We start from the raw sequence: 55,345 nt of genomic DNA, 5'->3' as shown, positions 1-55,345 counted from the left end.
TATGTCGTTGCCGCGTTACGCCGATGGCAGCGACATCGGCTTGTCGCGCTCGACCTTTGTCGGCGCCAGTTGGAACCGTAACGTCAACAACCAGACCCAGGTGTTTGCCGATATCGAGCATCGCTTCAACGAGGACTGGAAGGTGAAAGCGGCGCTGGTGGCAATGGATGAACACAACGACGCAACCTACCAGGCGACATGGGACACCGTGCCTGTCGGCGGCGGCACTGTGCCCTACGTGGACTGGATCACCGATTTCAATACCAAGAGCCGCGGCGCCGATGTGTATGTAAACGGCAAGTTCGAGGGGCTGGGTTTGCAGCAGGAGATGGTGCTGGGGGCCAACTATTCCAAACTCACCACCAATGACCAGTGGGCACGCGCTTCAAATCCAGGTGCGGATATCTTCAACATCGACCACAACCGCCCGCAGCGCGACGCAGCGCAATTGTTCAGGGACGGCGCCGCCTCCAAGAGCTGGTATGACATCCGTCAGAAAGGCATCTATGGCACCTGGCGCGTAAAAATCCTGGACCCACTGACCCTGATTGTTGGTGCACGCACCAGTTGGTATGACTATGCCTATATTGGCCAGGGCGGGTTTGGCGGTGTGTATAACGCAGCCGAGAAAAGCACCACGCAAACCACTGGCAAGGTCACGCCGTATGCAGGCCTGGTCTACGCCCTGAACGAGCAGTGGTCGGCCTACGCCAGCTACGCTGACGCCTTTGAACCGCAAACCAACCTGACCACTTCCGGTTCGTTGCTCAAACCCATCGAAGGCAAAAACTACGAGCTGGGCATCAAGGGCGAGTTGGCCGAAGGTCGGCTCAACACCTCGTTTGCCATCTTCCGCTATGACCAGGAAAACCGTGGTGTCCAGGACCTGCAAGGGCCGATGAACTGCAATGGTTGGTACTGCTCGGTCGCCTCGGGCAAGGTCCGCAGCCAAGGCTTTGAAGCCACACTGGGCGGTGAAGTGCTGCCAGGCTTACAGCTGGCCTCCAGCTACACCTACAACACCACCAAATTCCTCAAGGATGACACCTACGAAGGCAAGATCTTCAGCACCTGGACCCCCAAGCACCTGCTCAAGGTCTGGGGTGATTACCAACTGCCGGGCGACTGGAACAAAGTCAGCGTTGGCGCCGGCGTGACCGCGCAAAGCAGCACCGAAGCCTACGACCGCACGTTCAGCGTGCCGGGCAATGCGCTGTGGGACTCGCGGGTGGCGTACAAGATCAACCAGGAATTCACCGTGGCGGCAAACCTGAACAATATGCTCGACAAGAAGTACTACATCCCGGCGTATAACGCGAACTGGGGCAGCAACTACTATGGCGATCCACGTAATGTGATGTTCACCATGACCTACACACCGCAGTTCTGAATTCATCCGCATAAAAATGCCCGGCCTTGGCGGAGCACTTTTTACGCGCGGTATTTCAGCCTGCATCGCCTTGAGTTACCTGAGCTGTGTTGCAGCTTCCTTTACGCAAAGGCGCACGGTATAGAGGGGCAGCAGGATTAAGTACGTTCGGGCGACAGAATGAAGCGTGAATCTCTTGATACTGCAGCCCCTTGTTATTCACCGCCGTGAGGGCGTCCTGCAAAGTGATAGTAATGTTCCTCAGGGTGAGTGAAGGTTTTTTCCGGTTGCGCACAGTCAGCACGTCGAAGTCCGAGTTGCTCACGGTATACCGAATGTTGTTGTAAGACTCTTCCTGATATTTGCCGAGCATATAATTTCGGACTTTTCCACCAGGACGGGTTTTCTCGTAAATTTCGACGGTTTCCCGGGCTACGGCGCCCAGGGTGGGGTCTTGCAGCGAATGACCATCCGGACCATAAAAAATAAGAGATGTCTTCCCCGGCACTTTTAAGTTCATACCCGGAAAGTAGGCGGCATGGGCGCTGATGATCAGCTTTCTGGAAGACTGCTGTGTGGGGCCCTGGAACAGGTAGAAATGCTCATCAAGAGGCATTGCCCCTTTTGGCGGCGGGTTTTCTGTGTGTTGCGGGGGATGCTGGAGGGGCATGGAAACCGTGACAGGAGAGGGGGGCGCGATTCTGGGCATAAGCGTTACCTGTTAGAAAACCGAGATCACGAACGGGCCTTTGCAGTGCTGAGCTCGGTAGGGTCAGTTTATTTATTGGTAGCTGATGGTGTTGGGTTCCAGCGCCGGACAAAAAAAATGCCCCGGAGATCGGGGCATTTTCGAGGCTATCGATGGGGCTTACAGCCCATCAAGCATTGCCTTATTGCGCACGGCACCTTTATCGGCGCTGGTGGCCAGCAGGGCATAAGCCTTCAAGGCGGTCGTCACTTTACGTGGACGCTTCTCAACCGGCTTCCAACCTTTCTTGTCCTGCTCGACCCGGCGTGCCGCCAGTTCTTCGTCGCTGATCAACAGGTTGATCGAGCGGTTCGGAATGTCGATCAGCACCTTGTCGCCATCCTGCACCAGGCCAATCGCGCCGCCCGCAGCAGCTTCCGGCGAAGCATGGCCGATGGACAGGCCCGAGGTGCCGCCGGAGAAGCGGCCGTCGGTCAGCAGGGCGCAGGCTTTGCCCAGGCCTTTGGACTTGAGGTACGACGTCGGATACAGCATCTCCTGCATACCCGGGCCGCCTTTCGGGCCTTCGTAGCGGATGATCACGATGTCGCCTTCTTTCACTTCGTCGGCGAGGATGCCGCGTACCGAGCTGTCCTGGCTTTCGTAGATCTTGGCGCGACCTTCGAAGACGTGGATGGATTCATCCACACCGGCGGTTTTGACCACGCAGCCGTCGAGGGCGATGTTGCCGTACAGCACGGCCAGGCCGCCTTCTTGCGAGTAGGCGTGCTCGACACTGCGGATGCAGCCGTTTTCACGGTCGTCGTCGAGGGTGTCCCAACGGGTCGACTGGCTGAACGCAGTCTGGGTCGGGATGCCCGCCGGGCCGGCCTTGAAGAAGGTGTGCACGGCTTCGTCGTCAGTCTGGGTGATGTCCCATTTGGCGATGCCTTCGGCCAGGGACTTGCTGTGCACCGTCGGCAGGTCGGTGTGCAGCAGGCCGCCACGGGCCAGGGAGCCCAGGATCGAGAAGATCCCGCCAGCGCGGTGCACGTCTTCCATGTGGTACTTCTGGATGTTCGGCGCGACTTTGCACAGTTGCGGCACGTGACGGGACAGACGGTCGATGTCGCGCAGGTCGAAGTCGATCTCGGCTTCCTGGGCGGCGGCCAGCAAGTGCAGGATGGTGTTGGTGGAACCGCCCATGGCGATGTCCAGGGTCATGGCGTTTTCGAACGCCTTGAAGTTGGCGATGTTGCGCGGCAGTACCGAGTCATCGTTCTCGGTGTAATAACGCTTGCACAGCTCGACGATAGTGCGGCCGGCCTGCAGGAACAGCTGCTCGCGGTCGCTGTGGGTCGCCAGTGTCGATCCGTTGCCCGGCAAGGCCAGGCCCAGGGCTTCCACCAGGCAGTTCATCGAGTTGGCGGTGAACATGCCGGAGCACGAGCCGCACGTCGGGCAAGCGCTGCGCTCGTATTCCGCGACCTTCTCGTCAGAAGCGCTGGAATCGGCGGCGATGACCATGGCGTCGACCAGGTCGAGGCCGTGGGAGGCGAGTTTGGTCTTGCCGGCTTCCATCGGGCCGCCGGAGACGAAGATCACCGGGATGTTCAGGCGCAAGGAGGCCATCAGCATGCCGGGGGTGATCTTGTCGCAGTTGGAGATGCAGACGATGGCGTCGGCGCAGTGGGCGTTGACCATGTATTCCACGGAGTCGGCGATGATCTCGCGGCTCGGCAGCGAATACAGCATGCCGTCATGGCCCATGGCGATGCCGTCGTCCACGGCGATGGTGTTGAATTCCTTGGCCACGCCGCCAGCGCGTTCGATCTCGCGGGCGACCAGTTGGCCCAGGTCCTTGAGGTGGACGTGGCCCGGTACGAACTGGGTGAACGAGTTGGCAATCGCGATGATCGGCTTCTTGAAGTCGTCATCTTTCATCCCCGTGGCACGCCACAGTGCGCGCGCGCCGGCCATGTTGCGGCCGTGGGTGGATGTTTTCGAGCGGTAATCTGGCATGGAGCACTCCGGGCGGCTAATCAGGTAACTACTAATCAGGTACTACTGGGGAGTGAGCTTCTGTTGACGTCTGGAACACCCGAAAAAATGGCACTGGTGTCCGGAAGTTGCCGCAAACGTGACGGGATCGCCGTGCGCCTTGGCCTTGAGCTCATAAACCCGCCGGGGGATGACTGGCGATGAATAGGGCCGATTCTACACCGCTGGCGGCTGGAGGGAACGGGGCAATATTCAGGGCCGAAGTCTTTGTTTAGACTAGCGGCCCTTTGCCCTCACCCCACTCCAAAGGAATTGGAATGCCCGGTATCCATCGTTTTCTTGGGTTCTACCTGCTGATCGGCCTGATCCAGGGAATCGTCTTCTATTTCTCCGACCAGCTCTATCGCTTGAGCGAGACGCTGTTTTTTGTCACCTACACCGTGGTGTTGGTGGGTGGCACCACCTTGCAGCTGTTGGGGGAAAAAGCCCGACAGTGGCGCTCCTTGTTGCCTACGCTGGCGTTCACCCTGTTGATGGGCGGCATGACGTTCTGGGTGTGCTATGGCCTGGACCATGTCGGCAATAACCGTTGGATGATCAACTCCTGGTTCATCAGCGTGGTGGTGTTGAGTTACGTCTGTGCGACGTTTCTGTTTGCCTGGCCCGCTGTAAAAGGGCAGCGCTGGCGCTATGAAGATCTGTTCCAACAAGCCTGGAACAGTGTGTTTATCGTGCTGTACGCCCTGATTCTGGTGGGTGTGTTCATGTTGCTGCTCAAGCTATGGGGCCGACTGTTCCTGATGCTGGGTATCGAGTTCTTCGAGCACCACTTCTGGAGCCAGTTATTCCTGTGTATCAGCCTGCCGCTGGTATTCGCCTTGGGCATGTACTTGGGCGGGCGCAGCGAGAAAATCATCGGCCAGATGCGCGGCATGCTGTTCAGCGCGTGTGGGTTGTTGTTGCCGTTGATCGCACTGATCAGTGTGCTGTTTACCCTGACCTTGCCGTTCACCGGTCTGGAGCGGATCTGGGCCACGGGCTATTCCACACCGATCTTGTTGGTGCTGGCCGGCGTGCAGCTGTTCTTGCTCAACGGCGTGTTCCAGGAGGGCGTCCAAGCCCGGCCGTATCCTAAGTGGCTGACGTACTTTATCGAGTTGAGCCTGCTATGCCTGCCGATCCTGTCCGCGTTGGCGTTTTACTCAAGTTGGCTGCGGGTCGAGCAGTACGCCCTGTCGCCGCAACGCTTCGTCGCCCTGGCGGCGGCGCTGCTGTGTGGCCTGTATGGCCTTGCGGCAGTATGGGCGGTGGCCTTGCGCTCGCCGGTCTGGCTGGGCAACTTGCGTATTACCAACCCGGCCCTGGCGTTGCTGTTCTGTGGGCTGGTGGTGTTGATCAACACGCCGATCCTCGATCCGGTGCGCCTGAGCGTCAACGATCAGGTCCGGCGTTTGCTTGACGGGCGCACCAAGGCTGAAGCGTTCGATGCGCACTACCTGCGGTTTGGCTTGGAGAAGGCGGGCGAGGAGGCGTATGCGAAGTTGCAGGTCGACCTGGATCAGGAGCGCATTCTGGACCCGGATTCGCGCCGCGCCTTGCGTGAACGAATGGACGACACGGCACTGAGTTTCACTGAGCGTTATGCCAAGGAACGGGCCGAGCGGCCCAAGCCCGAACTGGAATGGATCGGCCCGGCGCCCAAAGGCAGCGAACAGTTTGCCGAACTCAGCCTGGACACCGATGCGCCTTGCGCGCCTGGTTGTGTGCTGTGGGCGGTCGATCTCGACAGGGATGGCCAGCCTGAAGTGCTGGCGATACCCCGCACAAGCTATCGTCATGACTTCAAGCCGCCGCGTATTTTCGTACTGGACGAGCAGGGCGAATGGGACGACCGCGGCCCGCTGCTGTGGACGCAACTGCCGGACGGTTACGTCGACACTGAAACGCTGATCCACGACATCCGCGAAGGCAAGGTTTCCTTGGTCAAGCCGCGCTATCTGCAATTGCAGTCCAGCGACATGTTGCTCACTCCGGTGATTCGGCAGCCTTAAGCGCGCCCGGTTCGACGGTTGGTCACCCACCCCCACAGGCTGAGGACAATGAAGCTGAGGGCGATGGTCAACAGCAGGTGATCGCCCGTCTGGGCCAGCGCCGCGCTGCTCACGGCGGCGGTGAGGAACATGATGCTGTTGCCCGCCGACGCCGCTGTGCCCGCGCGACTGGAGAACAGCAGCATCGCCGCAGAAATGGCGGCGGGGCGGACCAGGGTGACGGCCAGGGCGCTGATCAGCATCGGGATCAACAGGCTCAGTGTGTTGATGGCCCGGTAGCTGACGATCAGAGTCAGCAGCACACCCGCAACGAGCAGCAGTCCGAGGCCGATGTTGATTTGTCGAGACAGCGAAATGCGTTTCTGCAAAAACGATGCGGCAACGCCGCCCAGCAGATACGCCACGCCGTACACCATCAGCACCAGCGCGTAGTGGTATTCGGAGAGTTTCAGCGCATCCATGAAAATCAGCGGCGTCACGCTGATCAGCGCGAAATAACAGGCGAATACCAGTGCGGCTATCCACCAATACCGCAGGAAATCGCGGTTGCGGGCCACGGCTTTCAGCGTGTTGATGATCGATACGGACGCGTGATGCGGGCTGGCAGACTTGGACGGCAGGACGCAGAGCGCGTGAATCAACATGCCCAACGCCATCAGGGCAAAGCCATAGAAGCTGCCCTGCCAGTCGAAGGTGGTTTGCAGCCAGGAGCCGATCAGCGGCGACAGTGCAACGAATGAGCCGCTCAAGGTCATGTAATAGAGGCGTATGCGGGCACGGTCCTGCTCGTCGAACAGATCTTCCACCAGCGCGTGGCCTAATACGAAGAACCCGCAACCCATGGCCTGCACGCCGCGAAACAGCAGGAAGCTCAGGTAATCCGGGGCCAGTGCGCAACCTATTGCACCGAGGATCGACAAGGTGATGCAGCCGAGCAGGACTTCCTTGCGCCCCCATTTATCCGACAGCGGACCCGCGACCAGTTGGGAGATCGAAAACACCAGGGTGAACAGGCTGATGGACAGTGCGATGTCTGCGCTAGGCGTGTCGAACCTTGTCGCCAGGGCTGGGAAAGAGGGCAGCAGGATATTGATCGGGAAGAAGCTGATCAGGGAGATGCAGGTGATCAGGATAAAGCGGGAGAGGGTGGTTCCAGACATTGTTGTTGTTTTCCGGAGTAAAACCAGAAACCGATACTAGTCTGCGAAAAGTGGAATTCAATCAAAACGACTGTGGGAGGCTTCCTGGTTTAACGTGGCTTGCAGCTGTAAGAAATAGGCTCCGGTCTAAATGTGGGAGGGGGCTTGCCCCCGATAGCAGAGTGTCAGGCAATAGATTTGCTGACTGATCCACCGCTATCGGGGGCTTGCCCCCTCCCACATTTTTATCTGTGCTTGGCTTTAGCTGTTTGGCAACAACCGGCACGTGATGCTCTTGATATAGCGCGTCTCGACAATCGCCGGGTGCACCGGATGATCCGGACCCTGGCCGCCGCGTTCGAGCATCTGGATATTGCGATCCAGGTGACGGGCGCTGGTCAGCAGGATGTTTTGCAGGTCGTCTTCCGGCAGGTGCATGGAGCACGACGCGCTGACCAGGATGCCGTCCTTGCTGAGCAGGCGCATGGCTTGCTCGTTGAGGCGGCGGTAGGCGCCTTCGCCGTTTTTCATGTCTTTTTTGCGTTTGATGAAGGCCGGTGGGTCGGCGACGATTACGTCGAAGCGCTCTTCACTGGCTTTCAGTTCTTTCAACGCTTCAAACACGTCGCCTTCGATGCAGGTCATTTTCTCGGCAACGCCGTTCAGCGCAGCGTTGCGCTCCACGCCGTCGAGAGCGAATGCGGAGGCATCGACGCAGAACACTTCACTCGCGCCGAAGGCCGCGGCTTGCACGCCCCAGCCGCCGATGTAGCTGTACAGGTCGAGTACGCGTTTGCCTTTGGCATACGGTGCCAGGCGCGCGCGGTTCATGCGGTGGTCGTAGAACCAGCCGGTTTTCTGGCCCTGGATCACCGGGGCTTCGAATTTCACGCCGTTCTCTTCCAGCGCGACCCACTCCGGCACCAGGCCGAATACGGTTTCGACGTAGCGGTTGAGGCCTTCGGCGTCGCGTGCGGCGGAGTCGTTCTTGAACAGGATGCCGCTCGGCTTGAGCACTTGGGTCAGTGCAGCGATCACGTCTTCCTTGTGGGCTTCCATGGTCGCCGAGGCGATCTGTACCACCAGGATGTCGCCGAAACGATCGACCACCAGGCCCGGCAGCAGGTCGGAATCGCCGTAGACCAGGCGGTAGAAGGGCTTGTCGAACAGGCGATCACGCAGGGACAGGGCAACGTTGATGCGGTGCACCAGCAGCGACTTGTCCAGCGGCAACTTGATGTCGCGCGACAGCAGGCGGGCGCAGATCAGGTTGTTCGGGCTCATGGCCACGATGCCCAGGGTCTTGCCGCCGGCCGCTTCCAGGATTGCCTGGTCGCCTGCCTGGAAGCCGTGAAGAGGTGTGGCAGCCACATCGATTTCGTTGCTGTAGACCCACAGGTGGCCGTTGCGCAAACGACGATCGGCGTTGGCTTTGAGACGCAGGCTTGGCAGGGACATGACGTCGCTCCGGAAAAAAGAGCGGGAGTATACCTCTTGCGCACCGGTTCATGTGGGAGCTGGCTTGCCTGCGATGCAGGCGGCGCGGTGTATCTGACGTACGGCGCTGATGCTGTCGGGGGGCAAACCCCTCCCACATTTGGTCGGGTTTCAGTTTGGGTTGTGGGTGTCGGCCATGTCTGCTTAGGGGGTAGAATCCTCGCCTAGCCCAGAGTGTGTACTTATGTCCCAAGAGCTTTCAGCCGAACAGATCCAACAGGCCCTGCAGGGCATCAGCGTGCCGCCTCAGCCGCAAATCATGGTGGATTTGCAGATGGAGCAGTACATGCCCGACCCGGATCTGGAAGTGATCGCGCGGTTGATCTCCCAGGATCCCGGCTTGTCCGGCGCGTTGCTCAAGATCGTCAACTCGTCGTATTACGGGCTGAGCAACAAGATCGCCTCGATCCAGCGTGCGGTGAACCTGCTGGGTAGCCGTTCGATCATCAACCTGATCAATGCCTTGTCGATCAAGGGCGAGATGAGCGACGACACCATCGTCACCCTAAACCGCTTCTGGGACACCGCCCAGGATGTGGCCATGACCTGCCTTACGCTGGCCAAGCGCACGGGCTCCCAGGCAGTGGACGAGGCCTACGCCCTGGGGTTGTTCCACGATTGTGGTGTGCCGTTGATGCTCAAGCGTTTCCCCGACTACATGGCGGTGCTGGAAGAGGCTTACGCCAATGCCGGCCCGGACTGCCGCGTGGTCGACACTGAAAACAATGCCTTCAACACCAACCACGCCGTGGTCGGTTACTACACGGCCAAGTCCTGGCGCCTGCCGGAGCATGTGACCGACGCCATCGCCAACCACCACAACGCCCTGGCGGTTTTCAGCGACGAGTCCTCGCGCAATCCCCAGCTGAAAAACCTGTTGGCGATCCTGAAGATGGCCGAGCACATCTGCTCGTCCTATCGAGTGTTGGGCAACCAGGCGGTCGATCACGAGTGGGAAACCGTCGGCCCTCTCGTGCTGGACTACGTGGGCCTGTCGGATTACGACTTTGAGAGCATGAAGTTGTCGATCCGCGAACTGGGCGCACACTGACCCTTCCTTCAAGAGGTACGCATGCCCGAGTTACCCGAAGTCGAAACCACCCGCCGCGGGATTGCGCCGCACCTGGAAGGCCAGCGCGTCAGCCGCGTCGTCGTACGTGAGCGGCGCCTGCGCTGGCCGATCCCGGAAGATCTGGATGTGCGCCTGTCCGGGCAGCGCATCGTACTGGTGGAGCGGCGTGCCAAGTACCTGTTGATCAATGCCGAGGTGGGCACTTTGATCAGTCACTTGGGCATGTCGGGCAATTTGCGCCTGGTGGAAGTCGGTATGCCGGCAGCCAAGCATGAGCATGTGGATATCGAGCTGGAGTCGGGCATGGCCCTGCGTTACACCGACCCACGGCGCTTTGGCGCGATGCTCTGGAGCCAGGATCCGCACAACCATGAGCTGTTGATCCGCCTGGGGCCGGAGCCGTTGACCGACCTGTTTGATGGCGAGCGCCTGTTCCAGCTGTCCCGCAAGCGGTCGATGGCGATCAAGCCGTTCATCATGGACAACGCGGTCGTGGTGGGCGTGGGCAATATCTACGCGACAGAAGCGCTGTTTGCCGCGGGGATTGATCCGCGTCGTGAGGCGGGGGGGATTTCGCGGGCGCGATATTTGAAGCTGGCGATTGAGATCAAGCGCGTGCTGGCGGCCGCCATCGAACGGGGCGGGACCACGTTGCGCGACTTTATCGGTGGCGACGGGCAGCCGGGGTATTTCCAGCAGGAGTTGTTCGTCTACGGCCGGGGTGGCGAGGCGTGCAAAGTATGCGGGACTGAGCTGCGCAATGTGGTGCTGGGGCAGCGGGCGAGTGTGTTTTGCCCCAAGTGTCAGAGCTAATGGATGTGTGAAGGCTGATATAGCCATCGGGGGCAAGCCCCCGATGAGACCTTAACAGGCATTAAAGATCTTCAGGCCTTACCGGTAATCTTCCGGTACTTCTCCATCAATTGCTCTTCCGTCTCCGGACGCGCCTCATCCAGCGGAATGCAATCCACCGGGCACACCTGCTGGCACTGGGGCTCGTCATAGTGGCCGACGCACTGGGTACACAGGTTCGGGTCGATTACGTAGATCTCCTCACCTTGGGAAATCGCAGCGTTCGGGCACTCGGGTTCGCAGACGTCGCAATTGATGCAATCGTCGGTGATGATCAGGGACATGGAAACTCCTGCCAGGGCGCTCGGCCAAGGCATCTGAAAACTAATGCGCGCAATTGTGCCGCATTGGCGCCTGCAGTGCGAGCAGGCGCCGATAGAGTGGTCTTACTTCTTGAAGCGCAGGGTCAGCGCGTCGGCCACGGCTGGATGCACGAACTTGGTGATATCTCCGCCCAAAGCGGCGATTTCACGAACCAACGTCGAGGAAATGAACGAATAACGTTCCGACGGCGTGAGAAACAGGCTCTCAACGTCCGGCGCCAATTGACGGTTCATGTTGGCCAGTTGGAATTCGTATTCGAAGTCCGATACCGCACGCAGGCCGCGCAGGAACACATTGGCGTTCTGCTCTTTGGCGAAGTGCGCCAGCAGCGTCGAAAAACCTACCACTTCTACGTTAGGCAGGTGCCTGGTGACCTCACGCGCCAGCTCCACGCGCTGTTCCAGGGGAAACAGCGGGTTTTTCTTGGGGCTGGCCGCGACCGCGATGATCACATGGTCGAACAAGCGAGAGGCGCGTTCGACCAGATCGCCATGGCCTTTGGTAATCGGGTCGAAGGTTCCTGGGTACAACACTCGGTTCATCGCGTCGTCCTGGCGGAGTCCGTTGGGGAACCGGATGGTATCGCAGCCATCCCGGTCGGCCAAGTCGACTTATGTAGATACATGCCGCTGATCGAGCGTTTTTTCATGCTGTTTTCAGACGTTCGGCCAATGCACTGGCCAGTTGCGCGGTCAATCCGTACACCGACAATTGGGGATTGGCCCCAATACTGGTGGGGAATAACGAGCCATCGTGGATCGACAGATTGCGCAATTGGTGATGGCGACCCAGGCTGTCGGCCACAGCGTTCTTCGGGTCTTCCCCCATGGCGCAACCGCCCATTACATGGGCGCTGCCCAGGGTTGTGCGATGCAGTTCCAGGTTCAAACCGTCAATCAGGTCACGGGCTTGGGTCAAGGTATTCACGTAGCGTGCATCGTGATGCAGCGGCTTGACCGACTTGGCGCCCGCTGCGAATTGAATCTCGGCCATGCTGTGAAAGGCGCGGCGCAGGCCGTCCCAGGCGTAGGGCGAAACCTGATAGTCGAGGACGGGGGTGCCGTCACCGCGCAGATCTACCGTGCCGCCGGGGCTGTCGGGATGAAATCCGTCGCGCAAGAGGGCGAGCATCGCGTGAGTATTGGGTAATTGGCTCATGTCCAGCGCGTTCCCAGTGCCGTAACCGCCAAACAGGGTGCTGGCCAATCCAGGGTGTAAGGGCGGCGCTTCCAGCTTGTAGGACATTTTGCCGGTGGTGCCGTCCTGCCATTGGAAGTGGTCGGAATAGATTGATTGCGGCGCGCCATAGAACGGGTTGATCACCTCGTCGAACAGCCCGGCGGAGAAATTCACCAGATGCAGGAACGTGCGCTTGCCCAGGCGCGAGTGAGGGTCGGGTGCATCCGAGCGCATCAGCAGTGCCGGGCTGTTGATGCCGCCGCCCGATAGCACGTAATGCCTGGCCTTGACCGTGATCCTGCGGCCGGTCGGCGATACGCAGCGCTCATCCATGGCCACGCATTCCAGGCTGCTGATGGTATCGCCGCTGTAGTTGAGGCGTTCGGCACGGGCCAGGTAAAGCAACTCGCCACCTTTCTCCAGGGTGGACGGTATGGTGGTCACCAGCATTGATTGCTTGGCATTGACCGGGCAACCCATGCCGCAATAGCCCAGGTTGAAACAGCCGCGCACATTGCGCGGGATCACATGCCAGCTATAACCGAGCTTTTCACAGCCTTTGCGGATTACGTCGTTGTTGGCGTTTGGCGGGATAGCCCAAGGCGCGATGCCCAAGCGCTGTTCCATTTTCTCGAACCATGGCGCCATCTCGGCGCTGCTGTGGCCCTTGACCGCGTATTCGCTGGCCCAGTGGGCGAGGGTGGCGTCCGGGGTGCGAAAGCTCGATGTCCAGTTGATCAACGTGGTGCCGCCGACTGCCCGCCCCTGCAGGATGGTGATCGCGCCGTCCTTGCTCATGCGGCCGATGCCTTCCTGGTACAGGCTGGCGTAGGCCTCGTCCTCCAGCAGCTTGAAATCGCTGCTGGTCTTGAGCGGGCCTTCCTCGATCAGCAGCACCTTGTAGCCGGCTGCGCTGAGGATCTCTGCCGTGGTGCCACCCCCGGCGCCGCTGCCGATGATGGCGACGTCGGCTTCCAGCGTCAGGTCATTGTCGAGGGCGGCGCCGTTGTGGGTTTTCCAGCCACGGGCCAGGCCTTCGCGGAACAGATCGGGTACGGGCATCAGGGTCGTCTCTTGTTTTTATTGTGGAGGGATGCAGATCAGATCTTCGGCGGGCCGGGATAGCCGCAATGGGCCCAGGACGCCGGCTGGAAGTACCAGGCCATGATCACCAGCTTGAGCAGCGAACCCTGGCCCATGCGCAGCAGGTTCAGGTAACTGTTTTCCCAGCGGTGCAGGAAGTTGCGGATCTGCTCTGCGCTGGCGTTCTCCCAACTGCCCCAGATACCGGTCAACGGCCCACGGGTAATGCCCATGCCCAATACGTCGAACAGCTGTTGGGTGAGCTTGAACATCTCCGGCGACAGATGCTGCAGGCTGAAGTCGAGCTTTTTCAGGGTGTCTTCGACGCCGCTGGCGACTTCCTGGGCGCTGGCTACACCCTCCAGCAAGACCGGAATGACCGCGCGCAGAAACGGCAGATCACTGCTGCGCAACAGGGCAAAGCCGCTGGCCGGTGTGCTGCTGGAGCAGCCGCTGAGGCTGGCGCCAAGCCCGGCGGTGGCCAGGAAGGCGCTGGCGCACAGGCCGATTTTCAACACGCCGCGCCGCGACAGTGCGGGTGAATCAGTCAGGCTAGGGTTCATTGTTATTGTTATCCCGTAGGTGGCGGTATCAGCGAACGAACAACTTCTGGATCAACTTCTGGATGGCTTTGCCGTAAGGCGGGTAGATCAACTTGGCAGCGTTCAGGCGCTGTTTCACCAGCACCCCCTTGGCTTTGCTGAAGGTCAGGAACCCCTCATGGCCGTGGTAATGGCCCATGCCCGACGGGCCGATGCCGCCAAACGGCATGTCATCCTGGGCTACGTGCAACAGGGTGTCGTTCAGGCACACGCCGCCGGAATGGGTCTCGTGCAGCACGCGGTTCTGTTCGCCCTTGTTGTAGCCGAAGTAATACAGGGCGAGTGGGCGAGGGCGTTGGTTGATGTAGGCAAACGCTTGGTCGATACCGCGATAGGGCACGATCGGCAGCACGGGGCCGAAGATCTCGTCCTGCATCACGGTCATGTCATCGCTGACATTCAGCAGCAGGCTGTGGGCCATGCGGCGCGCCTGGCCTTGCTCATACAACGGAACCAGCGTGGCGCCTTTGTCGGTGGCGTCCTTGATGTAGGCATTGAGCCGGGCCAATTGCCGCTCGTTGATGATGGCGGTGTAGTCCGGGTTGTCGGTCAGGGTCGGATAAAACCCGCGAACGGCTTTGCTGTAAGCCTCGACGAAACCTTCGACGCGGTCTTCCGGCACCAGCACGTAATCCGGCGCGACGCAGGTTTGCCCGGCATTCAAGGCTTTGCCGAAAGCGATGCGTTCGGCGGCGTCCTTGAGCGGCACATCGGCGGAAACGATGGCGGGCGACTTGCCGCCCAGCTCCAGGGTGACCGGCGTAAGGTGTTCCGCCGCCGCGCGCATCACGTGTTTGCCAATGCTGGTGGCGCCGGTGAACAGCAGGTGGTCGAAGCGCAGCTTGGAAAACGCCATGCCCACGTCGGCTTCACCCAGCACCACGCACACCAGGTCCTCGGGGAAGATCTTCGCCAGCAGGGTTTTGAGTAGCGCGCCAGTGGCGGGAGTGGACTCGCTGAGCTTGAGCATCACCCGATTGCCCGCCGCCAACGCGCCCACCAACGGCCCGATGGCTAGGTACAGCGGGTAGTTCCACGGCACGATCACGCCGACCACGCCCAGCGGCTGGTAAATGACCTTGGCTGACGCCGGTTGAAAGGCAATGCCTACAGCACGGCGCGAAGGTTTCATCCAGCCCTTGAGGTGTTTGCTGGCGTAGTGAATGCCATGCAGGCTGGGCATCAATTCGGCGAACAGGGTTTCGTCGGCGCTGCGGTGGCTGAAATCCTGGCAGATCGCGTTGATCAGCGTCTGGCGCTCGTCGCTGAGCAGGTCGCGCAGGGCCTTGAGCCATTGCTGGCGTTGCGCGGCTGGCGGCATGGGGTTGGCGGCGTAGGCGCGGCGTTGAGTGTCGAACAGGTTCTGGAGTTGATCCAGCACCTGGGAGTCCTGCAGGTAGGCAACGTTGGCAGACATGGCGCAGCACCGATTGTTATTGGTCTGCCTGGATTTTTAGAGTCATTGCTCTAAATTGTCAAATAACATTGCGGCAACATGCAGATTTATCCTGGCAAGGATAGGTCGTAAGATGCCCCATCACGTGTATAGAAGCTGATTCCCCCTATGGCCCCACGAGTAAAGACCAGCGAGCGCATTGTGCAAACCAGCCTGGAGCTTTTTAACCAGCAGGGCGAGCGCAGTATCAGCACCAACCATATCGCCGCCCATATGGAAATTTCGCCGGGGAACCTGTACTACCACTTCCCCAACAAGCAGGCGATCATCGCCGTGCTGTTTCGTGAATACGAAGCGCTGGTCGACAGCTTTCTGCGCCCACCACAGGGGCGCGCCGCGACGGTCCAGGATAAGCGTTTCTACCTGCAGGCCTTGCTGGCCGGGATGTGGCGCTATCGCTTCCTGCATCGCGACCTTGAGCATCTGCTGGAGAGCGACCCTGAACTGGCCACCGGTTATCGGCGTTTTTCCCAGCGTTGCCTGGTCCAAGGCAATGCGATCTACCAGGGGTTTGTCGACGCGGGCATCCTCAATATGGACCCTGTTCAAACCGAAGCCCTGACCCTCAATGCCTGGATCATCCTCACGTCCTGGGTGCGGTTCTTATGCACCACCAATGAAAACTCCGCCCAATTGAGCGCCGAAGCGATCAAGCGTGGGGTGTATCAGGTGCTGGTGCTGGAGGCGGGGTTTGTCACGCCCCAGGCGAAAGAGGCGGTGGATGCGCTGTTCAAAGAGTTTTACGTGCCGTTGAACCAGGCACTGGAAGAAGTGAAGTAGACCTTTCCCACATGCATTCGTAGGAGTTCGTCATGCCGCTTGCCCAACTGATCAGTCCCCAGCAATTGGCCGAGCGCCAGAAGGCCGGCGGGGTGGTGATCCTGGATTGCCGTTTTGCCTTGGAAGACCCGGACTACGGGCGTTGCAGCTATGCCGAAGGGCATATCGAAGGCGCGCAATACGCCGACCTGGAGCGACACCTCAGTGGCCCGGTGACCAAGGGCGTCACTGGACGTCACCCATTGCCGGCGGCGGACACCTTGGTTCAGCAATTGCGGGCCTGGGGCATCAGCGCAGATACCAATATTGTGCTGTATGACGACGGCCCCGGCGCCTATGCCGCCCGCGCCTGGTGGCTGTTGGCCTGGTTGGGCAAGCGCGATGGCGTGTTTATCCTGGATGGCGGCCTCAAGGCCTGGCACTCCGCCGGTTTCCCGCTGAGCCTGGACGCGCCGCTGGTTGAGCCCGGGACGTTCGCCGGTACGCCGGACAACCGCCTGCTGGTGGACGCCGAACACCTGCAAAAACGCTTGGCCCAGTCGGGTCTGACCCTGATCGACGCCCGCGCTCAAGCACGTTTTCGCGGCGAAGTGGAGCCGATCGACCCGATCGCCGGGCACATCCCTGGCGCGCAATGTGCGGCCTTCAACGAAAACCTGGGCGCCGATGGCCGCTTCCTTCCGGCTGAACAGCTCAAGCAGCGCTTCGCCGCCCAACTGCAAGGCCGCTCGCCGGATGAGCTGGTGGCGTATTGCGGTTCCGGCGTGACGGCGTGCCACAACCTGTTCGCCCTGAGCCTGGCGGGTTATCCGTTGGGCAAGCTGTATGCGGGGTCGTGGAGTGAGTGGATTACTGATCCGGCGCGGGCGATAGCTACGGGCGACTGAGTTCCCTGCCGTGTAAGCCACCTCCCACATGTGCCCTAAGCCATTGTGGGATGCGGCGCTCCAGGTAGTAGCTGGGGCGTTTCAGTGAGCCATCGACGAAGCCCACGTGCCCACCTTTGGCCGTCAGCTCAAACTCGGTGCACGCCGACAGCTCGCTGGCCTCGGGCAAGCTGTGGGCGAAGACGAACGGGTCGTCGGCGGCATGGATAATCAGGGTCGGTGTGCGAATGTCGCCCAGGTAATATCGACTCGATGCCTTTCGGTAATAATCCTCTGCACTGAGAAAACCATGCAACGGCGCGGTTACCCGGCCATCGAAGTCCCAGAACGTACGCATCTTCTCCAGGGATCCGAGTGCTTCAAGGGTTTTTAGCCCATCCTCTCGACCATCCTGCAAAAACTGACGCTGCTTGACGCGGATATACGCCAACATCTCGCGCATGAAGTGCTTCTGATACACCCGCGAAAACCCCAGCCCGATGCGGTCTGCGCACTGGTCCAGGCGAAACGGCACCGACACCGCCGCCGCGCCTTGCAGCCCCGACGCTTCGCCGGTTTCACCCAGGTGCTTGAGCAATACATTGCCGCCAAGGGAATAACCCACGGCATACAACGGCGCCAATGGCCGCTTGGCGCGCAAGTGCGCAATTGTTGCGGCCAGGTCTTCGCTGGCGCCCGAGTGATAGCTGCGGGCCAACAGATTTGGTTCCCCTGAGCAGCCTCGCCAGTTCAGCGCCACACTGGCCCAGCCTTGTGCGGCGAGGACTTTTTGCAGTCCGGCCACGTAAGGCGAGTTGGATGAACCGGTCAGCCCGTGCAGCACCAGCACCAAGGGGGCTTGCGCGTCATGGGGCCCATGCCAGTCGAGGTCGAGAAAATCGCCGTCTTCCAGCCACAGGCGTTCGCGTTGGCGCTCGATATGGGTAGTGGCACGCCACAACGGCCCCCACAGTGTTTGCAGGTGGGGGTTGCCGAGGCCGAAGGCGGGGGTGAATCTTTCAGAAGAAGGGGTCATGCAGATCTCTGTGGCATGGGGTGAGCGGGCCCACCACAGAAGCCCGCACTGAGACTACTCGGCGTGTTCTACCACCCGGTGCCACAAAGCGTAATACACCCGCCCGGATTTCTGCTCCCGGTGCAGACGCCACGCGCCCGGTAAACCCAGGGTGGACGGCGCGGTCTCGCTTTCAGTGTAGATCCACGCATCCGGCGCCAGCCATTGGCGTTCTTCCAGCAGTGCGCACACGGTGGGCAGCAGGTTCTGGTTGAACGGCGGGTCGAGGAACACAACGTCGTACTCGCTCGCCGCCTGGGTTTCCAGGTAGCGCAGAGCGTCGGCCGTTTGTACCTGGCCATTGGTGCAACGCAGCGTGCCCAGGTGTTCCTTGAGGCTGGAGACCGCGACATTGCTGGCATCCAGCGCCTGTGCCTGGGATGCGCCACGGGACAACGCTTCCAGGAACAGTGCGCCACTACCGGCGAACGGGTCCAGCACCTTGGCGCCCGCGATGTACGGCGCGAGCCAGTTGAACAGGGTTTCACGCACGCGATCCGGCGTTGGGCGCAGGCCCACGACATCGGGGAAGCTCAGCTTGCGGCTGCCCCATTCACCGCCAATGATGCGCAGTTGGCCCACACCGTTGTGTACGTTGTGGACAGGTTTTTTCGGGCGAGATGAACTGGCCATTAATGCTCCGGAACCCCGAGCGGCTGCTCGGCGGGTTTATCAGTGGGGGGCGGTAGTGGCTTTTGCGCAATCGTCGGGCCGGCGGTCACGATGACCATCTTGTCGGCGCTCAAGTGTTTATTCATTGCAGCCTTGACCTGCTCTACGGTCAGGGCCTGGGATTGTTTCATGAAATCTTCCAGATAGCTCAGCGGCAGGTTGTAGAAACCCATGGCGCCCAGCTGGCCGACGATATCGGCGTTGCTCGCGGTAGACAGCGGGAAGCTGCCGGCCAGCTCGCGCTTGGCGTCATCCAGCTCTTTTTGCGTCGGGCCGGTCTTGAGGTAATCGGCGACTACGTCTTCAACCAGGCGCAGGGTGCCGCCACTCATTTCGGCGCGGGTCTGCAGGTTGATCATGAACGGACCGCGTACCTGCATCGGCGAGAAACCGGAGTAGACACCGTAGGTCAGGCCACGCTTTTCACGGACTTCGCTCATCAAGCGGGTACCGAAGCCGCCGCCGCCTAGGATCTGGTTACCCAGGGACAAGGCCGCGTAGTCCGGGTCGGCGCGGTCGATACCGAGTTGGGCGAACAGCAAGTGGGTCTGCTTGGACGGAAACTCGATACGGCTCAGGCCGGCCTTGGGTTCGGTCGGCTGGGCAATCTTCGCCAGGGCCGGGCCTTTAGGCAGCGATGCGGACACTTTCGCCGTCATGGCTTCGGCTTCGGCGCGCGTCAGGTCACCGACCACTGCAATCACCGCATTACCGGCGGCGTAAGCCTTGGCATGGAACGCCTGCAACTGCGCCAGGGTGATTTTCGGCACGCTTTCTGGTGTGCCTTCGCTTGGGTGTGCGTAAGGATGATCGCCGTACAAGCGCTTGAACAGCTCCAGGCTCGCCAGTTTGCCGGGGTTCTGCTTCTGGTATTCGAAGCCGGCGAGGATCTGATTCTTGATGCGGGCCAGGGAGTCGGCCGGGAAGGTCGGTTTGCCGATCACTTCGTCAAACAGCGCCAGAGCGGCGTCGCGTTTATCGCTGGCGCTCAAGCTACGCAGGGACACCAGCGCCATGTCGCGGTAGGCGCCGTTGCCGAAGTCGGCACCCAGGCCTTCAAAACCACTGGCGATCTGGCTGACATCCTTGCCAGGAATACCTTCGTTGAGCATGGCGTTGGTCATCAGCGCCAGGCCCTGCACATCGCCGTCCTGGCTGCTGCCGGCGGCGAACAGGATGCGCAGGTCGAACATCGGCAGCTCATGGGCTTCAACAAACAGCACCTTGGCGCCTTCGGCGGTGGTCCAGGTTTGCACGTCGAGCTTGCGGTTGGTCGGCGCCTTGCCGTCCAGTTCTGCCAGGGATTGCAGCGTGTTGGCCGATTGAGCTTTTTCCAGCGCGGGGCTGGCTACCGATTCACTCGGGCGCAGGAAATACACGGCGCTTGCCGCGATCAGGGTGACGGCGATCAGGCCGGGCAGGATCAGGCTTTTGCGATCACTCATGAGCAGTCTCCTCAGGCAGAACATGGGCGACGCTCAGACGTTCGCGGGTGAAATAGGTGCGCGCGGCCTTTTGGATGTCTTCCGGGGTCACGCTTTGCAGGTCGGCGAGTTCGCTGTCCATGAGTTTCCAGGACAGGCCAACGGTCTCCAGGGAGCCCATGGCCGTGGCCTGGCTGGTGATGGAGTCACGCTGGTAGACGAGGCCGGCGATGACCTGGGCGCGGATACGTTCCAGCTCTTCGGCGGTGGGCGGCTTGGCCTTCAACTCGTCCAGCAACCGCCACAGGCCGGCTTCGGCTTGGGCAATGGTCTTTTTCTTCTGCTGGTTCGGTGTGGCCGACAGCATGAACAGCGTATCGCCACGGGTGTAGGCGTCGTAGTTGGTGGAGGCGGCCGACACCAGCTCTTCACCGCGTTCCAACTGCTCCGAGATGCGTGCGCTGTAGCCGCCATCCAACAGGGCCGAGATCAGGCGCAGGGCTTGTACCGAACGTTTGTCTTCGGCAGTCGCCAGGCCCGGCACGTTGAATCCGAGCATCACACTCGGCAATTGGGTCTGCACGTGCATCGTCAGCAGGCGTTCGCCGGGTTCGGCCAGCTCCATCGGGATCTTGGCGGGCGGTACGTCGCGCTTGGGGATCGGGCCAAAGTAGCGCTGGGCCAGGGTTTTCACCTCGTCCGGGGTCACGTCGCCGACGACCACCAGGGTGGCGTTGTTCGGCACGTACCAGGACTGGTACCAGTGGCGCAGTTCCTCGACCTTCATGCGGTCCAGGTCGGCCATCCAGCCGATGGTCGGCGTGTGGTAGCCGCTGGCCGGGAAAGCCATGGCCTTGAAGCGCTCGAAGGCCTTGGACATCGGGTTGTCGTCGGTGCGCAGGCGGCGCTCTTCTTTGATGACCTCGATTTCGCGGCTGAACTCGTCGGCCGGCAGGCGCAGGCTGGCCATGCGATCAGCTTCGAGTTCGAAGGCCACGCCCAGGCGGTCGCGTGCCAGGACTTGGTAGTACGCGGTGTAGTCATCGCTGGTGAACGCGTTTTCTTCGGCGCCCAGGTCGCGCAGGATCAGCGAGGCTTCGCCGGGGCCGACTTTGGCGCTGCCCTTGAACATCATGTGTTCCAAGGCGTGGGACAAACCGGTCTGGCCCGGGGTTTCGTAGCTCGAACCCACCTTGTACCAAACCTGGGAAACCACCACCGGGGCGCGATGATCTTCGCGCACGACGACCTTGAGGCCGTTGTCCAGGGTGAATTCGTGGGTGGGTTGTGGGTCGGCAGCCAAAGCTGAAAGAGGCAGACAAACTGTGCTGAACAGCAGGCCTGCGGCGCGGCGGGCTAGAGCATTCATTCGTTTTTAAACCTGTTGGGCTGCCCGCTTGGTCTTAGCGTCGGCGGGCGAGGAGGTGCTAGGATACTGGTCGAATATACGGACGGCCACTGCGGCAGTCTTGTTGAGGCCCTATTTTGGCCTTACAAAATGTTGCGCATGAACGAGCTGGCTAAAAAACAGTCTGTTACGCATCGAATTTTATTTACCGGCGCGCCCCTCTGGCGCGTCGCTACCTTGAGATAGCCGTCTCCATGTTTGGTTCCAACGACGACAAGAAGACCCCAGCTGCGGCTGGCGAGAAGAAAGGCCTGTTCGGATGGCTGCGCAAAAAGCCGCAGGAAACCGCTGTTGAACAGCCACAGGTTCAAGCTGAGCCGATCCCCGACCCTATAGTAGAAGCCGAACCGGTTGCCGAAGCGCCGGCGCCGGTGGTGTTGCCGATGGCTGAGCCGGTGTTGCAGCCGGTGGTTGAGGCTGAGCCGGAACCTGAGCCCGAGCACAAGCCATGGCCTGAGTTGCCGGTGGCCGAAGAACCCGTGGCGTTGGTCGAAGACGTCCAGGCTGAACACCTGGCCCCGCCGATTCCTGCGGTGGTTGAGCCGGTTGAGGTAGTGGTCCAGGCGCCGCCCGTTGTCGAAGTCCCTGCGCCTGTTGCTGTTGTGGTCGCTGCGCCCGTCCAGGTTGTCGAGGCTATCGAGGTTGTCGAGCCAGAACCGCTCGCTCCCTCTGCAGAAACCACCAAGACCGGCTTCTTTGCCCGCCTCAAGCAAGGTCTGAGCAAGACCAGCGCCAGCATCGGCGAAGGCATGGCCAGCCTGTTCCTGGGCAAGAAGGTCATTGATGACGAACTGCTGGAAGACATCGAACCCCGCCTGCTGACCGCCGACGTGGGCGTCGAAGCCACCGCCGTGATTATCCAGAGTCTGACCCAGAAGGTCGCGCGCAAGCAGCTGACCGACGCCGACGCACTCTACAAATCCTTGCAGGCCGAACTGGCCGCGATGCTCAAGCCCGTGGAAGCCCCGCTGGTGATCACCCCGAACAAGCCGTTCGTGATCCTGGTGGTGGGCGTCAATGGCGCCGGCAAGACCACTACCATCGGCAAGCTGGCCAAGAAGCTGCAACTGGAAGGCAAGAAAGTCATGCTCGCCGCCGGTGACACCTTCCGCGCCGCCGCCGTTGAGCAATTGCAGGTCTGGGGCGAGCGCAACAAGATCCCGGTGATCGCCCAGCACACCGGGGCCGACTCCGCTTCGGTGATCTTCGACGCCGTGCAAGCCGCCAAGGCCCGTAACATTGATGTGCTGATCGCTGATACCGCCGGTCGCCTGCACACCAAAGACAACTTGATGGAAGAGCTGAAGAAAGTGCGCCGCGTGATCGGCAAGCTTGATGCCGACGCGCCCCACGAAGTGCTGCTGGTGCTGGACGCCGGTACCGGCCAGAACGCCATCAGCCAGGCCAAGCAATTCAACCAGACGGTGCAACTGACCGGCCTGGCATTGACTAAGCTCGACGGCACAGCCAAAGGTGGCGTGATCTTCGCCCTGGCCAAACAGTTCGGGTTGCCGATTCGTTATATCGGCGTCGGTGAAGGCATCGATGACCTGCGCACCTTTGAAGCCGAACCCTTTGTAGAGGCACTGTTTGCCGAGCGGGAGCGTTCATGATTCGATTCGAACAGGTCGGTAAACGCTATGCCAACGGGCATGTGGGCTTGCATGAGCTGAGCTTTCGAGTGCGGCGCGGCGAGTTCTTGTTTGTAACCGGGCATTCTGGCGCCGGTAAAAGTACTTTGTTGCGCCTGCTGCTGGCCATGGAGCGCCCGACCACCGGCAAGTTGCTGCTGGCCGGCCAGGACCTGGCCACCATCAGCAATGCGCAGATTCCGTACCTGCGCCGGCAGATCGGCGTGGTGTTCCAGAACCACCAGTTGCTGTTCGATCGCACGGTATTCAACAACATTGCCCTGCCATTGCAGATTCTCGGGCTGTCCAAGGCCGAGATCGTCAAGCGCGTGGACTCGGCCCTGGAGCGCGTGGCGCTGTCGGACAAGACCGACCTCTACCCTGGCGACCTCTCCACCGGCCAGCAACAGCGCGTCGGCATTGCCCGCGCCATCGTCCATCGCCCGGCCTTGCTGCTGGCGGACGAACCTACCGGTAACCTCGATCCGCGTCTGGCGGCCGAGATCATGGGGGTGTTCGAGGACATCAACCGCCTGGGCACCAGCGTATTGATCGCCAGCCACGACCTGGCGCTGATCGCCCGCATGCGCCACCGCATGCTGACCCTGCAACGCGGTCGTCTGATCGGTGATGGGGAGGCCGGCGTATGAGTGCCACCCGCAGCCCCAAGGTTTCCGAGCGCGTGGCGCCGAAACCGGCCGACCCGCAACCGAAAAAGAAAAAACACGACGATGACGACGGTCCGGACTTCAGCACGCTGCTGCGCGCCTGGATCGAAAGCCATCGTGCCAGCCTGCTGGACAGCCTGCGTCGCCTGGGCAAGCAGCCGATCGGCAGCTTTTTCACCTGTCTGGTAATGGCTGTGGCCTTGAGCCTGCCGATGGGTTTGTCCCTGCTGCTTAATAATGTCGAGCGTCTGGGCGGTTCCTGGCAGCGTGCGGCGCAGATTTCGCTGTACCTGAACCTGGATGCCAGCACCCAGCAAGGCGAAGCGCTGCGTGACGACATCAAGAACATCCCAGGCGTGGCGGATGCCGAGTACGTCAGTCGCGACCAGGCGCTTGAGGAGTTCCAGCAACAGTCCGGCCTGGGTGAGGCGCTCAAGGAGCTGCCGCAGAACCCGCTGCCAGGCGTGGTGCTGGTGACGCCGAACGAAGTGGACAAGACCGCCCTGGAAGCCCTGCGTCAAAAACTCGCAGAGATGCCCAAGGTGCAACAGGCGCAACTTGATCTAGTCTGGGTTGAACGCCTGGCCGCCATCCTCAAGCTGGGCGACCGTTTTGTGTTCGGCCTGACGGTGCTGTTGGTGTCTGCATTACTTTTGGTGATAGGCAATACCATTCGTCTTCATATTGAAAACCGTCGCACCGAGATAGAAGTGATTAAACTGGTCGGCGGCACGGACAGCTATGTGCGTCGGCCTTTTCTGTACATGGGTGCGCTTTATGGCCTGGGTGCGGGGATTTTGTCCTGGGGCGTGTTGGCATTTGGCCTGGACTGGCTGAACGACGCGGTAATCGGGCTTGCCGGGTTGTACGGCAGCGATTTTGCCCTGGCCGGCGTGCCGGTAGCCGATGGTCTGAGCCTCTTGCTTGGCGCGGTCTTGTTGGGTTATATCGGTGCGTGGATTGCGGTCGCACGGCATTTACGTGAGCTGGCACCGAAGTAGTTAATGTCAGATTAATGTGGTTTCGTTTGTATTGACCGTATCAGTGGTTTAGGGAACTTGTCCTACGGTTCCCGGTCAATTTTCGCAGTGCTGAACTGCACGAGTTATGTAAGTCGGAGGTTTCGTATGACCACTTCTTTGCAACCTGCTTATGCCTTGGTCCCGGGTGCGAACCTGGAAGCCTATGTGCATACGGTCAACAGCATTCCATTGCTGACACCCGAGCAGGAGCGTGAACTGGCCGAGAGTCTCTATTATGAGCAGGATTTGGGGGCGGCTCGGCAGATGGTGCTCGCCCACCTGCGTTTTGTCGTACATATCGCCCGTAGCTATAGCGGCTACGGCCTGGCCCAGGCTGACCTGATCCAGGAAGGCAACGTCGGCCTGATGAAGGCGGTCAAGCGCTTCAACCCGGAAATGGGTGTGCGCCTGGTGTCGTTCGCGGTTCACTGGATCAAGGCGGAAATCCACGAGTTCATCCTGCGCAACTGGCGCATCGTGAAAGTCGCGACCACCAAGGCCCAGCGCAAACTGTTCTTCAACCTGCGCAGCCAGAAGAAACGCCTGGCGTGGCTGAACAACGAGGAAGTCCACCGCGTGGCCGAAAGTCTCGGCGTGGAGCCCCGTGAAGTGCGCGAGATGGAAAGTCGCCTGACCGGCCATGACATGGCCTTCGACCCGGCCGCTGAAGCGGACGACGACAGCGCCTTCCAATCGCCGGCCAACTACCTGGAAGACCACCGGTACGACCCGGCGCGTCAACTGGAGGACGCCGATTGGAGCGACAACTCCAACCACAACCTGCACGAAGCGCTGGAAGTGTTGGACGACCGCAGCCGTGACATCCTCTACCAGCGCTGGCTGGCGGAAGAAAAAGCCACGCTGCATGACCTGGCGCAAAAGTACAACGTGTCGGCCGAGCGGATTCGTCAGCTTGAGAAAAGCGCGATGAACAAGCTGAAGTTGTCGATCGCCGCCTAAAGGGTAACGCGGTCAAAATGTGGGAGGGGGCTTGCCCCCGATTGCAGTGGGTCAGCTACAGATAAGCTGACTGATCCACCGCTATCGGGGGCAAGCCCCCTCCCACATTTGTTTCTGTGTTGGGTCAGTCAGACCAGGGCGCTTTGCGGGAGTTGTTCAGCTCAAGCAGGTAGCCATCGCCACCGAGTTGACTCATCTGCTGCCGAATCCAAGCCGCCCGCCGCGCCACATACGCGGTCGGATGGCTGGCACTCCACACTCGTGGGTTTGGCAGCACAGCCGCGAGGTAACTGGCCTGCTGCCGTGAAAGCCCCTTGCCACTCACACCAAAGTGATGCCGCGCCGCCGCTTGCGCGCCGAACACCCCTTCATCCCATTCCACGCTGTTGAGGTACACCTCAAGGATTCGCTCCTTGGGCCACAGCACCTCGATCAACCCGGTAAACCAGGCTTCCAGCCCTTTGCGCAAATAACTGCGGCCAGCCCACAGGAACAGATTTTTCGACACCTGCTGGCTCAACGTACTGGCCCCGCGAATCGAGCCGCCGCGCTCGTTGTGCAGGATCGCCGCCTGGATCGCGCCGAAATCAAAGCCCCAATGCTGCGGGAAGCGCTGGTCTTCACCGGCCATCACCGCCACTTTGAGCTCATCGGATATCTCGTCCCACGGCACCCAGGTGCGCTGCAGGTCAATGGGTTCGCCGTCGAACCAGGATTCGACCTTGCGCTCCACCATCAGCGCAGTGAACGGCGGCGGGACGACACGAAACAGCAGCACCAGCAAGACACTGCCGATGGCAAACCATTTCACGACGTTGAGAAAGCGTTTGAAGAGGAGACGCAGCATAGAGATGGCTTGGCCGAACCCGTTGAGCGGGCCATTATACAGACCCTGCCCGATGAGTCTGACTGGAGTTCCCCATGCTGCGAAGCTTTCTGATGCTGGCCGCGTTTTTCGGCTTCACCGGTGTCGCCCTCGGCGCCTTTGCCGCACATGGCCTGAAAAACCGTCTGAGCGCCGAATACCTGGCGATCTTCCATACCGGCGTGACCTACCAACTGGTGCACACCCTCGCACTGTTTGGCGTGGCATTGCTGGCGGCCCATCTTCCCGGCCGCCTGGTGACGTGGGCCGGTATCTCGTTTGTCATCGGTATCCTGCTGTTCTCCGGCAGCCTGTATGTGTTGACTACCACGGGCATCAGCAAGCTCGGCATCATCACGCCGTTCGGTGGCCTGGCATTCCTGCTCGGCTGGTTCTTCCTCGGCCTGTTTGCCTGGCGCTTGCAGGTCGTCTGACCAAGGGACTTGGGCCAGCAACACCAATCAAGCTAGAATGCTGGCCCCTAAAAACGATGGCGGCCCGTGGCATGCGCATTCAGTTGAACGGCGAATCCTTTGAACTGCCCGACGGCGCAACCGTTGCGGCCCTGCTGACCCGCCTGGAACTGACCGGGCGTCGTGTTGCAGTGGAGCTCAACCTGGATATCGTCCCGCGTAGCCAGCATGAAGGCACCGCGCTCAGCGACGGTGACCAGGTCGAAGTGGTCCACGCCATCGGCGGCGGCTAGTCGCCTGCCCGAATTCTGCAGAACCTCACCCCATTACGAGGATTTCCCATGAGCATCGTTCGTAGCGACAAGCCTTTCGTTCTGGCCGGTCGTACCTACCAGTCCCGCCTGCTGGTCGGCACCGGCAAGTACCGCGACATGGAAGAAACCCGCCTGGCCATCGAAGCCTCGGGTGCCGAGATCGTGACCTTCGCTGTGCGCCGCACCAACCTCGGCCAGATCGAGGGCGAGCCGAACCTGCTCGAAGTGCTGTCGCCGGATCGCTACACCTTCTTGCCGAACACCGCCGGTTGCTATGACGCCATCGAAGCCGTGCGCACCTGCCGCTTGGCCCGTGAGCTGCTCGACGGCCACAACCTGGTGAAGCTGGAAGTACTGGCCGACCAGAAAACCTTGTTCCCCAACGTGATCGAAACCCTCAAGGCCGCTGAAACGCTGGTCAAGGAAGGCTTCGACGTGATGGTCTACACCAGTGATGACCCGATCATCGCCCGTCAATTGGCGGAAATCGGCTGCATCGCAGTGATGCCGCTGGCCGGTCTGATCGGCTCCGGCCTGGGTATCTGCAATCCGTACAACCTGCAGATCATCCTTGAAGAAGCCAAGATCCCGGTGCTGGTGGATGCCGGCGTAGGCACCGCCTCCGACGCGACCATCGCCATGGAGCTGGGCTGCGACGCGGTGCTGATGAACTCGGCCATCGCCCACGCCCAGCAACCGATCATGATGGCCGAAGCCATGCAACACGCCATCGTCGCAGGCCGCCTGGCCTACCTCGCCGGGCGCATGCCGAAAAAACTCTACGCCAGCGCCTCTTCGCCGCTGGATGGTCTGATCAAGTAAGAGCCATTGATGACTGAATCAAACGAAACGCCGAACACCGTGGAAGCCGCAGGCGACGAGTCCAAGCACCGCCGCATCAAGAGTTTTGTGATGCGCGCCGGTCGCATGACCGAAGGCCAGCAAAAGGGCCTGGAGCAAGGCACGCCGCTGTTCGTATTGCCCCTGGCCGATGCGCCGGTGGACTACGACCAAGTGTTCGGCCGCTCGGCCCCGCGTTCCCTGGAGATCGGTTTCGGCATGGGCCATTCCCTGCTGGAAATGGCCGCCGCTGCGCCGGACCAGGACTTCATCGGCGTGGAAGTGCACCGCCCAGGTGTCGGCGCACTGCTTAACGGCGTGCTGACCCAAGGCCTTACCAACCTGCGCGTCTACGACTGCGACGCGATTGAAGTGCTCAACCGCTGCATTGCCGACAACAGCCTCGACCGCCTGATGCTGTTCTTTCCGGACCCATGGCACAAATCCCGTCACCACAAGCGCCGCATCGTCCAGGCGTCCTTTGCGGAACTGGTGCGCAGCAAGCTTAAAGTTGGCGGCATCCTGCACATGGCCACCGACTGGGAGCCCTATGCCGAATACATGCTGGAAGTGATGGACGTTGCCCCTGGCTACCGCAACCTGGCGCAAGACGGCAAATGCGTGCCACGCCCGGCTGAGCGGCCGATCACCAAGTTCGAACGTCGCGGTGAGCGGTTGGGGCATGGGGTTTGGGATTTGAAGTTCGAGAAGCTGGCCTGACCCGCTTTCGAATTGAAATGCAGTAAAAAATGTGGGAGGGGGATTGCCCCCTCCCACATTTGTATTTGTGTTGGGTTTGAGGTCAGCGGCGGTCTGCGACTACCCCAATCAACACCAGCACCACCACCAGCACCGGCGCCAGGCTGTAGTTATTGAACTGGCTCAACCCCCGCACAATCCACGGTGTGGCATAGATCAACGCCGCACCGCTGCCGATCATGCACACCAGTGCCATCAGCGGTACGCGCAAGGCGCCGGCGATGCTGCCCAGGCGTGCTTCGACCCAGCCCTTGATGTCGGCGCCGAACAGCACCAGCAAACAGCCCACAAGGGCCAGGGAGATTTCCGACAGGTTGCTGCGGCTCCAGCGGGATACGGTGGCGAGCAGGTCGAGTACCAAATCCATGTGACTTCCTTAGAGCGTCAGCTCAAAAACTTCTGCAACAGGTCATTGAGAAAGAGTTGCCCACGGTCGGTGGCCGCCAGGCGTGACGGTTCGACCTGCATTAAGCCACTTTGTTCTGCCTCGCGACGTGCCTCGTCGAGGCTTGCCAGGTCGAGGCCGGTGCGCTCGGCGTAGAGCTTGGCGTCGACGCCTTCGGTGAGGCGCAAGGCATTCATCAGGAATTCGAAGGGTAGCTCGTCGTTGGTCAGTTCCTTCGCGCCGGCCTGGAAGCTTTTGGCCGGGTTGAGGTAGTCCTTTGGCGCACGGGTTTTCCAGGTGCGCACAATGCGCCCGTCCGGGTGGCTGAGCTTGCCGTGGGCGCCGGCGCCGATGCCGATAAAGTCGCCGAAGCTCCAGTAATTCAGGTTATGTCGCGCCGGTCGGCCCGGTTGGGCATAGGCCGATACTTCATATTGGGCGTAACCGTGTTCGGCCAGCAGCGCCTGGCCAGCTTCCTGGATGTCCCACAGGGTGTCGTCTTCCGGCAGCGCTGGCGGCTGGTTCCAGAACACGGTGTTGGGTTCCAGGGTCAGCTGGTACCAGGACAAATGTGTGGGCTTGAGCGCGATGGCCTGGCGCAGGTCGTCGAGGGCGTCGTCCAGGGACTGATCGGGCAGGCCGTGCATCAAGTCCAGGTTGAAGTTATCGAACCCGGCCTGGCGGGCCATACCGGCGGCGCGTACAGCTTCATCGCCATTGTGGATGCGGCCCAGGGCCTGGAGTTTTTCCTGCTGGAAGCTCTGGATGCCGATGGACAGGCGGTTGATCCCCAGCTTGCGGTACGCCACGAACTTCTCTTGTTCGAACGTGCCGGGGTTGGCTTCCAGGGTTATCTCGATATCGCCGGCAAACGCAATGCGCGCTTCTACGCCTTTGAGCAGACGGCCCAGTGCTGCGGCGCTGAACAGGCTGGGCGTGCCGCCACCAAAGAAAATCGAGCTCAATTCCCGGCCATATACGGCGTGCAGGTCCTGGTCCAGGTCGGCCAGCAACGCGTCCACATACTCTTCTTCCGGCAGCACTTTGCTTGCGGTGTGGGAGTTGAAGTCGCAATACGGGCATTTGCGCACGCACCACGGGATGTGGATATACAGCGCCAGGGGCGGCAGCACAGGCAGGGCCGCCCGGGGTGTTTGCGCGCCGCCGTGGATCAGCGGCAGCGCCGGGGTGTCGTGGGTCATTTCAGGCTCAGGCGTTGGCGCAGCAAATCCATTGCGCGGGCGCGGTGGCTGATCTGGTTCTTGTCGGTCGGGCTCAGTTCGGCGCTGGAGACGTTGCGCTCCGGCACCCAGAACAGCGGGTCATAGCCAAAGCCATGCTCACCGCTGGCCGCATGCAGGATGCGTCCGTGCCACAGGCCTTCGCACAGGATTGGCAACGGGTCGTCCGCGTGGCGTACCAGGGCCAGCACGCAGACGAACTGCGCACCGCGCATCGCGTCCGGCACGTCCATGAGGGCGTCCAGCAGCTTGGCATTGTTGGCCGCGTCACCTTTGCCATCGGCGTAGCGCGCCGAATAAATGCCGGGTGCGCCGCCGAGGAAATCCACCGCCAGCCCCGAGTCATCCGCCAACGCCGGCAGGCCGGAAATACGTGCGGCATTCCGCGCTTTGAGGATGGCATTCTCGACGAACGACAAGCCGGTCTCTTCCGGCTCGACCTGGCTGAACTCGCCAATCGAGCGCAGTTGCACCGACTCGCCGAGCATGGCCTGGAGTTCTTTGAGTTTGCCGGCGTTATGGCTGGCCAGTACCAGTTGAGTAAGGTTCATCATTGCGCCGGAAACAGTTCCTGGTTGAACTGGAAGCTATGGGCTTTGCCGCCAGTTTCAACGTTGATGGTAAAGGTCTTGTATTCACGCTGGGTCACGGAGTAGGGCGCGAGGTAGCTGATCCCGCCTTTTTCTTCGATTTGCTTGAACGTCAGCATCTCGCTCTTGCCGCCCAGGTCCTTGATGGTACCGGTCACTTGGGCCGCGACTGGGGCCACGCCCTTGATCACGGTCACATTGATCAAACCCTTCTCCTTGCTGCGCACCACGCCGGCTTTTTGGGCGGTTTCGGGTGGCAGGAAGCTTGAGGTGAAGGTGTTGTAGTGCACGGTGATATCACCGAAGTCTTTCTTGCGATTAGCGTCGATAGTGTCCGCAGCCATGGCATTGGCGCCCAGGCATGCGGTCAGTAGAAAAATAGCCAAGCGACTCATAAACGTCCCTCTCGAAAATGCTTAGACGGCAATTTTGTGGTCGGTCAGACCAGGGCTGCTGACCCGGTAGATACCGATTTCGCCCAACAGATTGGGCCATAGTTTACTCGCCCAGCCGTGGCGGTGCTGTTGATCGACGGCAAGGCGGTTGATCACCTTGGCTTCACGCTCGCCACACAGCGCTTCGAAGTCTTCGAAGGTGCAGAAGTGGATGTTCGGCGTGTTGTACCAGGTGTACGGCAGGAAATCCGACACCGGCATGCGACCCTTGGTCGCCAGGTACCAGCGGCAGCGCCAGTGGCCGAAGTTGGGGAAGGTGATGATGCACTGGCGACCCACGCGCAGCATTTCGTCGAGGATGCGGTCCGGGTAGTGCACTGCTTGCAGGGCCTGGGTCATCACCACGATGTCGAAACTGTTGCTGGCAAAGTTGCCCAGGCCCTTGTCCAGGTCCTGCTCGATCACGTTGATGCCCTTGGCCACGCATTGGGCGATGTTGTCTGGGTCGTTTTCCAAGCCGTAGCCGGTGACTTGCTTGTTATCGCGCAGCCAGCTCAGCAGTTCGCCATCGCCGCAGCCCAGGTCGAGCACGCGGCTGCCTGCGGGGATCCAGTCTTGGATGATGTCCAGGTCGGCTCTCATGGCGTTCTCACCTCAAAGCGTAAGCAATTCATATAAGCGGAATGCGGTTCATGTAGTTGCTAAAAGCCTGCAAATAACGCGGGATCGGGATCAGGAAGGCGTCGTGGCCTTGCGGAGCATCGATCTCCAGGTAGCAGACGTCTTTGCGTGCGGCCATCAGCGCGTCCACCAGCTCACGGGAGCGCGCCGGCGAGAAGCGCCAGTCGGTGGTGAACGACATCACGCAGAACTTGGCCGTAGCGCCTTCGAAGGTTTTCGCCAGGTCGTCATCAAAGTTGGCGGCTGGGTCGAAGTAGTCCAAAGCCTTGGTCATCAGCAGGTAGGTGTTGGCGTCGAAACGCCCGGAGAACTCCTCGCCCTGATAACGCAGGTAGCTTTCCACCTGGAATTCGACGCTGTGGAAGTCGTAGTTGAGCTTCTCGCTTTTGAGACCACGGCCGAATTTCTCGCCCATGGAGTCGTCGGACAGGTAGGTGATATGCCCGACCATCCGCGCCAGCATCAGGCCGCGCTTGGGAATCACACCGGCTTCCTGGAACGAACCGCCGTGGAACTCGGGGTCGGTGAGGATTGCCTGGCGCGCCACTTCGTTGAAGGCGATGTTCTGTGCCGACAACTTGGGGGCCGAGGCGATAGCCAGGCAATGGCGCACGCGGTCTGGGTAAGTGATGGTCCATTGCAGCGCCTGCATACCGCCCAGGCTGCCACCGATCACGGCGGCCCATTGGCTGATGCCCAGCAGGTCGGCGAGACGCGCCTGGCTGTGCACCCAGTCTTCCACGGTGAGCACCGGGAAGTCGGCGCCGAACGGCTTGCCGGTTTCCGGGTTGAGGCTGCTGGGGCCGGTGGAGCCGTTGCAGCCGCCGAGGTTGTTCAGGCTGACCACAAAGAACTTGTTGGTGTCGATGGGCTTGCCGGGACCGATGCAACTGTCCCACCAGCCGGGCTTGCGCTCGTCGGCACTGTGGAAACCCGCAGCATGGTGATGGCCGGACAAGGCGTGGCAGATCAGCACAGCGTTGCTCGCCGTGGCGTTCAGTTGGCCATAGGTTTCGTAGATCAGGTCGTAGGCGGGTAGCGAACGGCCGCAGGCCAAGGCCAGGGGTTCGCTGAAGTGCGCCACTTGGGGCACGACCAGTCCAACAGAATCGGGGGGGAAGGCAGCTGGCATCGACCCTGCTCTCGTTTAAATGAGGCGTAAGTCTAAAGACCGCTGCACCCAGCGGCAAGCAAAGGCCTGCGCGGTGCGAAATGAGGGAGGGAGCAAGTCCCTCCCACCTTTGTTCACATCAGATCAGCAAGCGAAGAATCTCTGGCATCCCGGTCATGGCCGCCAGGTTGTTGATCACTAGCATGTCCAGCAGCTTGAGCACCATGAACGCGAGGATCGGCGAGATATCCAGGCCGCCCAGGTTCGGCAGCAGACGGCGGAACGGCGCCAGGGCCGGCTCGCAGATCTGGTTGACCAGCTCGGCGCCAGGGTTGTGGCTGCCCGGGGCGACCCAGGACAGGATCACGCTGATGATCATGGCGAAGAAGAAAATCTTCAGGAACAGCGCGGTCACGCCGATGATTGCCCAGATCAGCAACTGTACGAAATTGCCGGTGGTGCCGTAGGTCAGCAGCAGGGTCAGCGCCATCAAGGCCAACTGCACCAGGATCGCCAGCACCAGCGAGGACATGTCCAGGCCGAACAGGCTCGGGATCACTCGGCGCAGCGGCTTGAGCAACGGCTGGGTGGCCTTGACGATGAACTGGCAGAGCGGGTTGTAGAAGTTGGCGCGTACCAGTTGCAGCACGAAACGCAACAGCACGATCAGCAGGTAAAGGCTGCCGAGGGTTTGCAGCACGTAGACGGCTGCGGTGTTCAAACCAATCATGTTGGCTCCTTAGTTGCCCAGTTGTTCGGCCATTTCGGCCGATCGGTGCGCAGCGGCACCCAGTGCTTTTTCCACCAGGGCTTCAAAGCCCCCGGCCTGGAACGATTCAATGGCGGCCTGCGTGGTGCCGCCTGGGGAGGTCACGCGGCGGCGCAGTTCGGCGGCATCCACATCGCTGGAGACAGCCATCTTCGCGGCGCCCAAGGCGGTTTGCTCGGACAGTTGCTCAGCGACTTCCCTTGGCAGGCCCAGTTTCACGCCAGCCGCGGTCATGGCTTCGATCAGCAGGAAGAAGTACGCCGGGCCGCTGCCGGAGACAGCGGTGACCGCGTCCAGTTGTTGTTCCTGTTCCAGCCACAGGGCAATGCCCACGGCTGACAGCAGCTCCTGGGCCTGGTCACGTTGCTCGGCACTGACCTCGGCAGTGGCGTACAAACCGCTCACGCCTTGGCGCAGCAGGGCCGGAGTGTTGGGCATACAGCGCACGATAGGCTGGGCACCGAGCCAGTTGTTCATGCTGGCGCAGGTAATGCCGGCGGCGATGGACACCACCAACTGATGCGGTTTCAGGTTCGGGCGCAGGCTTTCGCATACGGCCTTCATGGCCTGTGGCTTGACCGCCAGCACGATCACGTCGACGCCCTGTATGGCTTCGGCGTTGTCGGCGAAGGTGTCGATACCGTGCTCGGCGCTGACGCGCGCACGGGTGTCTTCGCCCGGATCGCTTGCGCGGATCTGCGCGGCGTCCAGGCCCTTGGCCCGCAGGCCACCGATCAGGCTGGCCGCCATGTTGCCGGCGCCGATAAAGGCAATACGCGTGTTGCTCATGACAGGTCCTTATTCAGAGGGAGGTCAGCCATTTCACGGCTGGCCGTAATCACGGGCACCAAACAGTGCGGTACCGATCCGCACCCAGGTGGCGCCTTGGGCGATGGCCGACTCAAGGTCATGGCTCATGCCCATGGAAAGAGTGTCCAGCGGCAGGTTCAAACTGGCTTGCAGGTCGCGAACGGTGGCGAATGCTGCATCTTGCTCGGCGCGATCTTCGGTCGGCTCGGGGATTGCCATCAGGCCGCGCAGCGTCAGGCGCGGCAGGGCGCTGATCGCATTGACCAGGGCCGGCAGGTCGGCGGGCGTACAGCCGGACTTGCTGGCTTCGCCACTGACATTGACCTGGATGCAGATATTCAGCGGTGGCAGGTCGGCCGGGCGTTGTTCGGACAGGCGTTGTGCAATTTTGAGGCGGTCCACGGAATGCACCCAAGCGAAGTTCTCGGCGATAGCGCGCGTCTTGTTCGATTGAATGGGGCCGATGAAGTGCCAACTCAAGGGCAGGTCGGTTAATTCGGCCTGTTTGCCCAGGGCTTCCTGCAGGTAGTTCTCGCCAAAGTCGCACATACCGGCGGCGTAGGCTTCACGCACGGCTTGGGCGGGTTTGGTCTTGCTCACGGCCAGCAGGTGGATGCTGCTTGCGTCACGTTGCACGGCGTCGGCTGCGGCGCGGATGCGCTGGCTAACCTGGCCGATGTTGTCTGCTATCGTCGACATTCAAGATGCGCCCGTGGATATGGAGTCCGCGGCATTCTACTGGAAATGGAAAGCCCTATGGATATCACAGAATTACTGGTGGCTGGCGTGCGCCGTGGCGCCTGCGACCTGCACCTGTCGGCTGGGCTGGCGCCCATGTTGCGAATCGATGGCGAGATCTGGCCGATGGATTGCCCGGTGCTTTCAGCTGTGCAAGTGGCGGATTTATTGAGCCCTTTGCTCAACCAATACCAACAAAAGGATTTCGAAACATCTCTTGAAACGGATTTTGCCTTCGAGCTGCCAGGCGTGGCGCGGTTCCGGGCGAATGTGTTCCAGCAGGATCGCGGCATGGGCGCGGTGTTTCGCACCATCCCGGCCGACGTCCAGAGCCTGGAAAGCCTGGGCCTGGGGGAAGTGTTCCAGCGGATCGCCCAATTGCCCCGTGGTCTTGTGCTGGTCACCGGGCCTACGGGCTCCGGCAAGTCCACCACTCTGGCCGCCATGATCGACTATCTCAACCAACACCGGCGCCAGCACATCCTCACGCTGGAAGACCCCATCGAATTTATCCACAGGCCGAAAACCGCGCTGATCAATCAGCGCCAGGTGCACCGTGACACCCACAGTTTTTCGGCGGCCCTGCGTTCGGCGCTGCGTGAAGACCCCGATGTGATTCTGGTGGGCGAATTGCGTGACCTGGAAACCATCCGCCTGGCGCTGACGGCGGCTGAGACCGGGCATCTGGTGTTTGGCACCCTGCACACCACCTCGGCGGCAAAGACCGTGGACAGGCTGGTGGACGTGTTCCCGGCCGGCGAAAAAGCCATGGTCCGCTCGATGCTGTCCGAGTCGTTGCAGGCGGTGGTATCCCAGGTACTGGTGAAAAAGCATGGCGGCGGGCGCGTGGCGGCCCATGAAATCATGCTGGGCACGCCGGCCATTCGTAACTTGATTCGTGAGGACAAGGTGGCGCAGATGGTCTCGGCGATTCAGACCGGTGGGGCGTTGGGGATGAAAACGCTGGATATGAGCTTGAAGGCGTTGGTCAGCGAAGGGCTGGTCAGCCGAGAGGATGCGCGGGAGAAGGCGAGGGTGCCTGGGGATATATAAGATCGGGAGACATAAGAAGATCCAAATGTGGGAAGGGGCTTGCCCCCTCCCACATTGATTACTGCATTTCAGCTGAAGGTCAGCGCTGGACGACCCGCAGGTTGTTGTTCTGCTCTTTAGGCAGCACCCGCTTGGCAATCACGTAGTTCTTGTCCCAGAACGGCTTTTTCAGCGTGTCGATGCTCACCGACTTGCCACGGCGCGGTGCGTGGATAAAACGGTCGTTGCCCAGGTAGATGGCAACGTGGTTCACCTGGCGGCTCTTCAGTTTGAAGAACAGCAGGTCACCCGGTTTCAGGTCCTTGCGATCAACCTTCTGCCCGTGGCCGGCGGCCATGGCGTTGGAAGTGCGCGGCAGATCCACGGCGGCGACGTCGTTGAATGCATATTTCACCAGGCCGCTGCAGTCGAACCCTTTACTTGGGCTGCTGCCGCCCCAACGATAAGGTGTACCGAGCACGTTGACGGCACGGCTGAGGACGTTGCTGCTTTGCTTGGTGTTGACTGCCACCAGGCCTGGAACTGCTTTACCGTGGGCCTTGCTCAGTTGAGTCGGGCGGCTGACGGTCGGCTTTGCCGATTTGGCAGTGCTTGGCGTGCTGTGGACTTTAGGGGTGAAACCGTTGACGTTTGGAAGTCGTTGCTCACGATTGGTGGCGTGGGCGGCCAATGGCACTAATAGGCAAATGGTTAGCCATGTCTTTAAAAATGGTCGCATCAGGCGTGGCTCTTATGGGTTTGCGCGCAACTTTATAACAGCTTTTTGTGTCGATCTCAGGCCGTTTGTCGACTGAACCTTGACGTCAAAATCAGGAAATACGCGACGAATTGCCGCAATTGTCCTACACAAGTCAGGTGGCATAAGGCTTTCAGGGGTGGGACGATACCATTTGCCGTACGTCGGGCGCCCGTAAAAAAGTCACAAAGAAAATGAAAAAATTTATCTATCGAAGCAAAAGAGGTACGCCATGAACACCTATCAACAGGTTGGGCCGCGACAAGACACCCACAGCAAAGTGATCGGTTACCTGCTGTGGATTTTCGGGTTTACCGGCGCGCACCGCTTCTATTACGGTAAACCGGTAACCGGCACGATCTGGTTTCTTACCCTGGGTTTGCTGGGTATCGGCTGGCTGATCGACCTGTTCCTGATCCCTGCGATGGACCGTGAAGCCGACCTGCGTTTTACCGCCGGCCCCATCGAATACAACGTGGCCTGGATTCTGTTGACGTTTCTTGGCGTGTTTGGCGTGCACCGCATGTACCAGGGCAAATGGATCACGGGGCTGATCTACCTGCTGACGGGGGGCTTGTTCCTGGTGGGCGTGCTGTATGACTTCTGGACGTTGAATACCCAGGTTTCGATTCGCAATGCCGAGCGCAACGGCGGCCGCTGAATCTTTAGAGGCCTGCGCAGAACCCAGTGTGGGAGCGGGCTTGCCCGCGAATGCTGAATGTCAGTCGACATCTACATGACTGATACACCGCATTCGCGAGCGAGCCCCACCTTTTTTAGGCCTGGTAGCTGATTCGCCCATCCACCAAGGTATAACGCACCGTCGCCGGCAGGCTATGCCCGATGAACGGGCAGTTCTCACCCTTGGACAGCCAGTGTTCCCCGGCAATCGTGGAGCTGGCCGGGTCAAACAGCACCAGGTCCGCCGCCGCGCCCACCACCAACTTACCCGCCGGCAGGCGCAACGCCTCAGCCGGGCCGGCGCTCAGGCGTGCCAGCAGTGTCGGCAAATCCAGCAAGCCGTCTTCCACCAACGTCATCGCCAGCGGCAGCAACAGCTCAACGCTGCTGATACCCGGCTCGGTCGCACCAAACGGCGCCAGCTTGGCATCACGCTCGTGGGGCTGGTGGTGGCTGGAAATCGCCGAGACCACACCGGACTTCACCGCCGCGCGCAAACCCTCGCGATCGGCCAGGGTGCGCAGCGGCGGTTGCACGTGGTACAGGCTGGAGAAATCGATCAGTGCCTCATCCGTCAGGATCAGCTGATACAACGCCACATCCGCTGTCACCGGCAACCCACGGGCCTGCGCCTGGGCGATCAGGGCGACACCGCGTGCGGTGGTCAACTGGCTGAAATGCGCACGCACACCACTTTGCTCCACCAGCAGCAGGTCACGGGCCAGGGCCACGGTCTCGGCGGTTTCCGGGATGCCCGGCAGGCCGAGGAAACTGGCGACGGCGCCTTCATGGGCCAGGCCACCTTCGGCCAGGTCGCGGTCCTGGGAGTGGAAGATCACCGTCAGGTCGAAGGTGGCGGCGTATTCCAGGGCGCGGCACAGGGTGCGGGTGCTGCGGAAACTCTCCAGGCCGTTGCCGAAGGCTACACACCCGGCGTCGCGCAGGGCGATCAGTTCGGCGAGTTGTTCGCCGTCCAGGCCTTTGCTCAGGGCGCCGATGGGGAACACTTTGCAATTGCCGGCTTCACGGGCGCGGTCGAGGATCAGCTCGGTCACGGCCGAGGTGTCCAGAACGGGCTTGGTGTGCGGCGGGCAGCACAGGCTGGTCACGCCACCGGCCGCAGCGGCACGGGTTTCGCTGGCGATGCTGCCTTTACGGCTGTAGCCCGGCTCGCGCAGGGCGACGTTCAGGTCCACCAGCCCGGGCGCGGCCACCAGGCCTTTGGCGTCGATCGTCTCGCTGGGGCTGAAACCGCCGGGAGCGGCACCAATGGCGATGATCTTGCCGGCCTCCAGATGAAGATCGGTGACTTGATCCAGGCCACTGGCCGGATCGATAACGCGAGCGCCAAGAATGCTGAGCTTCACTGGGCGTTCTCCTGCTCGAATTGACGTTGCGCGGTTTGTCCGCTCATGGCCATGGACAATACGGCCATGCGCACGGCGATGCCGTAGGTCACTTGGTTGAGAATCACCGACTGGCTGCCGTCGGCCACCGCCGACTCAATCTCCACCCCTCGGTTGATCGGGCCTGGGTGCATCACGATGGCGTCCGGCTTGGCGCCGGCCAGGCGTGCGGTGGTCAGGCCGAACAGGCGGTAGAACTCTCCCTCGCTCGGCAGCAGGCCGCCGGACATGCGCTCGCGTTGCAGGCGCAGCATGATCACCACGTCGACATCCTTGAGGCCTTCGGCCATGTCGGTGTAGACCTTCACGCCGTATTGCTCGATGCCGATGGGCAGCAGGGTTTTTGGCGCGATCACGCGGATATCCGGGCAGCCCAGGGTTTTCAGGGCCAGCATGTTCGAGCGTGCGACCCGCGAGTGCAGGATGTCGCCGACGATGGCCACCGAGAGGTTTTCAAAGCTGCCCTTGTGCCGACGGATGGTGAGCATGTCGAGCATGCCCTGGGTCGGGTGGGCGTGACGGCCGTCGCCGCCGTTGATGATCGCCACCTGGGGGCACACGTGCTCGGCGATAAAGTGCGCGGCGCCGGAGTCGCCGTGGCGCACCACGAACATGTCGGCAGCCATGGCTTCCAGGTTGCGCAGGGTGTCGAGCAGGGTTTCGCCCTTGCTCGCCGACGACGTGGACACGTTCAGCGTGATCACGTCGGCCGACAGCCGCTGGGCCGCCAGTTCAAAGGTGGTACGGGTGCGCGTGGAGTTCTCGAAGAACACATTGCAGATGGTTTTGCCGCGCAGCAACGGGACTTTCTTCACCGCCCGGCCACCGACTTCGAGAAACGAATCGGCCGTGTCGAGGATTTCGGTGAGCAGTTCGCGGGGCAAACCATCGAGGGACAAAAAGTGTTGCAACTGGCCCTGAGCATTGAGCTGCAGCGGGCGCTTGGCATCTAGAGGCGTCATCGCGGGGACTCTGTACAAGGCGGTTTAAAGGGCAAGGTCTTGCAGTTCGAGTTCGAGCGGCGTGGGACCGGACAATTTTACCCGTTGCCGGGCTTGCAGCGACAGTGTGGCGCCGACCACATCCGGGCTGATCGGCAACTCGCCGGCATCCAGGTCCAGCAGGCAGACCAGCGTGATACTGGCCGGGCGGCCGTAGTCGAACAGCTCGTTCATGGCGGCGCGGATGGTGCGGCCGCTCATCAGCACGTCGTCGATCAGCACCAGGTGCTGGCCTTCGATCTCGAACGGCAGGGCCGACGGGCGCACTTGTGGATGCAGGCCGTTCTGGCTGAAGTCATCGCGGTAAAAGGATACGTCCAGGGTGCCCAGGGGCGAATCGCTGCCCAGTGCTTCCAGCAGCGCCTGGGCCACCCACACGCCACCGGTGCGAATGCCGATGAAGCGCGGCTCGCTGATGCCACGGTGTTCCAGGTTAGCCTTGAGGCGTATTGCCATCTGGCTGATCAGTTCGGCGGGGTTCGGCAGGCTCATGGTGGCTCCTTCAAGGCCTTGCTGTAGGCAAGTTCCGGGCTCAAACGTAAGAAGACGCGGCAAGCCGCGTCAGTCAGGATTCAAATAACGCGGTGTTTTCATCCAGCCAGCCCTGCAACAGCAAGGCGGCGGCGATGGCGTCCACGGGGTTGTCGCGGTAGCTGCCTTTCTGCCCGCCACGGTCGCGGCGTTCACCCTTGGCTTCAAAGGTCGTCAGGCGTTCGTCGTGGGTATAGAAGGGAATGTTGTAGCGGCCGTTGAGGCGGCGGGCGAACTTTTCGGCGCGCAGGCACATGTCGCTGGGGGTGCCGTCCATGTTCAGGGGCAGGCCGACCACTACCGCGTCGGGCTTCCACTCTTTAATGAGGGCTTCGACCTGGTTCCAGTCCGGTATGCCGTTCTGGGCCTTCAGGGTGCACAGCTCACGGGCCTGGCCGGTGATTACCTGGCCGACCGCTACGCCGATCTGTTTGGTGCCGTAGTCAAAGCCGAGGATCAGACGCAAGGCCATCAGGCGTGCCCCGCCTGGCTGGTCAGCAGGCTGAGGTTGACGCGCAGCTTGGCGGCGGCCGCTTCCAGGCGTAGTTCGCTGGCAGTGTTGAACAGAATGTCGGCATCAAACGGGCAGGTCAGCCAGGCATTGCTGGCCAGTTCGGCTTCCAGTTGCCCGGCTTCCCAGCCGGCGTAGCCCAGAGTGATCACACTTTGCTCGGGGCCTACGCCGTCGGCGATGGCGAACAACACGTCCTGGGAGGTGGACAGCGACACGCCGTCCAGGTCCACCGTGGCCTGGAACGTCGGCCCGGTCGGGTGCAGCACAAAGCCGCGATCCGTCTGTACCGGCCCGCCGATGTAGATCGGAACACCCTGGCAACGGGCCGGCGGATCGATCTCGGGGCGCAATTGCTCAAGGATATCGGCCAGGTTCAGCGCTTGGGGCCGATTCACCACCAACCCCATGGCACCCTTGGCCGTGTGCTCGACGATGTAGGTCAAGGTGTGCGCAAAGTTCGGGTCGGCCATATGGGGCATGGCGATCAGGAATTGGTGCTTGAGGTAGGTCGGGCTGACATTTTTCATGTCCGCTAGTGTGGCGTTGGAGGGGCGAACTGACAAGCTGGGGATGTGTCGCACAGGGCAATTGTCATCAATTGCTCGACAGCCGATCGCCCTTGGCAAACTTCCACGTGCGGATGATTTCCAGGCGGTCCACGTCGTTCAGGTCGCCGGTAAACGGCGCGAAAGGCGCAGCCAGGCGCACGATACGCTGTGCGGCCTGGTCCAGCAGCGGCTGGCCGGAGGACTCCAGCACCTGCACTTCATATAAGGTGCCATCGCGGTTGATCGACACTAATAGACGCAAATTGCCGTAAATCTGCTGGCGCCGTGCTTCTTCCGGGTAGTTGAGGTTGCCGATGCGCTCGACCTTCTTGCGCCACTCGTCCTTATACCAGGCGCCTTTGTCGCGCATGGTCGAGGCGGCATTCAGGCGGTAGATGCGTGGGCGCTTGGCGTACAACTGCTGTTCGTTGGCCAGTTCGGCTTCCAGACTGGAGATTTCGTCGGACAGGGTCGAGCTGTCGAAAGTAGGCGCCGGCTTCACGGGCTCCGGCTGCGGCTCGGTCTTGGTCTTTTCGCGCTGGACCGGGGCTTTTTGTGGTTTGGGTGCGACGGTGGTCACCGTCGGCTTGGGTGTAGCCTGCTTGACCTCAGGCTTGGGCGAGGGAGGCGGCGTGACCTTATTGACCTTGTTGTCCTGGAACGGTGCCAGTTCGGTGGTCTTGGGGATGGCTTTCTTGTCGAGGGTGCCGCTGCCCTGTTGATTGTCCTGAGCCAGAAAGTCCGCCTTCTCAGGCTTCTTTTCACTCTTGAAGGTGGCGAGGGTGATTTCCAGGGTCTTGGTGATCTGCTTGGGCTCGACCATGGTGAAACCCACGCCGAGCAGCAAGGCCAAGTGAATCAAGGCGGCCAGGAACAGGGTAAATCCGAGCCGATCAGCCGGGCGCACGCCGCTATGGGAGAGTTCGGGGGGCAGATCGGACGGGAGTGTCATGACAAAAAAACCAACATCGCGCGTTTCACAGGTGGCGCATGATAACGCAATGTTGGTGCGTGTCCGGCTGTTCTATGTCACTTGGCTTGTAGCTTGCGCTCAATGGCGGCCATCAGCATTTCGCCGATGTTGGTGCCAAAGGCGTTGTCGATCTCGCGGATACAGGTCGGGCTGGTGACGTTGATTTCGGTGAGATTTTCACCAATCACGTCAAGGCCTACAAACAGTAAACCCTTTTCCCGCAGGGTCGGGCCGACTTGGGCTGCGATCCAACGGTCCTTGTCCGTCAGAGGACGCGCTTCACCGCGACCACCGGCGGCCAGGTTGCCACGGGTCTCACCGGCTGCCGGGATACGCGCCAGGCAGTAGTCCACCGGTTCGCCGTCGATCATCAGGATGCGCTTGTCGCCGTCCTTGATCGCCGGAATGTAAGCCTGGCCCATGATCTGCTGAGTACCCAGCACGGTCAGGGTTTCCAGGATTACCGACAGGTTCGGGTCGCCGGCGCGGTGACGGAAGATCGACGTGCCGCCCATGCCGTCCAGCGGCTTGAGGATCACATCGCCATGTTTGGCGGCGAACTCACGCAGCACATCGGCGCGGCGGCTGACCACGGTCGGCGGTGTGCATTGCGGGAACAGTGTGGCGAACAGCTTTTCATTGCAGTCGCGCAGGCTCTGCGGCTTGTTGACGATCAGTACACCGGCGCGCTCGGCCTGCTCCAGCAGGTAAGTGGAGTAGACGAATTCCATGTCGAACGGCGGATCCTTGCGCATCAGGATCACGTCCAGATCGCTCAGCGGGCTGTCGATCTCGTCCGAAAGCTCGAACCATTTTTCCGGGTTGGCGAACACCTGCAGCGGGCGCATGCGTGCGCGGGCCTCGCCGTCGCCCTGGTACAGATCGCGCTGCTCCATATAAAACAGGGTCCAGCCGCGGGCCTGGGCGGCCAGGAGCATGGCCAGCGAGCTGTCCTTTTTATAGGAAATGCTGGCGATAGGGTCCATGACAATGCCGACGCGAACGCTCATGGGGGATTTCCTCTAGCAAATTGGGCGCATAAAAGTGGCGTCAGAGTGGCGCTGCGGCTGTTGTGGGTCAAGGAAAAACCACCTGGCGGGTGCCTCGATAGATTGCTCCCCGAGACTGTGCTAAAAAGACTGCCACGGCGCAGCAGCCCTTGAAATCCAAGGCCTGCGACGCTCATCCTGTGCAACATCAGGCAGTACACACCGAAAACCGATTCGCTGTGGCGATGGTAGAGCAGATATGGAACAGCATTCCAACGCCTTGAGAGTGATGGTGATCGACGATTCGAAAACGATCCGCCGCACCGCCGAGACGCTGTTGAAGCACTCGGGCTGCGAGGTCATTACGGCCCTCGACGGTTTCGATGCCCTGGCCCGGATTGTTGATCATCACCCGCACATTATCTTTGTCGACATCATGATGCCGCGCCTGGATGGCTATCAGACCTGCGCCCTGGTGAAGAACAACCCGGCGTTCAAGTCGATCCCGGTGATCATGCTGTCCTCCAAGGACGGCCTGTTCGACAAGGCCAAGGGGCGCATCGTGGGTGTCGATCAGTTTTTGACCAAGCCTTTCAGCAAGGAAGAACTGCTGGGTGCGATCAAGGCATATGTGCCGGGGTTCGCCGCAGTAGAACAAGCACACTGACGCCGCCCCACAAGGGCCGGCGCCGACCAATGTAGTGGGGAAAACCATGGCACGTGTTCTGATCGTCGACGATTCGCCGACTGAAATGTACAAACTCACCGGCATGCTGGAAAAGCACGGCCATCAGGTCCTCAAGGCCGAAAACGGCGCCGACGGCGTAGCCCTGGCTCGTCAGGAAAAGCCCGATGCAGTACTGATGGACATCGTGATGCCGGGCCTCAATGGCTTCCAGGCCACGCGCCAGTTGTCCAAGGAGCCTGAGACCAACGCTATCCCGATCATCATCATTACCACCAAAGACCAGGAAACCGACAAGATCTGGGGCGCACGCCAGGGCGCCAAGGATTACCTGACCAAGCCGGTCGACGAAGAAACCCTGATCGCCACCCTGAACAAGGTGCTGGCCGGCTGACGGCACGCCATCATGACCGAGTCGCAAACCGCCTTCGAGTTGCTGCTGGACATCGACCGCCGCTGCCGCCTGCTGGCCGCCGACCTGCCGTCCCAGGAAGCCCGCCTGCAACGCTGGAGCGGGATCGGCTTTCGCCTGGGGCAACATTGGTATGTGGCGCCCATGGGCGAAGTCGCCGAAGTCCTGCATGAACCGCGATGCACTTTAATGCCCGGGGTCAAGGCCTGGGTCAAAGGTGTTGCTAACCTGCGCGGGCGCCTGCTGCCGGTGATGGACCTGGGTGGTTTCCTCGGCCTTGCGCTGTCCAAGGCGCGCAAGCAGCGGCGGGTGCTGGTGGTGGAATACAACGATCTGTTTGTCGGGTTGCTGGTAGACGAGGTGGTGGGCATGCAGCATTTTGCACAAGACGCCTTGCTGGCGAGTGCCAGCCCCGGCGCGCCGTTTATCCAGGGCCAGTTCGACGGCGACCCGCCGTGGCAGGTCTTCAGCCCCTTCGCCCTGGCCCAGGCCCCAGGCTTCATGGACGTCGCCGCATGACCACCGCTACCGCGCCCAAACCCCAGGCCGGCTCGCGCAGCCGCTCACAGATCATCGTGCTGTTTATCGCACTGATCGTGTTCATCATGCTGCTCTTCGCCAACTTCGCGTACCTCAACACCCAGTCCACCTATGACAAACAGTACATCGGCCACGCCGGTGAGCTGCGGGTGCTGTCCCAGCGCATTGCCAAGAACGCTACCGAAGCCGCCGCCGGCAAGGCCGCTGCCTTCAATCTGCTGGGTGACGCGCGCAACGATTTTGCCCAGCGCTGGGGCTACCTGAAAAAAGGCGACCCGCAAACCGGCCTGCCTGCGGCGCCCAGTGCGGTGCGGGCCGAGATGCGCGCAGTGCAGACCGACTGGGAAGCGCTGCTGAAAAACACCGACGCCATCCTCGCCAGCGAGCAGACCGTGTTGTCCCTGCACCAGGTGGCCGCGACCCTGGCCGAAACCGTGCCGCAATTGCAGATGGAATCGGAAAAGGTCGTCGACATCCTGCTACAACGTGGCGCCCCGGCCAGCCAGGTGGCCCTGGCCCAGCGCCAGTCGCTGCTGGCCGAACGTATTCTGGGGGCGGTCAACACCGTGCTGGCCGGCGACGAAACAGCCGCGCAGGCCGCCGACACCTTTGGCCGCGATGCCGCCCGTTTTGGCCAGGTGCTCAATGGCATGCTCAACGGCAACCCCGGCCTGCGCATCACCCAGGTCGAAGACCACGATGCCCGCGCGCGGCTGGCGGATATCGCCGAACTGTTCGAATTTGTCTCCGGCTCCGTGGATGAAATCCTCGAAACCTCACCGCAACTGTTTCAGGTGCGCGCCTCGGCGAGCAATATTTTCAATCTGTCGCAAACCCTGCTCGATGAAGCCTCGCACCTGGCCACCGGGTTTGAAAACCTCGCCAGCGGGCGCAGCTTCGACACCATTGGCGGCTACGTGCTGGGCCTGCTGGCGTTGGCCTCGATCATCCTGATTGGCCTGGTGATGGTGCGTGAGACCAACCGCCAACTGCACGAGACTGCCGAGAAGAACGAGCGCAACCAGAACGCGATCATGCGCCTGCTCGATGAAATCGAAGACCTGGCCGATGGCGACCTCACCGTGACGGCCTCGGTGACCGAAGACTTCACCGGCACCATCGCCGACTCCATCAACTATTCCGTGGACCAACTGCGCGATCTGGTCGCGACGATCAACCTCACCGCCGGCCAAGTTGCCGGTGCGGTGCAAGAAACCCAGGCCACCGCCATGCACCTGGCCCAGGCCTCGGAGCATCAGGCCCAGCAGATCGCCGAAGCGTCCACCGCGATCAACCAGATGGCCCAGTCCATCGACCAGGTATCGGCCAATGCCGCCGAATCCTCGGCCGTGGCGGAACGCTCGGTGGAGATTGCGAACAAGGGCAACGAGGTGGTTCACAACACCATCCACGGCATGGACAACATCCGCGAACAGATCCAGGACACCGCCAAGCGCATCAAGCGCCTGGGCGAATCGTCCCAGGAGATTGGCGACATCGTCAGCCTGATCGACGACATCGCCGACCAGACCAATATCCTCGCCCTCAACGCCGCCATCCAGGCGAGCATGGCCGGGGATGCCGGACGCGGCTTTGCGGTGGTGGCGGATGAAGTGCAGCGACTGGCCGAGCGCTCATCGGCCGCCACGCGGCAGATCGAAACCCTGGTGAGGGCGATCCAGACCGACACCAACGAGGCGGTCATCTCCATGGAGCAGACCACCACCGAAGTGGTCCGCGGCGCACGGCTGGCCCAGGATGCCGGCGTGGCGCTGGAAGAGATTGAAGGCGTGTCGAAGACCTTGGCGGCGTTGATCCAGAGCATCTCCAATGCAGCGCAGCAGCAGACGTCATCGGCGGGGCAGATCTCCCTGACCATGAACGTGATCCAGCAGATCACTACGCAGACGTCGTCGGGGTCGACCGCGACTGCCGAAAGCATCGGTAACCTGGCGAAGATGGCGAGCCAGTTGCGCAGGTCGGTGTCGGGCTTCACCCTCCCGCCCCCGAAACAGGCAGATGACTGAAATGCATTCCAAATGTGGGAGGGGGCAAGCCCCCTCCCACATTGGATCTCAATCATTGTTGAGATCTGGGCAATACCAGCAACCCACGAATTCTAAGCGGAGCAGTTATGGTTGACCGGCACGACTACGTGGCCCTCGAATGGGTCAAGGGCGACATTGCCGAAACCCTGAAACAGGCCCGTTCGGCGCTGGATGCGTTTGTCGAAACCCATGACGATGACGTGATCTGCCAATGCCTGGCCGGTATCCATCAAGTGCATGGCGCGCTGCAAATGGTTGAATTCTACGGCGCGGCGCTGCTCGCCGAAGAGATCGAAGAACTGGCCCTGGCGCTCCAGGCCGGGCAGGTCAGCCAGCGCGAGGAAAGTATCCGTCTGCTGCAACAGGCCCTTGGCCAACTGCCCCTGTACCTCGACCGCGTGCACAGCGCCCGCCGCGATCTGCCGTTGGTGGTGCTGCCGCTGCTCAACGACCTGCGCAGTGCGCGAGGTGAAAGCCTGCTCTCGGAAACCAGCCTGTTCAGCCCACAACTGCTGTCGATTGCGCCACTGCCCGATGAAGCCCTGGCTCAGCGTGCAGCGCCGGACCTGCATGAACAACTGCGCCAATGGCACCAACTGCTGCAACAGGGCCTCGCCGGGTTGCTGCGTGAAGACCACGGCCCCAGCAATCTGGAAGACATGGCGCGTGTGTTCGCACGCCTTGAAGCCCTGTGCCAGGGCGCGCCATTGTTGCCGTTGTGGCAAGTGACGTCGGCGCTGGTCGAAGGCATGCTCACCGGCGTTGTTGCCAACAGCCCGGCCTTGCGCAGCCTGCTCAAGGCCAGTGACAAGCAGCTCAAGCGTTTGCTGGCCCAAGGTATTGGTGGAATCAACCAGTCTGCGCCGGATGAGTTGCTCAAGAGCCTGTTGTTCTACGTCGCCAAAGTCACCCGGCCGACGCCGCGCATGCAAAGCCTCAAGGAACGCTACGGCCTGGATGAAGCCTTGCCCGACAGCGCCGTGGTCGACGCCGAACGTGCCCGCCTGGCCGGGCCGGACCGCAATGCCATGGGCTCGGTGCTCGGTGCGTTGTGTGAAGAGCTGGTGCGGGTCAAGGAGCGCCTCGACCTGTTCGTACGCAGCGACCGCCAACACACCCACGACCTCGATGCGCTGCTGGCGCCGCTGCGGCAGATCGCCGATACCCTGGCGGTGCTGGGGTTCGGCCAGCCGCGCAAAGTCATCATCGATCAGCTTGCGGTGGTACTGAGCCTGGCCCAAGGCCAACGCGAACCCAATGACGCCGTACTGATGGACGTCGCGGGCGCGCTGCTCTACGTCGAAGCCACCCTGGCCGGAATGGCCGGCACCGTCGAACCGGAAAGCCGCGAAGAAAGCCGCCTGCCCACCACCGACCTGACTCAGATTCACCAACTGGTAATCCGCGAGTCTTGCCAGTGCCTGAAGCAAGCCAAAGAGCTGGTGATTGACTGCATCGAAGCCGACTGGGACCGTCAGCGCCTGGAGTCCCTGCCGGAACTGCTGAGCCAGGTGCGCGGCGCATTGGCGATGATTCCGCTGCCGCGTGCAGCGAGCCTGATGCGCGGCTGCACCGATTACGTCGATGAGCAGTTGGTCGTCAACCATGACGCGCCGTCCGAGACGCAGTTGGCCCATTTTGCCGAGGTAATCAGCAGCCTGGAGTACTACCTCGAACGCATGCTCCAGGACCCCGACGCCGCCGGTGAACGGGTATTGGAACTGGCCACCCAGAGCCTCGCGGCGCTGGGTTACCTGCCTGCTGAAAAACCCTGGCGCCAGGCCTTGCTGGCCCCCGATGGCGTGCTGTCGACGGATGAGGCCCCGAGCCAATCCCAGTTCGACGCGTTGGCCAACCCCACGTCGCGCCTCAACCCGCCGGCCCTGCAACGCCCCGGTAGCCTCTTGCCACCCCCGGCTGATGAAGCGCCCATCGACGATGAACTGCGCGAAGTCTTCCTCGAAGAGACCGACGAAGTCCTCGACGTGCTGCACCGTCACTTGCCCAACAGCGCGGACAAAACCGCCCAAGGCGAAATGCGCCGCGCCTTCCATACCTTGAAAGGCAGTGGTCGCATGGTGCGCGCCCTGGTGCTGGCCGAACTGGCATGGGCCGTGGAAAACCTGCTGAACCGTGTGCTCGAACGCAGCGTGGCCCTCGGCCCCGGAATCCAGCAGGTGCTGGATGATGCCGTGGCCTTGCTGCCGGAATTGATCGCCGACTTTGCGACGGACGACCAACACCAACGCGACGAAGTCGACACACTGGCCGCTCGCGCCCACGCCTTGGCCGGTGGCGGCGCTGTATCCGCTGCCGAGCCCCATGACCCGATGCTGCTGGAGATCTTCCGCAATGAAGCCCAGAGCCACCTGGACAGCCTCAACCACTTCCTGCAACAGGCCGCCGAGCATGTGCCACTGCAAGTCAGCGATGAGCTGCAACGCGCCCTGCACACCCTCAAGGGCAGTGCCTACATGGCCGGCGTATTACCGATCGCCGAACTGGTGCGACCGCTGGATCACCTGACCCGCGAATACAAGGCCCATCGCCTGCCGCTGGACCTGGACGAAGTGGAGTTGCTGCTGGAAGCCGAAGCCCTGTTCCAGCGTGGCTTACGCCAACTGGACCGCGACCCTCTGGTGCCGATCAAGGGCGCGGCCGACCTGATTGGCCGCACCCAAACCCTGCTCGACCATCAGTTGGCCGCGCTGCTCGACGCGCCCAACACCGGCTTGCGCATCAAACGCGACCCGCAACTGATCACCAACTTCCTGGCCCAGGGCATGGACATCCTGCTCGACGCCGAAAGCCTGCTGCGGCGCTGGCAACAGCACCCCGGCGAGCGCCAGGAACTCACCGCCCTGCTGGATGAACTGACCACCCTGGGAGAGGGCGCACACACCGCCGACCTGCATCCCATCGACGAGTTGTGCGAAGCCTTGCTCGACCTCTATGGGGCGGTGGAAGAGAGCAGCCTGGCGGTCAGCGAGCGGTTTTTCCATGAGGCCGAACAGGCCCATGAAGCACTGATCAACATGCTTGACCAGTTGGCCGCCGGCCAGGAAATCAGCCCGGTGCCGGCCCGGGTGCAGGCCCTGCGCGACCTGCTGGACGATGCCCTCGACCCGTCCGCCACCGGTCTGATCAAAACCGACGGCAACCGTGCGCTGAGTATTGCTGAACTGGGCGCTGCCACCGCGCAGTTGGAGCATGAAACGGCGATGGACGATGAGATCGTCGAGATCTTCCTCGAAGAAGCCGTGGACATTCTCGACAGCGCCGGGCAGTCCCTCAAACGCTGGTTGCTGGAACCTGAAAGCGCAGCACCGTTGTCCTCGTTGCAGCGCGACCTGCACACCCTCAAGGGCGGCGCGCGCATGGCCGAAATCGGCCCGGTGGGCGATCTGGCCTACGAATTGGAATGCCTTTACGAAGGCCTGGTGGACCGGCGCTACAGCTACAGCACCGAGCTGTCCCAGGTGCTCATGGCCAGCCATGAACGCCTGGCTTTACAGCTGGACGAACTGCACCGCCACCAGCCCTTGAGCGACAGCACCGAGCTGGTTGCCAAGCTGCGCGAACTGCGCCAGAGCAGTACGCCCGCCGCACAGGCTCCTGCGCCTGAAACGGCGGGCGCCGACCCGGAATTGCTGGATATCTTCCTCGAAGAAGCCGCCGATATTCTCGACAGCTCCGGCAGCGCGCTGCTGCGCTGGCAAGCCGAGCCGAACAATCGCCAGGAAGTCGAGACCCTGCTGCGCGACTTGCACACCCTCAAGGGCGGCGCGCGCATGGTCGAGATCGGACCGATTGGTGACCTGGCCCATGAGCTTGAGTTTCTCTACGAAGGGCTATCGGCCGGCTTGCTCGCACCATCCGCCGAACTGTTCGCGCTGCTGCAAGGCTGCCATGACCGCCTGGCGCAGATGATCGACGCCGTGGCAGACGGCTTGCCCGTGGGCGCGGTGGACAAGCTTATCGGACGCATCAGAAGCCTGGTGCACCCAAGCGTAGAAGCAGTGGCACCGGTCGCATTGCCCGCAGGCAAGACCGAGGCGGTCGTTGACCCCGCCGCCGACATGGTGAAGATCTCCGCTGACCTGCTGGATGACCTGGTCAATCTGGCCGGCGAGACCTCGATCTTCCGTGGTCGTATTGAACAGCAAGTCAATGACGCACGCATCGCCCTGACCGAGGTGGAAACCACCATCGAGCGCATGCGCGATCAACTGCGCCGCCTCGACACCGAAACCCAGGGCCGCATCCTCAGCCGCCAACAGGCCGAGGCCGAGCGCCTGGGCTATGAAGACTTCGACCCGTTGGAAATGGACCGCCATTCGCAGTTGCAGCAATTGTCACGTGCGTTGTCCGAATCCGCCTCCGATTTGCTCGATCTGAAGGACACCCTCGACCGTCGCAACGAGGACGCGCACGCCCTGTTGCAGCAACAGGCACGCATCAACACCGAATTGCAGGAAGGCCTGATGCGCACGCGCATGGTGCCGTTCGAACGCATGCTGCCACGCCTCAAACGCATCGTGCGCCAGGTGGCGGGCGAGTTGGGCAAGGACGTGGAATTCATCGTCGGCAACGCCGAAGGTGAGATGGACCGCAACGTGCTGGAACGCATGGCGGCGCCTTTGGAACACATGCTGCGCAACGCCGTCGATCATGGCCTGGAATCCAGTGAGGCGCGCCTGCTGGCCGGCAAGCCGAAAAAGGGCCGCATCACCCTGGACCTGACCCACGAAGGCGGCGACATCGTGTTCGACATGCGCGACGACGGCGCTGGCGTGCCCCTGGACGCGGTGCGGCGCAAGGCGATCAAGCGTGGTTTGCTCGGCCCTCATCAAGAGATCAGCGACCGCGACGTGTTGCAGTTTATCTTGCAGCCGGGGTTCTCCACTGCCGAGAAAATCACCCAGATTTCCGGACGTGGCGTGGGCATGGACGTGGTGCATGAAGAAGTACGCCAGCTTGGCGGCTCGATGTTCATTGAGTCGACGCCGGGCGAGGGCGTGCATTTTCGCATTCGTTTGCCGTTCACCGTGTCGGTCAACCGTGCGCTGATGGTGCAGTGCGCGGACGATCAATACGCGATCCCGCTCAATACCATCGAAGCGTTGGTGCGGGTGCTGCCCCATGAGCTGGCGGGGCACTATCAGCAAGATCCGCCACGCTATGAATATGCCGGGCAGAGCTACGAGTTGTTCTACCTGGGCGACCTGCTGCACACCGTCGGCCGGCCCAAATTATTGGGCCAGTACCAACCGGTGCCGGTGTTGCTGGTGCAGTGCAATGAGCGCCGCGTGGCGGTGCATGTGGACGCCATGGCCGGTACCCGGGAGATCGTGGTCAAGGGCCTGGGGCCGCAGTTTGCCGGGGTGCAGGGGTTGTCCGGCGCGACCATCCTGGGCGACGGCCGCGTGGTGCTGATCATCGACTTGCTTGCGCATATCCGCGAACGGCAACCGGCGTTGCCGGCCCAGTCGGTGGATGCGCCGCTGATCCTCAACGACCCACTGAAAAAGCGCCCGCTGCTGGTGCTGGTGGTGGACGACTCGGTCACCGTGCGTAAAGTCACCAGCCGCCTGCTGGAACGCAACGGCATGAACGTGCTCACCGCCAAAGATGGCATCGACGCCCTCGCGTTGCTCGAAGAACACACCCCGGACCTGATGCTGCTCGACATCGAAATGCCGCGCATGGACGGTTTTGAAGTGGCCACGCAAGTGCGCAACGACCCACGCCTGATGCGCCTGCCGATCATCATGATCACCTCCCGCACCGGCCAGAAACACCGCGACCGCGCCATGGCCATTGGCGTCAACGACTACCTCGGCAAGCCGTATCAAGAGTCGGTGCTGCTGGAAAGCATCGCCTATTGGAGCAAGTCCCATGCTTGACCACCGCACCAGCCAACTCACCGGCCTGCTGCTGCCCCTGGCTGACCGTCACCTGGTGCTGCCCAACGTCGCCGTGGCCGAACTGATCGACTTCCAACGCGGCGAACCGGCCAGCGATGCGCCGCCGTGGTATCTGCGGCAAGTGACGTGGCGGGATCGGCAGATTCCGTTGATCAGTTTCGAAGCCGCGTGCGGCGAGGCCAGCGTGACTGGCGAACGCTCACGGATCGTGGTGTTGAACGCGCTGGGCGGGCGACCGACGTTGAAGTTTATTGCGTTGGTTATCCAGGGGATTCCCCGGTCGTACAAGCTCGACAGCGAGTTGAGCTACGTGGACGTGCCGCTGTGCCCGTTGGAACTGGCGGCGGTGCAGGTGGGGGAACAGGTGGCGAAGGTGCCGGACCTCATGGGGTTGGAAGCCTTGCTGGTCGAATCCGGATTGGCCTGAACACTCTTCTCAAATTCAGTGAGACCTACTGTGGGAGCTGGCTTGCCTGCGATAGCGGTGGGTCAGTCACACATTAGCCAACTGACCCACCGCCATCGCAGGCAATTCGGTAATGGTGATGCCCAGGGCAGGGATTACATCTTCAAGCAAGCTTTCACCGGGGTGAGGTGGGTTGTGCATGCCCATATCGATACCTCTACTCAGTGGTAGTCAAGATAATCGACCAGTTCGACCTGGTCGTCGAAATTGTGATGTGATGCATCACACTCTGCAACGGCCTTGCATCGGGTTTAACAGTCGGATTCATGATGTCTGCCCGTGGCACGATTCGGATGGAAAAGGCTAGAGAGACGGGTTCCGAGCAACAACCTGAAAAACCTGTCGGAGCATTCCTCGCTCTCTATCGGAACGATGAAGATAGGCGGGGCCTTCGGATTTTTCGTGCAGGATTTTGGGCCGTGCATGAACTTGTCGCGCTCAGCCCGCGCGCCTAGTCTTCGTCCCGTCATCGCAAAAAACGGTGACACGGACGTGCAAGTCCGGTTACATGTCGGCGCACCAGCGCCCATAGCCATCCAACGGGCGTTTTTTATGCCTGCTGTATTCGTTATGGCGGCTGTGCGTGGGAGATCCCTTGGGGTCTGCCGGGGTCCGATATGCCCGGTCTTGCACACCTGCGCACGGCTGCCACCCTAATTCGCGTGCAAGCGGAGCGGGCAGTCTCCATCACATATCGGAGCTGTAAATCATGATCAAACCTACCCCTAATCCGCCCCTCTTCACCGTAAAGCCTCATCAAGACACCGAAACCCTGCTGGTCAACGCCAGCGAAACCCTGTCCTCCCTCAACGCACTCACCTGCAACCTGGCCTTCGACCTGGACACTTCCCAGCGCGCCATCATGCTCGGGATTCAGCAAATGGCCGAGTTGGGGCAACTGTTGGTGGATCGGGCGCTGGAACAGATTTCTCCATCTTCTACAGCTTAAAACTTGATCGTTCCCAAAAAGGGACCTATCGTTCCCTTTTTGGGACTCATTGGCCGCCGCAATGCAAAACTTACCGCTCAGCACCGCGCTCTTCACCGTCACCCAGCAAAAAGTACTGAGCCTGCTTTTCGGTAAGCCCGACCAAAGCTTCTTCAC

At 61.3% G+C, this 55,345-nt stretch carries 55 protein-coding genes and 1 pseudogene (2 of these 56 running past the window's edge); 24 read left to right on the top strand and 32 right to left on the bottom strand.

Going from position 1 to position 55,345, the window contains the following annotated elements:
- Positions 1-1,390 carry the 3' portion of a TonB-dependent siderophore receptor gene (locus AOA60_RS19745; protein ID WP_099585870.1) on the top strand. Its footprint begins 1,052 nt before the window's first position, so only the last 1,390 of its 2,442 coding nucleotides appear in the window; its start codon lies off the left edge, out of view; the stop codon is at positions 1,388-1,390.
- A gap of 55 nt (positions 1,391-1,445) precedes the next feature.
- Here AOA60_RS19745 and AOA60_RS19740 read toward each other — a convergent pair whose 3' ends face one another.
- On the bottom strand, positions 1,446-2,078 hold the full coding sequence (locus tag AOA60_RS19740) for a putative adhesin (protein WP_143522469.1): 633 nt from the start codon (positions 2,076-2,078) through the stop codon (positions 1,446-1,448).
- A gap of 159 nt (positions 2,079-2,237) precedes the next feature.
- The gene (gene ilvD / locus AOA60_RS19735; protein ID WP_032884175.1) at positions 2,238-4,079 is read right to left on the bottom strand and encodes a dihydroxy-acid dehydratase; all 1,842 of its coding nucleotides are present in this window, start codon (positions 4,077-4,079) and stop codon (positions 2,238-2,240) included.
- Positions 4,080-4,375: 296 nt separating this feature from the next.
- Between ilvD and AOA60_RS19730 the strand changes: the two genes are divergently transcribed.
- Positions 4,376-6,109, top strand: coding sequence for a DUF4153 domain-containing protein (locus AOA60_RS19730; protein ID WP_099585868.1), 1,734 nt, complete (start codon positions 4,376-4,378; stop codon positions 6,107-6,109).
- Here AOA60_RS19730 and AOA60_RS19725 read toward each other — a convergent pair.
- Together AOA60_RS19725 and AOA60_RS19720 are read right to left on the bottom strand one after the other, a co-directional pair.
- Complete coding sequence (locus AOA60_RS19725; RefSeq protein WP_099585867.1) at positions 6,106-7,269, bottom strand: MFS transporter; 1,164 nt, start codon at positions 7,267-7,269, stop codon at positions 6,106-6,108. The two genes, AOA60_RS19730 and AOA60_RS19725, sit on opposite strands and share 4 nt — an antisense overlap.
- Before the next feature lie 240 nt (positions 7,270-7,509).
- Positions 7,510-8,706, bottom strand: a complete 1,197-nt coding sequence (locus AOA60_RS19720) for a class I SAM-dependent rRNA methyltransferase (protein ID WP_053127951.1) — start codon at positions 8,704-8,706, stop codon at positions 7,510-7,512.
- 277 nt (positions 8,707-8,983) lie between these two features.
- Here AOA60_RS19720 and AOA60_RS19715 point away from each other — a divergent pair, with 277 nt between their 5' ends.
- Both AOA60_RS19715 and mutM read left to right on the top strand, forming a co-directional pair.
- Complete coding sequence (locus tag AOA60_RS19715) at positions 8,984-9,796, top strand: HDOD domain-containing protein (protein ID WP_177411581.1); 813 nt, start codon at positions 8,984-8,986, stop codon at positions 9,794-9,796.
- Positions 9,797-9,817: 21 nt separating this feature from the next.
- Positions 9,818-10,630 (top strand): bifunctional DNA-formamidopyrimidine glycosylase/DNA-(apurinic or apyrimidinic site) lyase, encoded by an 813-nt coding sequence (gene mutM / locus AOA60_RS19710; protein WP_099585865.1) that lies wholly within the window; start codon positions 9,818-9,820, stop codon positions 10,628-10,630.
- 71 nt (positions 10,631-10,701) lie between these two features.
- On the opposite strand, the gene AOA60_RS19705 is transcribed toward mutM, so the two are convergent.
- From AOA60_RS19705 to AOA60_RS19685, 5 genes are all read right to left on the bottom strand, one after another.
- Positions 10,702-10,953, bottom strand: coding sequence for a YfhL family 4Fe-4S dicluster ferredoxin (locus AOA60_RS19705; protein WP_057723493.1), 252 nt, complete (start codon positions 10,951-10,953; stop codon positions 10,702-10,704).
- Positions 10,954-11,055: 102 nt separating this feature from the next.
- A complete protein-coding gene (gene coaD, locus AOA60_RS19700; RefSeq protein ID WP_003234650.1) occupies positions 11,056-11,535 on the bottom strand; it encodes a pantetheine-phosphate adenylyltransferase in 480 nt (159 codons plus the stop codon).
- 103 nt (positions 11,536-11,638) lie between these two features.
- A complete protein-coding gene (locus AOA60_RS19695; protein WP_099585864.1) occupies positions 11,639-13,234 on the bottom strand; it encodes a GMC family oxidoreductase in 1,596 nt (531 codons plus the stop codon).
- 38 nt (positions 13,235-13,272) lie between these two features.
- Entirely contained in the window at positions 13,273-13,818 is a 546-nt protein-coding gene (locus AOA60_RS19690) for a twin-arginine translocation pathway signal protein (RefSeq protein ID WP_099585863.1), read from the bottom strand.
- A gap of 28 nt (positions 13,819-13,846) precedes the next feature.
- Positions 13,847-15,274: a coniferyl aldehyde dehydrogenase gene (locus tag AOA60_RS19685; protein WP_099585862.1), complete on the bottom strand. Its 1,428-nt coding sequence runs from the start codon at positions 15,272-15,274 to the stop codon at positions 13,847-13,849.
- Between the two features lie 147 nt (positions 15,275-15,421).
- Here AOA60_RS19685 and AOA60_RS19680 point away from each other — a divergent pair, with 147 nt between their 5' ends.
- Both AOA60_RS19680 and AOA60_RS19675 read left to right on the top strand, forming a co-directional pair.
- Positions 15,422-16,093, top strand: coding sequence for a TetR/AcrR family transcriptional regulator (locus AOA60_RS19680; protein ID WP_099585861.1), 672 nt, complete (start codon positions 15,422-15,424; stop codon positions 16,091-16,093).
- A gap of 32 nt (positions 16,094-16,125) precedes the next feature.
- Positions 16,126-16,980: a sulfurtransferase gene (locus tag AOA60_RS19675; RefSeq protein WP_099585860.1), complete on the top strand. Its 855-nt coding sequence runs from the start codon at positions 16,126-16,128 to the stop codon at positions 16,978-16,980.
- On the opposite strand, the gene AOA60_RS19670 is transcribed toward AOA60_RS19675, so the two are convergent.
- The 4 genes from AOA60_RS19670 to AOA60_RS19655 are packed head-to-tail and all read right to left on the bottom strand — an operon-like array spanning position 16,967 to position 21,499.
- Positions 16,967-17,995 (bottom strand): hydrolase, encoded by a 1,029-nt coding sequence (locus AOA60_RS19670; RefSeq protein ID WP_099585859.1) that lies wholly within the window; start codon positions 17,993-17,995, stop codon positions 16,967-16,969. The genes AOA60_RS19675 and AOA60_RS19670 overlap by 14 nt on opposite strands.
- A gap of 54 nt (positions 17,996-18,049) precedes the next feature.
- On the bottom strand, positions 18,050-18,667 hold the full coding sequence (rsmD, locus tag AOA60_RS19665; protein ID WP_099585858.1) for a 16S rRNA (guanine(966)-N(2))-methyltransferase RsmD: 618 nt from the start codon (positions 18,665-18,667) through the stop codon (positions 18,050-18,052).
- Entirely contained in the window at positions 18,667-20,151 is a 1,485-nt protein-coding gene (locus AOA60_RS19660) for a pitrilysin family protein (RefSeq protein ID WP_099585857.1), read from the bottom strand. Before AOA60_RS19660 ends, rsmD begins: the two co-directional genes overlap by 1 nt.
- Positions 20,144-21,499, bottom strand: coding sequence for a pitrilysin family protein (locus tag AOA60_RS19655; RefSeq protein WP_099585856.1), 1,356 nt, complete (start codon positions 21,497-21,499; stop codon positions 20,144-20,146). Before AOA60_RS19655 ends, AOA60_RS19660 begins: the two co-directional genes overlap by 8 nt.
- Before the next feature lie 233 nt (positions 21,500-21,732).
- Between AOA60_RS19655 and ftsY the strand changes: the two genes are divergently transcribed.
- The 4 genes from ftsY (at position 21,733) to rpoH (ending at position 25,819) form a co-directional block, all read left to right on the top strand.
- Positions 21,733-23,151, top strand: coding sequence for a signal recognition particle-docking protein FtsY (ftsY, locus tag AOA60_RS19650; RefSeq protein ID WP_099585855.1), 1,419 nt, complete (start codon positions 21,733-21,735; stop codon positions 23,149-23,151).
- Entirely contained in the window at positions 23,148-23,819 is a 672-nt protein-coding gene (ftsE, locus tag AOA60_RS19645) for a cell division ATP-binding protein FtsE (RefSeq protein ID WP_017737950.1), read from the top strand. The genes ftsY and ftsE overlap by 4 nt, the downstream gene beginning before the upstream one ends.
- Positions 23,816-24,838 (top strand): permease-like cell division protein FtsX, encoded by a 1,023-nt coding sequence (gene ftsX, locus AOA60_RS19640; protein WP_099585854.1) that lies wholly within the window; start codon positions 23,816-23,818, stop codon positions 24,836-24,838. Before ftsE ends, ftsX begins: the two co-directional genes overlap by 4 nt.
- A 126-nt stretch (positions 24,839-24,964) precedes the next feature.
- The gene (gene rpoH / locus AOA60_RS19635) at positions 24,965-25,819 is read left to right on the top strand and encodes an RNA polymerase sigma factor RpoH (RefSeq protein ID WP_003176698.1); all 855 of its coding nucleotides are present in this window, start codon (positions 24,965-24,967) and stop codon (positions 25,817-25,819) included.
- A 124-nt stretch (positions 25,820-25,943) separates the two neighbouring features.
- Here rpoH and mtgA read toward each other — a convergent pair whose 3' ends face one another.
- A complete protein-coding gene (mtgA, locus tag AOA60_RS19630; protein WP_099585853.1) occupies positions 25,944-26,666 on the bottom strand; it encodes a monofunctional biosynthetic peptidoglycan transglycosylase in 723 nt (240 codons plus the stop codon).
- Positions 26,667-26,740: 74 nt separating this feature from the next.
- On the opposite strand from mtgA, the gene AOA60_RS19625 reads away from it, so the two are divergent.
- From AOA60_RS19625 to trmB, 4 genes are all read left to right on the top strand, one after another.
- The gene (locus AOA60_RS19625) at positions 26,741-27,118 is read left to right on the top strand and encodes a DUF423 domain-containing protein (RefSeq protein WP_099585852.1); all 378 of its coding nucleotides are present in this window, start codon (positions 26,741-26,743) and stop codon (positions 27,116-27,118) included.
- Between the two features lie 71 nt (positions 27,119-27,189).
- A complete protein-coding gene (gene thiS / locus AOA60_RS19620; RefSeq protein ID WP_160385078.1) occupies positions 27,190-27,390 on the top strand; it encodes a sulfur carrier protein ThiS in 201 nt (66 codons plus the stop codon).
- Positions 27,391-27,438: 48 nt separating this feature from the next.
- Positions 27,439-28,233: a thiazole synthase gene (locus tag AOA60_RS19615; RefSeq protein ID WP_003234615.1), complete on the top strand. Its 795-nt coding sequence runs from the start codon at positions 27,439-27,441 to the stop codon at positions 28,231-28,233.
- Positions 28,234-28,242: 9 nt separating this feature from the next.
- Positions 28,243-28,971 (top strand): tRNA (guanosine(46)-N7)-methyltransferase TrmB, encoded by a 729-nt coding sequence (gene trmB / locus AOA60_RS19610; protein WP_099585850.1) that lies wholly within the window; start codon positions 28,243-28,245, stop codon positions 28,969-28,971.
- Between the two features lie 82 nt (positions 28,972-29,053).
- Here the strand turns inward: trmB and AOA60_RS19605 are convergent, their stop codons facing one another.
- The 9 genes from AOA60_RS19605 to AOA60_RS19565 all read right to left on the bottom strand — a co-directional run bounded on the left by AOA60_RS19605 (position 29,054) and on the right by AOA60_RS19565 (position 35,691).
- A complete protein-coding gene (locus AOA60_RS19605; protein WP_016972961.1) occupies positions 29,054-29,377 on the bottom strand; it encodes a DUF3392 domain-containing protein in 324 nt (107 codons plus the stop codon).
- 17 nt (positions 29,378-29,394) lie between these two features.
- Positions 29,395-30,597 (bottom strand): radical SAM family heme chaperone HemW, encoded by a 1,203-nt coding sequence (hemW, locus tag AOA60_RS19600; protein WP_099585849.1) that lies wholly within the window; start codon positions 30,595-30,597, stop codon positions 29,395-29,397.
- Entirely contained in the window at positions 30,594-31,190 is a 597-nt protein-coding gene (rdgB, locus tag AOA60_RS19595; RefSeq protein WP_099585848.1) for an RdgB/HAM1 family non-canonical purine NTP pyrophosphatase, read from the bottom strand. Before rdgB ends, hemW begins: the two co-directional genes overlap by 4 nt.
- Entirely contained in the window at positions 31,187-31,621 is a 435-nt protein-coding gene (locus AOA60_RS19590) for a DUF4426 domain-containing protein (protein WP_099585847.1), read from the bottom strand. The genes rdgB and AOA60_RS19590 overlap by 4 nt, the downstream gene beginning before the upstream one ends.
- Positions 31,622-31,642: 21 nt before the next feature.
- On the bottom strand, positions 31,643-32,263 hold the full coding sequence (gene metW, locus AOA60_RS19585) for a methionine biosynthesis protein MetW (RefSeq protein ID WP_017735309.1): 621 nt from the start codon (positions 32,261-32,263) through the stop codon (positions 31,643-31,645).
- 28 nt (positions 32,264-32,291) lie between these two features.
- A complete protein-coding gene (locus AOA60_RS19580; RefSeq protein WP_099585846.1) occupies positions 32,292-33,434 on the bottom strand; it encodes a homoserine O-acetyltransferase in 1,143 nt (380 codons plus the stop codon).
- Positions 33,435-33,552: 118 nt separating this feature from the next.
- On the bottom strand, positions 33,553-34,143 hold the full coding sequence (locus tag AOA60_RS19575) for a YggT family protein (RefSeq protein WP_099585845.1): 591 nt from the start codon (positions 34,141-34,143) through the stop codon (positions 33,553-33,555).
- Positions 34,144-34,152: 9 nt separating this feature from the next.
- Entirely contained in the window at positions 34,153-34,971 is an 819-nt protein-coding gene (gene proC / locus AOA60_RS19570; RefSeq protein ID WP_099585844.1) for a pyrroline-5-carboxylate reductase, read from the bottom strand.
- 33 nt (positions 34,972-35,004) lie between these two features.
- Positions 35,005-35,691 (bottom strand): YggS family pyridoxal phosphate-dependent enzyme, encoded by a 687-nt coding sequence (locus AOA60_RS19565; protein ID WP_099585843.1) that lies wholly within the window; start codon positions 35,689-35,691, stop codon positions 35,005-35,007.
- A gap of 57 nt (positions 35,692-35,748) precedes the next feature.
- Between AOA60_RS19565 and AOA60_RS19560 the strand changes: the two genes are divergently transcribed.
- Complete coding sequence (locus tag AOA60_RS19560) at positions 35,749-36,783, top strand: type IV pilus twitching motility protein PilT (RefSeq protein WP_099585842.1); 1,035 nt, start codon at positions 35,749-35,751, stop codon at positions 36,781-36,783.
- 79 nt (positions 36,784-36,862) lie between these two features.
- On the opposite strand, the gene AOA60_RS19555 is transcribed toward AOA60_RS19560, so the two are convergent.
- The gene (locus AOA60_RS19555) at positions 36,863-37,501 is read right to left on the bottom strand and encodes a C40 family peptidase (RefSeq protein ID WP_099585841.1); all 639 of its coding nucleotides are present in this window, start codon (positions 37,499-37,501) and stop codon (positions 36,863-36,865) included.
- A gap of 250 nt (positions 37,502-37,751) precedes the next feature.
- Between AOA60_RS19555 and AOA60_RS19550 the strand changes: the two genes are divergently transcribed.
- Entirely contained in the window at positions 37,752-38,180 is a 429-nt protein-coding gene (locus tag AOA60_RS19550) for a TM2 domain-containing protein (protein ID WP_099585840.1), read from the top strand.
- Between the two features lie 115 nt (positions 38,181-38,295).
- Here AOA60_RS19550 and AOA60_RS19545 read toward each other — a convergent pair whose 3' ends face one another.
- The 7 genes from AOA60_RS19545 to gshB all read right to left on the bottom strand — a co-directional run bounded on the left by AOA60_RS19545 (position 38,296) and on the right by gshB (position 44,183).
- Positions 38,296-39,567 carry a dihydroorotase gene (locus AOA60_RS19545; RefSeq protein ID WP_099585839.1) on the bottom strand — a complete coding sequence of 424 codons (1,272 nt, stop codon included), beginning with the start codon at positions 39,565-39,567 and terminating at the stop codon, positions 38,296-38,298.
- On the bottom strand, positions 39,564-40,568 hold the full coding sequence (locus AOA60_RS19540) for an aspartate carbamoyltransferase catalytic subunit (protein ID WP_099585838.1): 1,005 nt from the start codon (positions 40,566-40,568) through the stop codon (positions 39,564-39,566). Before AOA60_RS19540 ends, AOA60_RS19545 begins: the two co-directional genes overlap by 4 nt.
- Before the next feature lie 24 nt (positions 40,569-40,592).
- The gene (gene pyrR, locus AOA60_RS19535; RefSeq protein ID WP_099585837.1) at positions 40,593-41,099 is read right to left on the bottom strand and encodes a bifunctional pyr operon transcriptional regulator/uracil phosphoribosyltransferase PyrR; all 507 of its coding nucleotides are present in this window, start codon (positions 41,097-41,099) and stop codon (positions 40,593-40,595) included.
- A gap of 73 nt (positions 41,100-41,172) precedes the next feature.
- Positions 41,173-41,610 carry a Holliday junction resolvase RuvX gene (gene ruvX / locus AOA60_RS19530; RefSeq protein ID WP_003176676.1) on the bottom strand — a complete coding sequence of 146 codons (438 nt, stop codon included), beginning with the start codon at positions 41,608-41,610 and terminating at the stop codon, positions 41,173-41,175.
- Positions 41,610-42,179 (bottom strand): YqgE/AlgH family protein, encoded by a 570-nt coding sequence (locus tag AOA60_RS19525; RefSeq protein ID WP_099585836.1) that lies wholly within the window; start codon positions 42,177-42,179, stop codon positions 41,610-41,612. The genes ruvX and AOA60_RS19525 overlap by 1 nt, the downstream gene beginning before the upstream one ends.
- A gap of 67 nt (positions 42,180-42,246) precedes the next feature.
- On the bottom strand, positions 42,247-43,152 hold the full coding sequence (locus AOA60_RS19520) for an energy transducer TonB (RefSeq protein WP_099585835.1): 906 nt from the start codon (positions 43,150-43,152) through the stop codon (positions 42,247-42,249).
- Between the two features lie 77 nt (positions 43,153-43,229).
- Entirely contained in the window at positions 43,230-44,183 is a 954-nt protein-coding gene (gene gshB, locus AOA60_RS19515; RefSeq protein WP_099585834.1) for a glutathione synthase, read from the bottom strand.
- A 238-nt stretch (positions 44,184-44,421) separates the two neighbouring features.
- Here gshB and pilG point away from each other — a divergent pair, with 238 nt between their 5' ends.
- From pilG to AOA60_RS19485, 6 genes are all read left to right on the top strand, one after another.
- Positions 44,422-44,829 carry a twitching motility response regulator PilG gene (gene pilG, locus AOA60_RS19510; protein WP_099585833.1) on the top strand — a complete coding sequence of 136 codons (408 nt, stop codon included), beginning with the start codon at positions 44,422-44,424 and terminating at the stop codon, positions 44,827-44,829.
- Positions 44,830-44,875: 46 nt separating this feature from the next.
- Positions 44,876-45,241, top strand: coding sequence for a twitching motility response regulator PilH (pilH, locus tag AOA60_RS19505; protein WP_003176670.1), 366 nt, complete (start codon positions 44,876-44,878; stop codon positions 45,239-45,241).
- Between the two features lie 12 nt (positions 45,242-45,253).
- Positions 45,254-45,778 carry a chemotaxis protein CheW gene (locus AOA60_RS19500; protein WP_099585832.1) on the top strand — a complete coding sequence of 175 codons (525 nt, stop codon included), beginning with the start codon at positions 45,254-45,256 and terminating at the stop codon, positions 45,776-45,778.
- A complete protein-coding gene (locus AOA60_RS19495; protein WP_099585831.1) occupies positions 45,775-47,826 on the top strand; it encodes a methyl-accepting chemotaxis protein in 2,052 nt (683 codons plus the stop codon). Before AOA60_RS19500 ends, AOA60_RS19495 begins: the two co-directional genes overlap by 4 nt.
- Positions 47,827-47,933: 107 nt before the next feature.
- A complete protein-coding gene (locus AOA60_RS19490) occupies positions 47,934-53,753 on the top strand; it encodes an Hpt domain-containing protein (protein ID WP_099585830.1) in 5,820 nt (1,939 codons plus the stop codon).
- Positions 53,746-54,201: a chemotaxis protein CheW gene (locus AOA60_RS19485; RefSeq protein ID WP_099585829.1), complete on the top strand. Its 456-nt coding sequence runs from the start codon at positions 53,746-53,748 to the stop codon at positions 54,199-54,201. The genes AOA60_RS19490 and AOA60_RS19485 overlap by 8 nt, the downstream gene beginning before the upstream one ends.
- A gap of 102 nt (positions 54,202-54,303) precedes the next feature.
- Here the strand turns inward: AOA60_RS19485 and AOA60_RS19480 are convergent.
- Positions 54,304-54,387 (bottom strand): annotated as a pseudogene (locus tag AOA60_RS19480) (transcriptional regulator); the annotation flags it as partial.
- Positions 54,388-54,949: 562 nt separating this feature from the next.
- Here AOA60_RS19480 and AOA60_RS19475 point away from each other — a divergent pair.
- On the top strand, positions 54,950-55,189 hold the full coding sequence (locus AOA60_RS19475) for a DUF6124 family protein (protein ID WP_099585828.1): 240 nt from the start codon (positions 54,950-54,952) through the stop codon (positions 55,187-55,189).
- 61 nt (positions 55,190-55,250) lie between these two features.
- Positions 55,251-55,345, top strand: partial view of a nucleotidyltransferase domain-containing protein gene (locus tag AOA60_RS19470; protein ID WP_099585827.1) — the 5' portion only. It continues 535 nt past the right edge of the window; 95 of the gene's 630 nt are visible here — the first part of the coding sequence; it begins with the start codon at positions 55,251-55,253; the stop codon falls past the right edge of the window.

The organism is Pseudomonas sp. 2822-17 (assembly GCF_002742485.1).
Classification (GTDB): Bacteria; Pseudomonadota; Gammaproteobacteria; order Pseudomonadales; family Pseudomonadaceae; genus Aquipseudomonas; species Aquipseudomonas cyclaminis.
Note: the sequence above shows the minus strand (reverse complement) of the source record. Positions and strands in the feature narration are given on the sequence as shown.

Excerpts from the sequence above, each read along its gene's own strand:
- AOA60_RS19575 (WP_099585845.1), bottom strand. The coding sequence starts at position 34,143 with ATGATTGGTTTGAACACCGCAGCCGTCTACGTGCTGCAAACCCTCGGC.
- rdgB (WP_099585848.1), bottom strand. The coding sequence starts at position 31,190 with ATGATGAACCTTACTCAACTGGTACTGGCCAGCCATAACGCCGGCAAA.
- AOA60_RS19705 (WP_057723493.1), bottom strand. The coding sequence starts at position 10,953 with ATGTCCCTGATCATCACCGACGATTGCATCAATTGCGACGTCTGCGAA.
- AOA60_RS19520 (WP_099585835.1), bottom strand. The coding sequence starts at position 43,152 with ATGACACTCCCGTCCGATCTGCCCCCCGAACTCTCCCATAGCGGCGTG.
- pyrR (WP_099585837.1), bottom strand. The coding sequence starts at position 41,099 with ATGAGCCTGCCGAACCCCGCCGAACTGATCAGCCAGATGGCAATACGC.
- AOA60_RS19500 (WP_099585832.1), top strand. The coding sequence starts at position 45,254 with ATGACCGAGTCGCAAACCGCCTTCGAGTTGCTGCTGGACATCGACCGC.
- coaD (WP_003234650.1), bottom strand. The coding sequence starts at position 11,535 with ATGAACCGAGTGTTGTACCCAGGAACCTTCGACCCGATTACCAAAGGC.
- mutM (WP_099585865.1), top strand. The coding sequence starts at position 9,818 with ATGCCCGAGTTACCCGAAGTCGAAACCACCCGCCGCGGGATTGCGCCG.
- metW (WP_017735309.1), bottom strand. The coding sequence starts at position 32,263 with ATGAGAGCCGACCTGGACATCATCCAAGACTGGATCCCCGCAGGCAGC.
- AOA60_RS19730 (WP_099585868.1), top strand. The coding sequence starts at position 4,376 with ATGCCCGGTATCCATCGTTTTCTTGGGTTCTACCTGCTGATCGGCCTG.
- AOA60_RS19655 (WP_099585856.1), bottom strand. The coding sequence starts at position 21,499 with ATGAATGCTCTAGCCCGCCGCGCCGCAGGCCTGCTGTTCAGCACAGTT.
- AOA60_RS19675 (WP_099585860.1), top strand. The coding sequence starts at position 16,126 with ATGCCGCTTGCCCAACTGATCAGTCCCCAGCAATTGGCCGAGCGCCAG.
- AOA60_RS19615 (WP_003234615.1), top strand. The coding sequence starts at position 27,439 with ATGAGCATCGTTCGTAGCGACAAGCCTTTCGTTCTGGCCGGTCGTACC.
- AOA60_RS19680 (WP_099585861.1), top strand. The coding sequence starts at position 15,422 with ATGGCCCCACGAGTAAAGACCAGCGAGCGCATTGTGCAAACCAGCCTG.
- AOA60_RS19720 (WP_053127951.1), bottom strand. The coding sequence starts at position 8,706 with ATGTCCCTGCCAAGCCTGCGTCTCAAAGCCAACGCCGATCGTCGTTTG.
- AOA60_RS19690 (WP_099585863.1), bottom strand. The coding sequence starts at position 13,818 with ATGAACCCTAGCCTGACTGATTCACCCGCACTGTCGCGGCGCGGCGTG.
- pilH (WP_003176670.1), top strand. The coding sequence starts at position 44,876 with ATGGCACGTGTTCTGATCGTCGACGATTCGCCGACTGAAATGTACAAA.
- AOA60_RS19495 (WP_099585831.1), top strand. The coding sequence starts at position 45,775 with ATGACCACCGCTACCGCGCCCAAACCCCAGGCCGGCTCGCGCAGCCGC.
- AOA60_RS19695 (WP_099585864.1), bottom strand. The coding sequence starts at position 13,234 with ATGCCCGTACCCGATCTGTTCCGCGAAGGCCTGGCCCGTGGCTGGAAA.
- AOA60_RS19475 (WP_099585828.1), top strand. The coding sequence starts at position 54,950 with ATGATCAAACCTACCCCTAATCCGCCCCTCTTCACCGTAAAGCCTCAT.
- AOA60_RS19605 (WP_016972961.1), bottom strand. The coding sequence starts at position 29,377 with ATGGATTTGGTACTCGACCTGCTCGCCACCGTATCCCGCTGGAGCCGC.
- AOA60_RS19525 (WP_099585836.1), bottom strand. The coding sequence starts at position 42,179 with ATGAAAAATGTCAGCCCGACCTACCTCAAGCACCAATTCCTGATCGCC.
- AOA60_RS19670 (WP_099585859.1), bottom strand. The coding sequence starts at position 17,995 with ATGACCCCTTCTTCTGAAAGATTCACCCCCGCCTTCGGCCTCGGCAAC.
- proC (WP_099585844.1), bottom strand. The coding sequence starts at position 34,971 with ATGAGCAACACGCGTATTGCCTTTATCGGCGCCGGCAACATGGCGGCC.
- gshB (WP_099585834.1), bottom strand. The coding sequence starts at position 44,183 with ATGAGCGTTCGCGTCGGCATTGTCATGGACCCTATCGCCAGCATTTCC.
- AOA60_RS19560 (WP_099585842.1), top strand. The coding sequence starts at position 35,749 with ATGGATATCACAGAATTACTGGTGGCTGGCGTGCGCCGTGGCGCCTGC.
- AOA60_RS19555 (WP_099585841.1), bottom strand. The coding sequence starts at position 37,501 with ATGCGACCATTTTTAAAGACATGGCTAACCATTTGCCTATTAGTGCCA.
- AOA60_RS19740 (WP_143522469.1), bottom strand. The coding sequence starts at position 2,078 with ATGCCCAGAATCGCGCCCCCCTCTCCTGTCACGGTTTCCATGCCCCTC.
- ftsE (WP_017737950.1), top strand. The coding sequence starts at position 23,148 with ATGATTCGATTCGAACAGGTCGGTAAACGCTATGCCAACGGGCATGTG.
- rpoH (WP_003176698.1), top strand. The coding sequence starts at position 24,965 with ATGACCACTTCTTTGCAACCTGCTTATGCCTTGGTCCCGGGTGCGAAC.
- AOA60_RS19685 (WP_099585862.1), bottom strand. The coding sequence starts at position 15,274 with ATGTCTGCCAACGTTGCCTACCTGCAGGACTCCCAGGTGCTGGATCAA.
- AOA60_RS19725 (WP_099585867.1), bottom strand. The coding sequence starts at position 7,269 with ATGTCTGGAACCACCCTCTCCCGCTTTATCCTGATCACCTGCATCTCC.
- AOA60_RS19490 (WP_099585830.1), top strand. The coding sequence starts at position 47,934 with ATGGTTGACCGGCACGACTACGTGGCCCTCGAATGGGTCAAGGGCGAC.
- rsmD (WP_099585858.1), bottom strand. The coding sequence starts at position 18,667 with ATGGCCAGTTCATCTCGCCCGAAAAAACCTGTCCACAACGTACACAAC.
- AOA60_RS19660 (WP_099585857.1), bottom strand. The coding sequence starts at position 20,151 with ATGAGTGATCGCAAAAGCCTGATCCTGCCCGGCCTGATCGCCGTCACC.
- trmB (WP_099585850.1), top strand. The coding sequence starts at position 28,243 with ATGACTGAATCAAACGAAACGCCGAACACCGTGGAAGCCGCAGGCGAC.
- AOA60_RS19550 (WP_099585840.1), top strand. The coding sequence starts at position 37,752 with ATGAACACCTATCAACAGGTTGGGCCGCGACAAGACACCCACAGCAAA.
- AOA60_RS19625 (WP_099585852.1), top strand. The coding sequence starts at position 26,741 with ATGCTGCGAAGCTTTCTGATGCTGGCCGCGTTTTTCGGCTTCACCGGT.
- hemW (WP_099585849.1), bottom strand. The coding sequence starts at position 30,597 with ATGACCCACGACACCCCGGCGCTGCCGCTGATCCACGGCGGCGCGCAA.
- thiS (WP_160385078.1), top strand. The coding sequence starts at position 27,190 with ATGCGCATTCAGTTGAACGGCGAATCCTTTGAACTGCCCGACGGCGCA.
- AOA60_RS19540 (WP_099585838.1), bottom strand. The coding sequence starts at position 40,568 with ATGACGCCTCTAGATGCCAAGCGCCCGCTGCAGCTCAATGCTCAGGGC.
- pilG (WP_099585833.1), top strand. The coding sequence starts at position 44,422 with ATGGAACAGCATTCCAACGCCTTGAGAGTGATGGTGATCGACGATTCG.
- ilvD (WP_032884175.1), bottom strand. The coding sequence starts at position 4,079 with ATGCCAGATTACCGCTCGAAAACATCCACCCACGGCCGCAACATGGCC.
- AOA60_RS19485 (WP_099585829.1), top strand. The coding sequence starts at position 53,746 with ATGCTTGACCACCGCACCAGCCAACTCACCGGCCTGCTGCTGCCCCTG.
- ftsX (WP_099585854.1), top strand. The coding sequence starts at position 23,816 with ATGAGTGCCACCCGCAGCCCCAAGGTTTCCGAGCGCGTGGCGCCGAAA.
- ftsY (WP_099585855.1), top strand. The coding sequence starts at position 21,733 with ATGTTTGGTTCCAACGACGACAAGAAGACCCCAGCTGCGGCTGGCGAG.
- AOA60_RS19590 (WP_099585847.1), bottom strand. The coding sequence starts at position 31,621 with ATGAGTCGCTTGGCTATTTTTCTACTGACCGCATGCCTGGGCGCCAAT.
- ruvX (WP_003176676.1), bottom strand. The coding sequence starts at position 41,610 with ATGGCCTTGCGTCTGATCCTCGGCTTTGACTACGGCACCAAACAGATC.
- AOA60_RS19580 (WP_099585846.1), bottom strand. The coding sequence starts at position 33,434 with ATGCCAGCTGCCTTCCCCCCCGATTCTGTTGGACTGGTCGTGCCCCAA.
- AOA60_RS19565 (WP_099585843.1), bottom strand. The coding sequence starts at position 35,691 with ATGTCGACGATAGCAGACAACATCGGCCAGGTTAGCCAGCGCATCCGC.
- mtgA (WP_099585853.1), bottom strand. The coding sequence starts at position 26,666 with ATGCTGCGTCTCCTCTTCAAACGCTTTCTCAACGTCGTGAAATGGTTT.